The sequence below is a fragment of the Actinoplanes sp. NBRC 101535 genome (assembly GCF_030269225.1).
GTDB classification, from domain to species: domain Bacteria; phylum Actinomycetota; class Actinomycetes; order Mycobacteriales; family Micromonosporaceae; genus Actinoplanes; species Actinoplanes rectilineatus.
This window is the reverse complement of sequence record NZ_BSSY01000033.1, coordinates 1-43,962: the sequence shown is the minus strand read 5'-3', so window position 1 is coordinate 43,962 and position 43,962 is coordinate 1. Positions and strand designations below refer to the sequence as shown.

Below are 43,962 nucleotides of genomic sequence, written 5' to 3'. Positions count from 1 at the left end.
GATGGCTGTTACGGTGGTCATAGCGGAGGGGAAACGCCCGGTTACATTCCGAACCCGGTAGCTAAGCCCTCCAGCGCCGATGGTACTGCACTCGGGAGGGTGTGGGAGAGTAGGACGCCGCCGGACTTAACGTCGAGAAAGGCCCACCCTTCGGGGTGGGCCTTTCTTCGTTTCCGGACTCTTTTTCCGTTCTGGACCCGTTTTCACAGGGCGATTCCGATCATCGGCCGTCTGCCCCGGTCGTCTCCCCGGCCGGCGGGCCGGGCCTCATCGGGCGGTCGGCTGGTCCCAGCCCTCCTGCGGGGTGGCGCAGGTGCCGCGGAAAACGTACTGCGAAGGAAGTTTGCGCTGTTCGCTGGTCCAGTCGATGGGTGGCCGCCGCTGTTTCTCGGGCAGATAGCCCAGGCGGTAGACGGCCATCAGTTCGAGGTCGTCCGGCACCTTCAGCAGGCCGGCGATCTCGTCCCAGCGGCCCGGCACCTCCATCGGGAAGGAGATGAACTGGATGCCCATGCCGAGTTCGACGGTGGTGAGCCAGACGTTCTCCATCGCCGCGCCCATGCTGAACACGGAGTAGAACGACGACAGTTCGCCCGGACGGTATTCGTTGCGGTCGAGCATCACGCCGAGCAGCAGCGGCGAGCCCGCCACCAGTTTGCGGTTCTCCTCGCCGAGGCTGTGCGGCACCCGCATCGCGTTCATGAGTTTCTGGCCGCGGGCGGTGAACACCTGGCTGGTGAACGGGCGCAGCGGCGCCGGCAGACGGTCGAACAGCATGCCGTCGCGGCGGTTCTCCATCTCCTCCCTGCTGAAGCGGAAGTACGGTTTGTACCGCTCGAAGAAGGTGCCGTTGGACATCGCCTCGGTCATGCTCTCGCCGCTGATCCGCGCGATGGCCTCGATCGTCGGGCGTTCCTCGACGATCACGAACCGCCACGGCTGACTGTTCAGCTGGGACGGCGCACGTCCCGCGACCTCCATCAGGACCCGCTGATGCTCTTCGGAGACCGGGTCGGGCAGGAACGCCCCGTTGGTGGTCCGTCGGCGGCGCACCACGTCGAGAAACTCCATCAGCGATTCCTCCAGGCCAGAACAAGGGCGATGGTGTACGCGGGAGCCGCGGCCCCGGCGACGGCGGCATGCCGGCGGGTGCCCCCACCGGCGTAGGGCAGGGCGAGGAGCGGGCCGGCCGCGGGCAGCAGCGCGAGAGCCGCGGCCCGGCGTTCGACGGCGCCCGCGGCGAGCGCCAGTGTCGTCAGGGCGGACGTCACCGCGTACAACGTGGCGTGGATCTTTTTATGTCCCCGGTTGTCGATGATGCCGGTGGCGACAGCGGTGCCGAAGGCGGCGTTGCTCAGGTAGCTCACGGCCGCGGCGGTGACCAGGGTCCGGGTCATCGGGGTGTTCCGTCGTGGGTGAGCAGGAGACGTTGCGGGAACATCGACGTGACCCGCCATCCCGTCGGGACGACCGTCTGCAGCTCCGGGCGCCGGTAGCTGCGGCGGATCGAGAGCAGACCGTCCTGGTGGACGAAGGATCCGCGGGCGAGCGGGAGCGTGGCCACGGCGAAGAGGTGGTATCCCGCCGGGTGCCGGGCCAGGTCGTTGTGCAGGACCAGCCCGCGGGCCAGCGTCCGGCTGTCGGCCAGCAGCGCCTCCATCGCCGTCGCGTCCAGGTGGTGCAGGAGATGGTTGGAGATCACCATGTCGAACCGGTCGCCGCGGGCCACCAGTTCGGCACTCGACGCCTGTTCGAAGTGGACGCCGCGGGCCGGTAGCCCGGCGACGTGCCGCAGCGCGCGGTCGTCCGGGTCGATGGCGGTCGTGTGGAGTACCAGCCGGTCCCGGGCCGCCCAGGTGGTGAGGGCGCGGGGGATGTCCCCGCCGCCGAAGCCGATGTCCAGCAGGGTGGTGGGGCGTTCGGTGTCCAGGCGGGGCCGGATCCACTGCCGGTAGACGCGCCGCCAGCCCGAGACGAGCCGGTTGACGGTGCGGAACTGCCGGTAGGTGCGGTCCAGCCGTCCGGGGTCGCAGTCGGGCGCGTCCATGAATTCCCGGGCCTCGGTGTCGCGCCGGGCCAGGCCGGGCGGCCACCACCGGCCGGGCGCCGATGACGGTGGTGTGGTGCCGGTGATGCCCATGTCGTCGGTCCTCCGGTCCGCGATACGACGGTCGGCCACCGGTGGCGGCGTTGCGAACCGCCACGCGCGGGGATCGATTCCTCACGCGGCATACCCGTATCGGCCGGTGCGCTAACGGCGCTGACGAGAGTCGGTGCGCCGACGATGCCAGGCGTGCCGCGCCGAGGCCTCCGCGACCAGTGTGCAGCAGCAGAGGCCTGGTGGCCCGGCTCGACGACGTGGCGTGATTTCGCCGTGCCGGGCCGCGGGGATCCGGGCGCCGGATCCACGGTTCAGATCAGCGGAAGTCCGATGGTGACGACGGTCGGGCCGCCCGGTGGGCTGTCCACCGACAAGGTCCCGTCGAAGGCGGCCAGTCGTCGGCGTACCCCGGTGATCCCGGTCCCGCGGTGCGGGTCGGCGCCGCCGCGCCCATCGTCGGCGACGACGACGGTGATCGCCGAGGTGGTGGATGTCAGGGTCACCGTGGCGTGCGAGGCCCCGGCGTGTTTGACCACGTTGGTGAGCAGTTCGCCGACGGAGAAGTAGAGCGCCGACTCCAGTGGTGACGCCAGCCGCCCGGTGAGCGTCGACGTGACCGTGGTCGGGATCCGGCATTCCAGGGTGAGCGCCCGTACCGCGTCCACCAGGCCACGGTCGGCGAGTACCGGCGGGTGGATGCCGTGGACCAGATCCCGGAGTTCCTGCATGGCCCGACGGGAGTCCTCCTGCGCCTGTTCCAGCAGGGTGAAGGCGGCATCGGGGTCCTGCCGCAGGGTTTTCTCGGCCAGTTTCAGGGTCATGCCCATCGCCATCAGCCGGGCCTGCGCGCCGTCGTGCAGGTCGCGTTCGATGCGCCGGATCTCGGACTGCTGGGCGTCGAGGGTCTCGGACCGGGTGGCGGCCAGGTGTTCGACGCGTTCGGTGAGGCGGGCGACCGTGGACGCGCCGAGAAGCCGGGCGGCGTACCGGTCGGCGGCCCGGCCCAGCAGTGGCGCGGCCCGCAGCCCAGCAGCGATCATCACCGCGCCCAGGACCGCGGCCATACCGGCGGTGGCCGGGCTGACCAGCGGGACGAACAGATACCACGAACCGTTCCATGCCTGCGCGGCCCAGCGCCAGCTCAGCGGGGACGCGAGCCCCCACAGCCCGCCGGCCAGCGACAGCGCCGGGATCAGGCCGAGGGTGAGCCCGGCCGGCCAGCCGCCGCCGGCCCAGGCCAGGTCCCGCCGGGTTGCCGGGTCGTGGAACACCCGTCGGCAGGCGGCGGTTCCGGCGGCCCATCCGGTCTCCGTCACCGCTGGGCGGGGATTCCGTGGCAGGCCGAGTCGGCGGCGGGCGGCGTCGGCCCGGTTCTGTACGACGGCGAGCAGTGGCGCGACCAGCGGGATGCCCACCCCGAGTAGCACCGTGCACGCCACGCCGACGCCTGCCGTGGCGAGGACCACCGCGATGACGGCCTCCCCGGCCCGGTGCAGGCCCGCGGTGACGGCTCGCAGTCCATGGACGCCACGATCGGCCTGGCGAGTACTGATGTCAGCCTCCTGAGCTGCTGGTTCACGGTCGGGTCGGATCATTGGACTACAGCCGGCGATGGATCCGGATCGGGTGGACGGTCAAGCCGGACCGGGGGCTAGCACCCGGTCCGGATGGGGTCAGGCACGGCAGACACACCCCGGCCGTCCGGGAAGCATGGGAACCGCACAACGGCCGCATCGAAGGGACCATCGCCATGTCGCAGCACTCCGGCATCGCCCGTACCTGTCTCGGGGTGCTCGCCGTCCCGGCTGTCGCCCTGGCCTTCGCGCTGCCACCGCTGCCCGCTGCGGCCCCGGCCGTCGCTGTCGGACCGGCCCGGGCCGCGGCGGTCGGTGCGGCGATCGAAACACGACTGGAGGCGGGCCGGGTGCCGGCCGCCGCGTACGCCGTGGTCATCGACGCAACGGTCATCGTCGGCGCCCACGGCGACGGGGTGACCGCATCGACGCCGTTCCTGCTCGGCTCGGTCAGCAAATCGTTCACGGCGTTGTCGGTGCTGCAGCTCGCCGAGCGCGGGCAGGTTCGCCTCGACGACCCGGTCACCCGCTACCTGCCGTGGTTCCGTACGGCGGATCCGGTGAGCGTGCCGACGGTTCGTCAGCTGCTCGACCAGACCAGCGGCCTTCCCACCGCGGCGGGTGTCGCCGGGCTGCGGGACACCGACCGGACGCTGGAGCAGCGGGTCCGCGCAATCGCCGGGGTCACGCCGACCGCGGCGCCGGGCGAGACCTTCCAGTACTGCAATCTCAACTACGCCACGCTGGGCCTGCTGGTGCAGGAGGTGTCCGGGATGTCGTACGCGGACTATCTGCGGGTCAACGTGCTGGAACCACTCGACATGACCGGCACGTACACCTCGGTCGGCCAGGCCCGGGCGGCCGGTCTGGAACGGGCCACCGTGCCGTGGTTCGGCGTTCAGGTCCGCCGGGAGGCCACCGCTTTCGCGGGTGCACTGCCGGACGGCTACCTGGTCTCCACCGCCGAGGACATGGGCCACTACCTGCAGATGCAGATCGACGGCGGCACCTACCGCGGCCGGTCGATCCTCTCCGCGGACCTGGTGGCCCTGATGCGGCAGACCGCGACCGCCACCCCGCAGGACGCGGCCGCCCCGGGCACCGACGGGTACGCGCTGGGCCTGGCCACCGGCACGGTCGGCGGCACCGCCCTGGTCGCCCATCAGGGTGACGTCACCGGTTTCCACAGTGACCTCGCCCTGCTGCCCGACCGCGACCAGGGTCTGGTCGTGCTGACCGCCCAGAACGCCTTCCTGCTGGAGAACGACGCCGCCTACCGGGCCGGACTCGGCGTCCTCGCCGGTGCGGAGACGCCGGAGTTCGGGTTCTGGGATGGCTACCTGGGCCGCTACCTGATCGCCGACGGGGCCGCCGCGGTGGTGGCGCTGCTGATGGCGCTGCGCGGCGTACGCCTGGCCCGGGGTGCCGCCCGCGGCTGCCGCAACCGGTCGGTGACCAGGGCGGTGGCCGGCCTGGCCGCGGCGATCGCGGGCTCGGCCGGCCTGTACGCCGGCATCGCCGTCGGTGGCGGCGCCCTGGTCCAGGGCTACCCCCTGGATCCCGGGCTGGTGCTGTCCAGCGCCCCGGAACTGGCGTTGATCGCCGGTGCGGTGGTCGCCTACCCGGTGCTCTCCAGCGTGCTGACCTCCATCGGTGCGTTGCGGCGGGGCCGGCGTACCTCCCCGCCCCGCTGCCCCGCTCACACCGCGGTCCGCGGGGCGGCCGGCAGCGTCCCGGCGTACTCCGCCGCCACGTCGGCCCTCATCAGGTCGTCGTGACCGGCGGCGACGGCCTGCACCTCGAGGCGATCCGGGCTCGTACGCTGGCAGCGTGAACACGGGGGCTTCTCTGCGCGTGCTGCTGGCCGACGACCTGTTCCTGCTCCGCGACGGGCTGGCTCGGTTGCTGGCGGCGTACGGATGTGAGGTCGTCGGCGCGGTCGGTCACCCGGACGAACTGCTCGCGTATCTGGACGAGGCCGAGCCGGACGTGGCGGTCGTCGACGTCCGCATGCCGCCGACCTTCACCGATGAGGGCCTGCGCGCCGCGGTCGAGGCGCGCCGCCGTCGGCCCGGCCTGCCGGTGGTGATCCTGTCCCAGTACGTCGAGCCGCTGTACGCCGTCGAACTGCTCGCCGACCGGGCTGGTGGCGTCGGTTACCTGTTGAAGGACCGGGTGATGGACGCCGATCAGTTCGTCATGGCGCTGCGCCAGGTCAGTGCCGGGGGCACCGTGATGGATCCCGAGGTGGTCGCCCGGATCATGAACGCCGCTCCGGCCAGCTCGCCGCTCGACGCGCTCTCGCCCCGGGAACGCGAGGTGCTGGGGCTGGTCGCTGAGGGCCGGTCCAACTCCGCCGTGGCAACCGCCCTGCACCTCGCTGAGAAGACCGTCGACAAGAACGTGAGCAGCATTTTCACCAAATTGGGCCTGCCTCCGTCCAGCGACGACCATCGTCGGGTGCTGGCGGTGCTCGCTTTTCTCAACAACGGTGGATGAGCGGCTGGACACGGAGACTCCTCCCGCGGACGATCTTTCGGGCAGCGTGGATGGCGGCCTGTCCCGTTCGGGACAGCTGCGAGAAGACATGCGGGATCACACCGGCGAGGGTCCTACCCCGTGCAGGTGAGTGTGTGGAGAGAATCCATGACCGTGATGTACGCGAAAATGGTTTCGCACACGACGTGACCCCCGTTACCTCACCTTTGACGAACACGTCACACACCCAAGGCGCGTCATTGGCCCGGAATGTTTCCACAGTGGTCGTCCGGCGATCCGCGTTCGGGGCGAAGCTTAAGCGCAGCCTTTGGTGAATGACAAACCGTGACGGTCGTTCCGAGGCCTCCGATGGCTGTTCGGAGTGCACAGAAGGCGCTTCGACCTGCAATGAACTCCCCGTGGCCGGCTCATGTATGACACTTATCGGAGCCTTGGGCGCGAACCGGTTTCGATGCGATGCGTGATTGTTGGTCATTTCATCGCCCGGCGTGGCCGTGTGGACGATTACATGCCGATCGGCTGTTCCGTCCGAAATCGGAATTCAGGAATCGGTGTGCGACGTCTCCCGGCCGGCCCATCTGCCGGACTTCTCGGTCAGGTGGGGCCGGCGCCGCGGTCCCGTTCGCTCTGCTGCCGGACCCGGTCGGTGGTGGTCATCACCGCGTCGACCTGGTCGGCGAGTCCGGGGTGGTGGCCCAGATGCCGGTGGGTGCCGGCGAGCAGACCGGGCAGCCGGGTGGCGTCGTGGTCGCCGAGGGCGTCGCGGAGCCGGCCGACGTCGTCGGTGGCGGCCGGGTCGAGGTCGTCGAGCGCGGCGACCTGGCCGGCGAGTTGCCGCAGGCCCGCGGTGTTGGCGTTGGCCCACCGGGTGACGGCACGGGTTCCGGCGCGCCGGTCGCGTTCGGCCTGGACTCGGCCGTCGCGGGTGCTGCCCTGCTGGTCGGCGGTGGCGGGGATCAGGCGCAGGTATCGGCGTTCGGCGGCTTGCCGGCTGGCCACGCCGAGGGCGGGGGCCAGTTCCTGCCAGGACACGTCCGCTGCCCGTGCGGCGGCGATCAGGACGGGTTCGATCGCGGCGAGTTCGGTGCGTGCCCAGCGCAGCAGCACCAGTGCGTCGAGGGTGTCGGTGGGGTCGCTCTCCTCGTCGGCGTCGGCGTCGGCGGTGGCGGCGGTGGCGGTGGCGGCGACGGTCGCGGCGACGGCCGGCAGCCGGGGCTCGGAGTCGTCTCCCGCCAGTCGCCGCCATGCCGCTCTGACCTCGTCCGGGATCGGTTGCACGGTGTCACCACCCTCTCGTCATCTTTTCGTTGACGTCTGGCTTGTCATCAGAACGACGACGTGTTAGAAAAAACCTATCGCGCATTGACCCCGTAAGTCGAGACGCAGGAGGTGGGAAGATGTTGATGCGCAGCGAACCCTTCACCGAGGTCAACCGGCTCGCCCAGCAGCTGTTCGGAGTCCCGTCGGCGGGCACCTGGTCCCGGCCGGCCACGATGCCCGTCGACGCGTTCCGCAACGGCGACGAGTTCGTGATCGCGTTCGACCTGCCCGGGGTCGACGCCGACGCGATCGACATCGACGTGGAACGCAACGTGCTGACAGTCCGCGCCGAGCGCCGCCCCATCGACCTGGGTGAACAGGCCACGGCGCAGCTCAGCGAGCGCCCGCTCGGGATCTTCTCCCGGCAGATGTTCCTCGGCGACGCGCTGGACACCGACCGCATCGACGCCGCCTACGACAACGGCGTGCTGCTCCTGCGGATCCCGATCGCGGAGAAGGCCAAGCCCCGCAAGATCGCTGTGGCCGCCCGTGAGCACACCAGCCAGAAGGTGATCACGAGCTGACCCCGGGGCCTCACCGAGGCATCGCGGGAGGTGATGGGGCCCGGCCCGCCCCACCGCCGCCATCACCTCCCGCGTCACCCGGCCCCTCGGGTCCTGCCGGTGCGCCGCCTTCCCCGACGGCGGGGACCGTTGCGGGTGACGGGGCAGCGGCGGGCGCCGCATCACCCCAGCCGGCCAGGTCGCCGCCGGGCTGGCAGACGATCAGGAAACCGGGCGGGCCCATCACCGCCCACGACTCGTACTCCTCGTCGGCGCCGGCGACGAGCACCGACCCGCCGCCGAACGTGATCCGCAGTTCGCCGCCCGGAGCGACGACGGCCTCACTCACCAGCAGGCCGAGCACCGCGGTCAGCTCGTCGCCCCGCCCCACCGGGAGCGTCTCGTCGCCCCGGTGCAGATAGGCGGTCGTCTCGATCACCACCTGCCGGTCCCCGCTGAATCCGAGGATGACGGACTGGCCGAGCCGCGCGTGCTCCAGCCTCTGCCCCACGAGCAGCCCGAGAATTCGGGTCATGTCCACCCCGATCGGCGTTCCGGCCATCGACGCGGGGACCGTATCCCGACTTTCCCTAACAGGGCCTTAAATGTTGCCCGGCGCAGGTCACAGATTGTCGATGCGGGCCGGCAGTTCCGCCGCGGCCAGGGTCTCCAGGACCGCCTCCTGGTCACGGCGGCGCGTGAGGAAAGCCTTCTCCGCCGGGTTGCCCGCGAGACCGATGGCCCGGTCGTAGGCGGCCCGCGCCTCGTCGACCCGCCCGGCTCGGCGCAGCAGGTCGGCGCGTGCGGCGTGGAAGGCGTGGTAGCCGTCGAGGGCCCCGGCGAGCGGAGCGATCGCGGTGAGCCCGGCCGCGGGCCCGTCGACCTCGGCGACGGCGACGGCCCGGTTGAGCCGCACGATCGGGGACGGGTCGACGAGCGCCAGGCTGCCGTAGAGGGCGGCGACCACGGCCCAGTCGGTGTCCTGTGCGCGGGGCGCCACCGCGTGAACCGCGTTGATCGCGGCCAGCAGTTGGAAACGTCCCGGCGGGCCGGCCGCGACCGCTCTGCTCCGCTCCCGGATCAGGGCGATGCCCTCGGCGATGAGGGCACGATCCCAGACGGTGCGGTCCTGTTCCCCGAGGGTCACCAATTCTCCGGTACGCGACACGCGCGCCGCCCGCCGTGCGTCGGTGAGCAGCATCAGGGCCAGCAGGCCGGTGACCTCGCCGTCGTCGGGCAGCAGCGTGTGCAGCAGACGACCGAGCCGGATCGCCTCGCCGGTGAGGTCCGCGCGTACCGGATCATCGCCCGCACCCGCGAGATAGCCCTCGTTGAAGATCAGATAGACCACGACGAGTACGCCGGGAAGCCGTTCGCGGATGTCGGTGACCGACGGCACCCGGTAGGGGACGCCGGCCGCCCTGATCTTGTCTTTCGCCCGGGTGATCCGGCGCGCCATCGTGGTCTCCTGGACCAGGAAGGCCCGCGCGATCGCGCCGACCGTGAGCCCACCGAGCAGACGCAACGTCAACGCCACCCGCGCCTCGACCGCAAGCGCGGGATGACAACACGTGAAGATCAGCCGGAGCCGGTCGTCCTCGACCGCACCGGCGGGTTCCGGCGGACCGTCGTCGTGGACCATCAGCGACTCCCGCTGCTTGGCGTCACGCTGCGACTCGCGGCGCAGCCGGTCGATCGCCTTACGGGTGGCGGTGGTGGTCAGCCAGCCGGCAGGGTTGGGCGGGACACCGTCGCGCGGCCATCGTTCCGCGGCCGCCGCGAACGCCTCGGCGGCGGCCTCCTCGGCGACGTCCAGATCACCGAAACGGCGCACGAGGCCGGCGATCACCGGCGCCCACACCTCACGGTGGGCGCCGGTGATCGCCTCCTCGACATCAGGTCCGGTCACCGCTGTGCCGGAGTCAGCGCGCTACCGGTTCTCCCCGGCGCCCGGGAACCGGTGCACCTCCTGCGGCCAGTCGAGCGCCGTCGCGAGCCTGCCGGCCCAGTACCGGGCCGCGTCATCGTCGGCGACGTCGACGACGGCGAACCCGCCGAGGTGCTCCTTGGTCTCGGCGTACGGTCCGTCGCTGAACACCGGCTCACCGTCACGGGCCTCGACGCTGCAGACCAGCGTGGACTCGTCCAGCCCGCCGTTGCTGGAGACCAGCACACCCAGGGCCCGCATCTCGTCGACCACGGCACGGGCGGCGACCCCCTTCGCGCTCATCTCCGCCGCCGTGTGCGGGGGCACCCACTCATCGTTGAAGGCGATCAGGTACTCCGTCAAGGTCGTCTCCTCACTGCTCTCCCCGCCGGCACAAGATCCGGCCGGCCGTTCCGTAGTCTCTACGAACGGATCCACCGCGATACGACACCAGCGACGAAACAGTCTTCCGGCATCGACGCCGGGCACCGCCCGCCGCCCGGGCCGTCTACGATCGGCGGCGTGCCGAGAGCGGGCTGGTCACCGGCCGAGGATCAGAACAGGCGGTTGCTGCGTGCCCGCGACGCGATGGACCGTGACTTCGCCGAGCGCCTCGACCTTCCCACGCTCGCCAGGCTGGCGCACATGTCCGAGGGGCATTTCAGCCGCAGCTTCCGGACCACCTTCGGGGAGACCCCGCACCGCTATCTGCAACGCCGGCGCATCGAACGGGCCATGTCGCTGCTTCGTGACCCGGCCAGCTCGGTGACCGAGGTCGGGCTGCGGGTCGGCTTCGACAGCCTGGGCGCGTTCAGCCGCGCGTTCCGGGCCGTGGTCGGGGTGTCGCCGTCGCAGTACCGCGATCGCCGGCTGGCCGCCCGAGCACCGGTCTGCTTCGTCAAGTCCTGGCTGCGACCGGTCAGTTTTGGCGAAGCGTCCCGCCCCGGCGCGCCCGTACCGTGAAGTCATGTTCAACGCGATCACGATTACCTCTGTCCATGTCCTCGACCAGGACGAGGCTCTGGATTTCTATGTCGGCAAGCTGGGGTTCGTCGTCGGTGACGACGTCGACCTGGGCCACATGCGGTGGCTGACCATCGTCCTGCCGTCCGACCCGAACCGTCACCTGCTGCTGGAGGTTCCCGGGCCGCCGTCGATGAGCGAGGAGAGCGGCGCTCAGCTTCGTGACCTGCTCACCAAGGGCGCCCTCGGCGCGGCGGCGATCCTCACCACCGACGATTGCCAGAAGGTCTACGACACGCTCAAGGCCCAGGGGGTGGAGTTCACCCAGGGCGTCGAGAAGCAGCCGTACGGTATCGACTGCGCCTTCCGTGACCCGTTCGGCAACCACATCCGGGTCACCCAGCCGACCGGCGAGCCGGTGACCATCACCGCCGAGGACAAGGCCCGCTGGAGCGGCCGACCCGTGTCCTGAACCCGGCTGCCGGCCGCTCTGCGTCCGAAGCGACCGATACCAGCGCGATTGGACGGCACAGCGGAGCACGGCGACGATGGGATCAGCGGACGCCGTACGCCGTGCGCGTCTGGCCGACTACGACGACGCGCTCTTCGTGAGTCCGAACGACCTGCTTCTCCGGTGTTGTCCAGGAACACAGCAGCGGGTGGAAGCCGAAGGTCTTCTTCCAGGTGCGGGTCGCTGATTCCTTCTCGCAAGTGGCAGATCACGATGGTCGCGTCGATGTCCAGGACCAGGCCCTCGACCTTGCAGCCGGCGACGCTGACCTGCGGTAGGTCACCGCGGGTGTCGGCGTGCTGAGCCCAGGCCACCGCCCGGGCCGCAGCGCGCGCGGTCCGTAACGCGGCCGGCATCGACTCGTCCAGCTGCGACAGCAGTCGCCAGGCCGTGGGATCGGAGGTTACCGGCCCGAACGAGCCGGCCTGGTCACGCAGAACCGCGAGATCGGCGATGGCCTCGCCGCCGTCGGCGAGCATCACCGCCAGATCAACCGCGATCCGGCCAGGGTCATGGCCGCCGCAACGCTGCCGCAGTCCGGCGAACGATTCACTGAACGCGCTGGTCAAACCGGTCGCATCGGCAAGGTCGGCGAGCAGCCGGGCACCGGCGTGACCGACGACGCCGCGTCCGTCCCCGGTCACCGTGATCTTCGGACGTATTGCGGTAGCCTTCACCCAGCAAGTGCCTTCCGTGACCGGGATATGGGACCTTCGACAAGCCTCATTTTCCCTGACCGGAAGGCACTTCTCTATTTCCGGCTCACCCCTTGGACACCTCTTAACGAAGGGCCGAGGGTAGTGCGTGCATGGTAGACTTTGATCGATCATCGTGACAGCGAAGCCTCGACGATTTCATAATCTGTCATGCCCGCCTCGATCTGGCAGCCAATTCCTTGCGGTTATTTATCGGCGATCATTGCAGGACTCGGGCATGCGGCGGAGGCTCGGGGTTGTCGCCCCAGGGTGAGTTCGAAAACTGTTCCTTCCTCGCGTCCTTTGAGGGTCTCGGAATCGGCATCTGGCCATTGGATCTCAAGATAGAGCGGGCCATCGATCCATGTCTTGCCGGCGCAGAAGAAGTCATCGAAGTCGACCTGCCTGTCGGGGTAAGGCAAGGAGTCGGCGCGCGTGATCAGCCAGCCGTCGGCCTTGGCGCTACTGCGATAGAACTCCGCGACCTCTCCGCCCTTCATCCGGGTCTCGTATACTCGTTCGGCAAACGCTAGTCCGCTGATGTCGCAGCTCTCGAAGCTGTCCGTCAGCCTCGTTCCTGAGGGCTGTTTTGAGATGATCGGCAGGGTTGCGATCTCCCGAACCTCGTCGGGCTGCAGGCATGGGCTCTTCGAGCCGGCGTCACGATCTCCGCCTTCAGCGCTGCTCGATGTGCAGGCACTGAGGCCTCCTGCAGCGATACATGCGGCAGTGATCGCTACGAGTAGACGACGCATGGGGCCTCCAGGGCAAATTTTGCAGTATTAGAAAAAGGGAGCGGCTGGCGTGGCTTGATTACCCACGCCAGCCTTCAACCGCGACAGGTAATTATCTCAGAAATCGCTGGAAAGGCTATTCGGCCGGTGATGACGTGTCGAGCCCGCCGTGATTGAGTACATATCTGCACCATTTGCAAATATACTTCCATGCCCTCTTGTCGTTATAGTCTCCGCGATATTCGTTCCATGCCTGTTTTCCGATGTTCCGGCCGGAAATGTTATTGAACATGTCGGCATCGTGGTCAGCCCCCTTGCCGCCGTTCTCATGTGCCTTGGCCCAGGCTTTCGCCGACTTTTCACCCATCCAAAATGTGAGTAGTCCCTGCCAGATGCAGTGTCGGAAGGCGTTCCGCCGACCGTCGGTATCCTTCTTCCCTTTGAATTCCTTGGCTACCTTTTTGAAAACCTTCTTGCCGATGGTGATGTAATTCGCGCATTCAGCCGGATGCTTCTTGCAGCGTTTCCACTCGGCCTTGTTCATCTTTCTGTCGTTGTAAGTGACCTCGCCGGACTTCCCGCTCGTATCCTGGCAGTTGACCGGATCGCCGGAGCAGTAGTCGTAGTCGTTGGCGCTGCCGCCGAGAATCGGGTCACGTTGCAGGAACCGGCCGGTGGCAGGGTTGTAGAGACGAACACCGGTGAGCACGATCGATGCGAGGGTATCGCTGGAGCGTTGCGCGCCGCCGAGCCAGCCGTATGGTTGGGTCGCCATGCCGTCGCGGGCGGCGCCGTACTCGGTGGTCTCGAAGTAGTTCGTGGTCGTTGCGCCGGTCGTGTCGTCGGTGGAGGGAATGTGGTTCGGTACGGTCGCGACAATGTCGCCACGCAGATTGATGATCTGCAGGGCGGTGTCGCCGGTGGAGTTCTGGATGGCCGCGAGTGATCCGTCCAATCCGGCGACGTTACGTTGCCATCCGGAGGTCTTGCCTGCGTCGGTCGAGGTCGTTGTCCATGACGGCGAGTCCGAGCCGCCGGCGTAGTGGTTGAGGGTCCGTTTGGTCTCGCTGCCGCCGATGGTGTCAACGATGCTGCGGTAGCGGCCTGCCGGGTCGAGGGCGAACGTCTTGACGGCCGTCCCCTGGCTCAGGCGGGCCGCGATGTCGGTGTCGTAGTAGGCGATGCCGAGCGGCTCGGTTCCCGAGGCCAGGGAGGCTGCGGGAACGGTGAGGGTTCGGCCCAACTGGTCGTAGGTGTAGCCGGAATTGGTGACGCGGTTAGCTGTGTCAAAGGTGCTGGTGGCGGTGTTGGCAGTGGTGGTTCGCTGGCAGTTGCCGTCGCTGTCGGCGCTGTAGGTCGCCAAAGTGGTGCGGTCCGATTGCTGTGTGAACCCGTATGCCCGGGTGGTGCAAGCACCTGCGACGGTGTCGTTGACGACCGTCAGCCGGTCGTTGTTGTCGTAGGTGTATTCCTGGGCCGACCAGGGCGATTGGGAGAACACCGTAGACCCGTTCGCGTCGGCGGCGGTCGAGAAGGCGAGGGCGGCCGGGGCGCCGCCGGGCAGCGGTGGCAGTTCATAGGTCAGGCTCCTGGCCTGTCCAAGGTTGTCATAGGTGTAGGTCGCGGTCATGCCGTTCGGATAGGTCTGCTTGGCCAGATTCCCGGCAGAGTCGTAGTCACCGGTAAAGGTGGACAGGCTACCCAGCCCTGCATTGATCGCGGTAACCATGCCTCGGTGTTCGGTGGCCGAGCCGTAGGTGTACGTGGTGACTGACTTGCCGTCGCCGAAGGCCGTCACGTTGCCATCGATGTCGTAGCCGAAAGCGGCACGGACACCGTCCGCGTCGGTGTAGGACACCTGTCGGCCGATGGCGTCGTACGCGCTGGTAATCACCGCCGTTCCCTGGGTAGTGGTGAGGAGGTCGCCGGTGGCAGGGTCGTAGCCGAGGCTGGTCGCCTGCACGGCCGTGGAGGTGGCAAGGCCAGTGACGCTCATGCTGACACCCACGCTGCGGCCGACCACGTCGTAGGCCGTTGTGGTTGTTCGCACTACGGCGCCGGACGTCTCCGTGATGGTCACCGGCTGGTCGTACAGGTCGTAGGTGTAGACGCTGGACAGGACCGCGGGACCCGAAGGCGGGCTTCCGCCAGGATCGGTCCGGCAGGCCAAGCCAGCCCAGTACGGCTTTGCGCCGCAAGCGGGATAGGCAGTGTTGGCCTGTGCCGTGTAGTACGTGGTGAGGATGGTGTTAGCACTGTTCGCGGCACCGCCGGGCTTGCGTTCCTCCACCACGCGTCCGGAGCTGTCATAGCGGGTTTTCGTCGTCGGGTCGCTCGTCGAGGCGCTGGTACTCATCCAGACGGCCTCCGTGGTGGGGACCATGTGAGTCCAACCGGAGGTGTCCCCGGTTTTGTCAGCGCCATCGATCGGGTCGAATCCGGTGACCGTCGTCTTGGTCTCCGCTGCCGGCACAGTGCTGCCGTCAAGCGCAATCGGAGTGACGACCATCTTGGTAACCAGATGATAGGCGTCCGCGGTTGGCGCCCCAGCATCGTAGGTGTAACTCGTCTGGACTCGTACGGAGGCGGTCTCACCGTTTGACAGCTGAACGGGATGTGCCGGGCCGACCGCACTCATCAGGTCGACGCCGTCGCTGCTGTAGGTGGTGACAGTGGCGAGCAGGTTTGCCCGAGCCGCGGAGGAGCCTTGTGAGGCTACGTACGGATCCGTGTCGGAGGTCGGGTTCAACGCCTGGGTGCGGCTCCCGGAGTCCAATGTCCAGACCACATTGCCGATGTCGTCGTACCGAGTGGTGCTGATCTGCCAGGCTCCGGTTCCGTAGGCGGCGGTGTTGACCACGCGCCCGTTGACGTCGGTGTAGGTGACATGCGCGAACGGCCAGTCCCCTGCGGCCGGGGCGTACGCCTGCCTTGCGGAGTCCGCCGCAGGCACGTGCGAGGCGGGGAAGGTGGCGGCTCCCGAAAAGGCGAGGTCGGAGACCTGGCCCCAGGCCGCCGCGGTGGAACCAGAGACGTCCAGAGTGGCGGAGAGCCCGGAGACGGGAAGGTCGTAGGCGACCGCGTGGACGGCAACGCCGTTGGCGGGATCCTCCCGTGATGCGTCGGCCAGCCGGCCGACAGTGTCGTAGCGGAGGGCCCACGGGTTTTGCCCCGGGGGAGCGACAGTGGCGATCCGACCGGCCGTGTCATAGGTGTAGCGGGTCTTCAACGGAGTGGTAAGGCGAGGATCCCACTGCGCGCGCAGGTGGCCTGTCGCGTCATACAGGTACGTGGCGACCTGCTTGGTGACCATTGCCGAGGAGGCGGGGTCGTATCCGGTCCACGAGATTCCGGACACCAGACCGGCGTAGTTTCCCCAGCCTGATTCGTCGACGCTGGTGGCGGTTGTCGCTGTGGCGTAGGTCAGCTGCAGGGTCTTACAGCCGGGCGTGGCGAACGACGAGGTGTTGCACGTGACGCCGTCGGGCGTAGGGGCCAGAATAGTGGTCACCCGCCCGTTGCTGTCGCGGGCGAAGGTGGTCTCACCCTCATCGCCGGCCTGGTCTACCCACTTGACCAGCCAGGTGCTGCCGGTCTTGATCCAGGTGGTGATGGCACCGTCGATGTCGGTCAGCTGCCAGCCGGTGTACGTTGCCGTGTCGGTGGAGTCGACGGGGTTCTTGATGGCGGTGGACTTGACCAGCACACTGCCGTCATCGGCGTCACCGACACCGAGGTAGCTGCCCGTCGTCTGCTTGGTGTAGACCATCTCGGTGCCGTCGGAGCCTTGAAGGGTGACCGATCCGACCGCCGAGTTGTCGATGAGGCGGGCATCGCCGAGACCGGCGTCCGAGCCTGGAAGCGATGCTCGCCAGCCAGCCCCGAAGACGCCTTCCGGTCCGGCCGAGGCCTTTGCAGGCGACAATGTGGTCGCGGTACGTCCGACGGTGAGACCGGACAGGGAGACGTCGCCAGCGGCGAACTGGAAGTCACCGGTGGTCAACGACACCGTCCCTGGCCCGAGATCCTCGGTGGCAGCGTTCTGCCCGAAGGTCGTGACAGCCAGAGTGAAGATCTGCTCGGCGGAGTAGGCGACCGTACCGGAGGCGGTGGTGAACTTGGCCCGGATTCGCAGGGCGCCATCCGGTTCCCCGGCTGCCGCTGCGGTTGCCGCGACATTCCAGTTGTAGCCGGTGAAGGTGGTCAGGCTGCCGATGGTCACACCGGTGAGGGGCCAAGCCGCGATGGGGGTCGATGAGCCGTTTGGGGTTACGTCAGCGATGGGAAGGTCGGTCCACGTGGTGCTGGTGGTGCCGGCCGCCCACTGGAAGGCGACTCCGGTCCAGGCCGTCCCTGCCGAAGCTGACAGTGCCACGCCTTTGGCGGTGGTGGCACCCGCTGCGGGGCTGAGTACACCGCCGGCGCCTACTCCGAACGTGTATGTGGTGGTGGTGCTGGACAGGTGCAGTGCGGTGTCACGGCTACGGGCGTACAGCGTGTGCCAGCCCGGCGTACTCGGGGCGGTGGCCGTGACAGCCGCACCTGTGTTGCTGCTGTCGTTGGCCAAGTTCGGGGTGGCCGGGTCGTCCAAGCCCCAGTAGTAGCCGGCGCCGTCCGTGGCGGTCGTATCGATCGTGCAGGAGGTTGTGGCCGCGGCCTGCGTGGTCCACGTACCGGCGGGATACGCGCCGCAGGTGACCGTCGGTGCGGCGGGTGTATCGGTATTCAGCTGCAGCTTCGTCGTCGAGGCGGACGTCAGACTCGTCGGGCTCCACGCGGAGTAGTCGAAACTGCCGGCACCGTTGGTGACCCGGGCGCGCATTTGGTACATCACATGGGCGCCGTTACTCAGCACTCCGGAGGGGATGGTGACCTTCGCTGTCGAGCCGGGGCTGACCGCAGCTGAGGTGTAGGTGCCGATCTCTCCGGTGCCCTCACCGGTGAAGTTCACGTCACGAGACAGTTTTACCTGCAGCGACACCTTACCGCCGTCAGCGTTAGTGACTTTTGCGGAGAAGGCTGGCGTCAGCGACGTGGAGAAGATTTTCGCTGCCTTTGTGTACGTATCGGTTGCCGTGCCCGACACCTTGGGGGTGAATGTCGCTCCGCTGGGCGTGCCCGGGTAGGTGTTATAGACCACCGACAGGGTCGGGTAGCGGGCGCTAGTGGTGCAGGATGTCGCGGCGGTGACGTCCACGTTCATCGCACAGAAGTACTTGGCGTAGGTCGTGTCCGTCTCGCTGCCCGCCTTCAGCAGCATGCCGTAGTCGCTGATGGTGCCGGACACCCATGCTTGCACCATGGGGGTGACCGTCAGCGCTCCCGAGCCATTGGCACAACCCAGATCCTCGTTGCCGTTGGCGAATGAAGCCGAGGCTGCGTAGGAGGTGGTGTACGTCGGCTGGTTGGCCCAGGTGGCGCTCGTCATCGTGTACGAGGCCGTGATCGGGTACGCATACATCGACCGTGCCGCGCACGTGCCCGAGTAGTTGTTCCACAGCTTCAGCGCCGCCGAGGTGACGTGGGCGCCCTTGGGGACGCTGTCCAGAGTATTGAACCGCACCAGTGACCGGCGGATGTTGCCGGAGGACGACACGCCGATCCGCAGTTCACTGTCGGAGACGTGCGAGTCGGCGTCGGCCTCGGTGACGTAGGTGTCGCCGTAGCGCGAGACCGAGGACACCGCCGGGTCGATCCACACCGGGTATACGGTGGCTGGATCGGACAGGAAGTCCATCCCGGCGCTCAGGTCCACGTACTGGGTGCCGTCGTCGTCGGCGGCGAGCGTCACCGGCACACTCTGCACCTGAATACGTTCCTCGTTGACCATCAGCGAGGAGTACATCTTCGGCGTAGGCATGGTGAACAGCGCTGTCGAGGTCTGTTCCCCGGCGCTGTCGGTCTTGACGAAGTCGTAGCCGCCGGTGCCGTTGGCAACCAGCGTCAGACCAGTGGCGTCGAAGCCTAGGCGCAGCTTTGGCGCGCTTGCCGGTGCGGACAATAGCTTGAGCGACTGCTCGAAGCCGTCCGAGGTTGCCGTCAGCACCAACTGTTCGTTATCGGTCAGTTGGTAGATCGCGTTCGGGCCGTCGATTGTTGGCGCCGGCAGCGAGTGGGCCCACGTCATGTCCACACCGCGTGAGCCGTCATCCATGCTCACCACTGGGCCGGTGCCGCCGGGCGAGAACACCACATCGGCCGGAGAGGCTTTCGGCGCGTATCCGCCGTCGACTCGTTTCAGGTCATAGTTGACATTGGCCCACGAGCCGTCGGTCTGCCTGATCCGTACCGCAACCGTCGACATCTCGGTCAGCGTCGTTCCGTCGGGTCGGGCGTACGTCAGCGATGTCTCTGTCGTCGCGCTTGTGATCAGGATGTCGTGGTTCGTCACTACTGCGGCCAAGCGGGCCGACACCTCGTCGGAGCGTTCGTACGTCTCCGTCGTCGTGGTTGCCAGGCTTGTCGGATCGGGTTCCGCAGCAGCGACCGGTTGTGGCGCCACTACCGCTACCACAGCGACCATAGACAACGCGGCACATGATGCGGCCAACCGGGCTATGCGTCCGGGAGTCCGATACGGCGGCACGGTGAATTCCGGGTCCGGCGACAATCCGGACCCGGTCGAACGTTTATACAAAGTTGCCTCGCGTAAGAGAGAGCGAAGAATTCGTTCGGCATCGCCGAATGTCTTTCAGGTGAAGTGATCGTGACGCCTTGGTCAGCAAAATATCAAGATCATTTAGTCATCGACTTGTCCACCTTGACCGCCCCGGCAGGACTTCGAGCAGCCCAGGGCACCTAAGCGCGCGATGTGCGTTACGTCACCGTCTGGCTCCGCTCTGCGTTGGGTTTGTAAGGCGGATGTCTGAGCTGCATGAGGAGAGTTCCTTGAGCCTTTTTCATCCTGCGTAGCGGTTGGCGCTTCGACGTGGTGCAGAACGAGGATGCCTGCACGATCACGGTCGCTCGGCGGGGGCAACATCGCAGCTTGGTCAGTAGCTTCCAGGTCTTCAAGGTGGCGATGGCTCGTTCGCCGCGGGCGCGGATCCGGGCGTGCTGGCGGTTGTAGCGTTTTTGCCAGCGCTGGAGTTTTGGCCGGGATCGGTGGCGTTTGGACGGAACCCGGATGGTGCCGCCGGCGCCTTGGTAACCCTTGTCCGCGCAGGTCATGACGTCTGCGCTGGTCAGCGCGTCGATGATGCCGAGTTGGCGGGCTGCGCTCAGATCGTGAGTCCGGCCCGGCAACGCAGCCGAGGCCCAGATCAGCCGACCGGCCGCGTCGGCTTATGACCTGCATATTCACGCCGTGCCGCTTGTGCTTTCCGGAGTAGTAGGGCCGCTGGTCGGCGACCCGGTCGATCGCGATCAGTGCCGTCGAGGATGGCGAAGGCCAGCGCGCGGATGCGGTTCATGGCGGTGATCAGGTTATCCGCGGCGGTGGCGAGCAGGTCGACGGCTTCGCGGACGTAGCGCCAGGCGGTGGCCACGCCGATGCCGAAGCCGGCGGCGAGACGGGTGTAGGTGTCGCCGTTGCGCAGGTGGGCAAGGGCTAGTAACGCCTGGTCGCCGGCGTTCAATCGCCGCCAGCGGGAGCGGCGCTGTCGGCGGTGGATGCGGATGCGTTCGGCCAAGTCGTTGAGGGTCCGACTGGACAGCGGGATCTTGGCGGGGTAAGACAGCGCAGCGAGACTCCCGGTTGGGGCATCTGATCTTGGTCGATTGCTGTCTTACCGGGAGCCTCGTTCTATGTCGACACCGGCCGCCCAAACCTGCCGTGGCCAGCACCGTCAGGTTGGAAAAGGCTCACTGAATGACGCGAGGAATCTACCGGCTTCAGGGTGAGAAGCCTTACTCACATGACTGCCCTCTCGCAGGAGGCACACCCTGGCATTCAAGCTCGTTCTGCAACGTCAGTGACGTTGCTTTGTGCCATCGTCTCGTGAAGTTTGCTTTGGAATAGCTCGAGTTACCATTGGTCAATGGTGCCTGTCGAGCGCCCAATCCAGACAGCCTGCCTGTGGTGTGGGGAGGTTGTGCGTCAAAGGCCGACAGGGAGGTTACGACGCTACTGCAGCTGCTCGTGCCGACAGCGAGCGTACGAGGCGCGTAGCGCCAGCCGTCGGTTAGGTGAGGACATCGAAGCCGGGGCGATACGCGTTCAACCTGCTGAGAGAGTCGTCGAACGGATAGTACGAGACCGGCACCCGCGTACGGTAGCTGGTTGGGAGGCGGCACTCGCTGAGCTGGGAATGCAACTCGCAGACGGGCGGCTGCCCGATTGGCACGCCGACCGTATCCAGACAGCGCTTCTCGGCGTCGTCGAACAGGCGCGGCAGTCTCAGTCGCGACTGTTGCAAGCTTCAGCTGTGCCCGTGGATGGGAGCGAAAGGACTGCTGCTCTGTCGCTTCTCCGCGTTGCAGGCGATGAATTGGTTACTCTGGAACGGCTTGCCGACACGTTTGGTCTCGGCGTCGACGACCTACGACAGCTGATGCTGCGGTTGGAAAATGCTGGCTTGCTCCTTGCCCGGCGAGCAGGCTCGGCGGTGTCCGTCGATGAACTCCGCATTCACTCTCGATTTGTGCTGACTGGCTGATTGCCGGCCTCATGGTCAGGCAATGCTGTCGATACGCCTGGCACTGCGAATATGAGGATCGTGCTTCGTTCGATGTTGTTCGGCGCGGACGGCCGACGGCCGACGGGCGGAGGGAGGGCTGCAACGGCTGCACCGCTACTCCGTGATGTCCTTGGTGGCGGAGTGCGCGAGACCTGCAGCGGCCAGCAGGAAGTTGATGACGTCTTGGGCCGTGTAGGTGCCGGTAGCCCCGAGGTGCGGCAGGAACGACAGGTCCTGGCCGAGGGTGATCAGTGGTTCCTCGCGGTAGGTGCCGCGCAGCTGTCCGAGGCCGATCGTCGCCATCAGGCCGTTGCACAGGCAGCGGCTGTCCACCGTGTCTTCGAGGGTGCCGCCCTTGCGGACGTACTCGTCGGCCGGTTCAGCGGGGCAGCGGAACCCGACCCGCCCGTCCGCCTGGGTGTACGGGGTGCGCAGGTAGCCGAGGTCGCACTGGCGTGGCCGGCCCGCATGAAGCGCTTCCTCGGCGGTGGTGCCGGGCAGGTTGACCACTTTGAACGGGAAGCCGGTCGGTGACACGCCGGGCTGGTTGCGGACGACGAGGGTGCCCTGAGCGGCATCGTCCAGTAACCGCTGCCGCCATGCAGGGTCCAGTCCGGACTCCTCGCACAGCGCGAACGCCGTCCCGACCTGCACCCCGGCGGCACCCGCGGCCCGGGAGGCAGCGACGTGGGCGGGGGAGCACTGGCCGCCGGCCACCCAGAACGGCAGGCCCAGGGCGGCCATCTTGGGCAGGTCGATGCGATCCCGCGGACCGTACACCGGGTCGCCGTCGGCGTTTAAAACCATGGTGCCGCGGGGACGGGCGCTGTGCCCGCCGGCGATCGGCGACTCCACGACGAAGCCGTCCGGCCGGGTCGCCGAGTCGCGGGCCAGGTAGAGGGCGAGCGTCGCCGACGACACGATGGCCAGGAAGCGGGGCCGCGGCACCGGCGGCAGAGCGACACCGAGCAGGTCCGCCGGGTCGAACCGCACCGCATGGGGTTCGGTGGCGCCGTGGACGGTGACCGGGAGGGCGACCGGGCGGTGTTCGGCCAGGTCGTCGAGGAGTCGGGGGATGTCGGTGGGTAGGCCGGCGCCCATCAGGACGTAGTCGGCGCCTGCCAGCATCGCGCCGTACACGGCGGGCGGGGTGGCCAACTGGATCTTCTCCAGGTAGTTGACGCCGACCGGGCCGTCGTGTCCTTCTTTGGCGAGGACGACTTCGGCGAAGTTGCCGAGGACGGTGAGTTCCAGGCCGGGGCGGCGGGGGCGCAGCCCCATCAACGCGATCGGCCGGTACGGTTTGCCGGCCGGGATGCCGCCGGGCACGTAGAAGCGGTCGAGGACCCGCTGTGCCATCGCCGGGTCCGGGAAGTGGGCGAGGGCGTGCCGCATCCGTCCGTCCGGGTCGCCGTCCTGGAGGCGGCGGGCCAGGACCGCGTCGAGGGCTACGCCGGAGACGACGCCGAGCTGGCCGGTCCGGGCGACCGCCTGGGCGAGACGCCATCCGGAGACGCCGACGCCCATGCCGCCCTGGATGATGACGGGGTTGGCCATGTTTCGTCTCCCGGGAAGGTGATCAGTGGGTCCTTCGGGCAAGCCTGGGTCACCCAGGGCCGGGCCGGACAGTGCCGAAGGACCCGGTCAGACCGAGGCTCTCGTCCAGGGCGTGCCGATCGGTCCACCGAGGATGTAGGTGGGTGGCGCGGGGCGGACCGCCGCCAGGATGAGGAGGATCCACATCAGGCGGGCGTCGAAGTAGTCGCCGGAGAACAGGCTGGTCGCGCCGACGAAGATGCCGCAGTAGGCGGCGGCCTGCGCCTCGACGCTGCGGGAAGCGGCCGGTGTGTGCCGGTACGCGCGCCACAACGAGTACCAGGCCAGGCCGAGCAGGACCAGCCCGGCGAATCCGCCTTCGGCGGCGACCGACAGCGGCAGGTTGTGTACGTACCGTTCGCCTTCGCCGAGGTCGGAGATGGCGTGGAAGCCGTTGAGGCCGGTGCCGAGCAGGGGGCGTTGCCAGAACAGTCTGATCGCGTACTCGAACAGGACGTCGCGGTCGGAGGTGTAGCCCTGGCCGAGGGTGGAGTCGATGAACCGGGTCTGGACGAAGTCGGCGATCGTCGGCCCGGCCGTCACGGCGACGATCGTGCCGAGGATGGCGAGCACGCCGAGCGGGCGGGCCAGGACCGTGAACGACGGCCGGATCGCCACGGCCGCGATGGCCGCGGTGATGGCCAGCGAGACGATGCCGCCGCGGGATCCGGAGGCGAGCGCGCCGAACAGGAACGCCGGGATCGGGATCAGCCAGTGGATGCGGCGGCCGCTGCGGACGTGCAGGTACAGCGCGGTGATCACGCCGAGGATCATGACGCGGACGAAGACGTTGGGGCCGCCGCCGAGGGCCGCCCACCGGCCGTTGGAGGCGTGGCCGCGGCCGGATGCGGCGGCCAGGAAGTACACCCATGCGGCGGCCTGGAAGCAGCACAGGGTCACCCGGGTGACGTGGTCGCGGGCCCATTTCGCCAGGTTGTAGTAGGCGAAGACCAGGAAACCGACGGCGCACAGGTCGCCGATCATCGGGCCGGTGACGGCGTTCGCCGGGGCCCACGACGCGGACAGGATCTGGTAGCCGAGCAGGGCCAGGACGAACAGCAGGCAGTACCCGCCGGCCGCGGCATGTGACCCGATCCGGTGTGCTTCGAGCAGCAGCGCCAGGATGACGACCAGGTAGAGCAGCACCCGCACGTCGTTGAGGACCGGCACGTTCAGGCCGAGGCGGGTCAGCGTGAAGCGTCCGGCCAGCGCGGTGAGGAACAGCAGGATCACCACGAGGCCGGGGCGGGCCGGGGCGTCAGTCATCGGCGGGCCGCAGCGCGCGGACGACCAGACGTTCGGCACGCCACCCGAGGACCGTCGCCGCGCCGCACATGGCGGCGACCGCCGCGTACGGCGCGGGCAGCACCGCCATCGCGGCATACGTCAGCACGACCTGCAGCACCAGGCAGACGCACAGCAGCCGGCTGATCACCGGCGTGTCGGTGAGCGCATCCAGGGTGGGCCGGGCCGCGTAGAACATCGCCAAGGGGATCGCGGCGAGCACCCCGACCCGCAGCACCCCGATCGCCGCGGTGAACTCCGGCCCGAGGAAGCCGTGGACCAGGGCGGGCGCGAACAGGCCGAACACCGCGGCGGCGCCGGTGGCCAGGGCGGCGGCGACCACCGGCAGCAGGGTGAGCATCCGGTGGGTACTCGCGTCGTCGCCGGGGGAGTGGAACAGGCCGCTGAGCCGCGGCAGCAGCACCGGGGTCAGGGTGCCGAACAGTGAGCAGATCAACGTCACCGCCGAGGTGGCGAACCCGACATAACCGGCCTCCGGGGCGCCTGGACGGGCCGTCGCCACCGCGAACGTCGGTAGCGTGAAGAGCGCAGGCAGGGCCAGGTCACCCGGGAGCCTTCTCACCCCGTACCCCATCAGAAGCCGCAGGGTGGGCTCGGGGCCGGGGATGCGCGGCGCCGGGGACCGGCGACGGACCGTGAGAATCCCGATGACCGCAACCGATCCCATCCCCAGCCCCTGCAGGATGAGAAAATCATCGATGCGCGCCGCGAACGGGAAGGCGAGCAGCGGGACCGCGCCCAGGCCGATGCCGGCGACGATGTTGGAGCGGGTCACCTGGTGGGTGCCGCGCAGCGCGGCCGTCGTGAGGGTGCAGAGGCAGTTGCCGGCCAGCAGGATCAGGATGGCGACGACCTCCGGGCGGCCGCCGTCGAGGCCGAGGAGATCGGCGAGTGAGGCGGCCACCGCTGTTCCGGCAAGACCGATGGCCAGTGCCGTCCCGGCCTGGGTGAGGAAGGCCTGCCGGGCGAGGGTCTCGGTCCTTTGATGGGTACGCGGTAAGTACCGGTGCAGTCCCTGTCCGAGACCGAGCATCACCACCGGCTGGCAGCTGCTGACCACACCGCGGGCGATCTGGTAGTAGGCGAAGCCGTCGACGCCGCCCCGGCCGGCGACCAGGTGGAACAGGAACAGTCCGCCGGCCAGCGTGCCCCACTGCACGGCGAGGGTGGCGGCGTAGTCGCGACGGACGCTCGCCGGGATGCGGCGCAGCAGCCCTCGGAGGCGTTCACTGCCGGACATTCGCCAGGTCGAGCGGGACCACCCGCTGCAGCAGTTCCTTGGTGCGCCGGTATCCGAGCAGGGTGAGCGCGGTCAGCCCGATGATCTCCAGGTCGGTGCGCAGGCCGCGTTTCTCCACGTACGCGAGTCCCAGGGCGATCTTGCCGGGCCGGATCAGTTCGTCGTAGGCGCGGTCGACGTCGTCGTGCCCGGCGAGGATCGCGCCCTCGTCGTGGAAGACGATCGACGCCCAGTCGGTGACGCCGGGCCGCACGTCGAGCAGCCGCATCTCGTCGGAGGTGTAGCGCCGCACGTCGCAGGAGACCTGCGGGCGCGGGCCGACCAGGCTCATGTCGCCGATCAGCACGTTGACCATCTGCGGCAGTTCGTCGATCTTGAAGCGGCGCAGCAGTTTGCCGGTGCGGGTCAGCCGCGGATCGTCGTCGGCGGTGGACGGGCCGCCGAGCCGGGACGCGTCCATCACCATGCTGCGGAACTTGAGCATCGCGAACGGTCTGCCGTAGCGGCCGACCCGGGCGCCCCGGTAGAGCACCGGCCCGCCGTCCTCGCGTTTGATCGCCCAGGCGGCGGCGGCCGCGGCGGGCGCCCCGGCGACCAGGACGACCGCGGCGACCGCGATGTCCAGGGCACGTTTGATCTTCTCGTCCCGTGCGGTCATGACTCCCCCTCGGTGCGGAGTGTGGCCACGCCGGCGCGGCGTGGTGGCGGGATCGGGCACACGTAGATGCGGGACTGCGCGCCGCGGTGCACGGCGGTCCGGCCGCGCGGTTCGGCGCCGGACTTCTCGTAGAAGCCGTGGGCGCGGCGCTGGCGTTCGCCGGTGACGACCTTGACGGCGGGTTCGCCGTGGTCGCCGAACCAGCGGATCAGGTGGTCGAAGAGGCGGTCGGCGACGCCGCGGCCGCGTAGCGACGGGACCACCACGAAGTTCATGATCTCGGCGCGGGGCAGGGCCGGGTCGGCGGCGCCCGGGTAGGTGAGTGTCTCGAGCATCCGGTACAGGCGTCTCGGGTGCAGCAGCCGGGGCGCCAACTGCGGGACCGCGATCGGCCAGCGGCGGACGGCGAACTCGCGCAGCAGCGCCGAGGTGTCCAGGGCGCCGCAGATGTAACCGAGGGGCTCGCCGGCGGGCAGCGACTCGGCCACGAACAGCACGCCGAGCTCGCTGGAGCCGACGTGCCGGTAGAGCGTACGCAGCACGGGTTCGCCGAGCGAGGAGAGGAAACCCTCCGGCACCTCGGCGGCGTGCAGGCGGGCGACCGCGGCGATCTCCGCCGCGCTGAACGGCCGGCCGACCACCCGGAACTGATCAGACGGCGACACGGGTCTTCTCCAGGTGGGCGAGCAGGTGCACCGTGCGGCTGATCTCGGCGGGGCTGGTGGCGGCGCGGACCGGCAGGGTGACCACGTGCGCGGCGGCCCACTCGGCGTGCGGGCAGGAACCCGCGCGGTATCCGGTGGCGGCCAGGGCGGGGCCGTCCAGCGGGTGGACCGCGGTGGCGAACCAGTCGCCCAGTTCGACACCGGCGGCGGCGCCCTCGCGCAGCACCCGGTCCTTGTCGGCGACCACCACCGGGATGCGCAGCGGCAGGCTTGCGGTGGCGTGCCGCAGCCCGGCCCGGGTCAGCGCCAGGTGGTAGGCGGCGGCCACCCGTCGCCGGCGGTCCAGGGACGCGCGCCCGCCGACGACGCGGGACGGCAGGCGCCGGCGGACCGCCCGGCTCATCCGCCAGCCGTACTCCGGGCTCAGGAACGGGTCGGGCACGTACGAGCCGACCACCACGCCCCGCCCGGCGAGCCTGCGGTGCAGGCCGCGCAGCCGCCACAGCGTGCCGGTGCGGGCGGCCATCCGGTAGGCGAGGTACTCCGCGCCGGTCATCAGTTCCCGTTTCCACGGCGGGGCGGTGGTCCAGTCGTACTGGGTGCCCATCCGTGCGGCGAGCACCTGGTCGTGCACCACCGCGGTCCCGCCGACCCCGGCGACCACGGGCTTGCCCCACTCGTACGAGTAGAACGCCGCCACACTGCCGGTGGTGTCCAGCGTGCCCGGCACCACGTGCGCGCAGTCCTCGACGACCGGCACGCCCGCGCCGATCAGGTGGACCGGCGCCGGGATGCCGAAGGTGTGCTGCACGACGACGGCCTTGGTGCGTTTGGTGACCGCGGACCGGATCAGTTGCGGGTCGGGCCCGAACGTGTACGGGTCGATGTCGGTGAAGACCGGCTTGGCGCCCAGCCGCAGCAGCGGTTCCACCACGGCCGCGCAGGTGTACGCCTGCACGACCACCTCGTCGCCGGGTGTCACGCCGAGACCGTGCAGGATGGCGTGCAGCGCGACCCGCCCGCGGTAGTAGTGCAGCAGGTCGCTCATCGGTTGCCCGGCCGTGGGTCGAGGATGGCGCGCAGCGAGCCCAGGCCGTACACGACATGGGTGGTCAGAAAGATCACCGGGAGGGCCAGGACCAGGCCGGGGTCCTCGCGTTGCCGGGCGAGGCGGGCGGCGAACACGACCGCGGCTCCGGTGTACGTGACCGCCAGCGCCCCGGTCATCCGGCGGGCGACCCGGCTGCCGGGGGACAGGGCCGCGCCGGCCAGCAGGGCCGTCACGAAACCGACCGGCACCACGTTGCGCCACGATCCGATCCAGCGGCCCACCGACCGGCTGGCCCTGAACGGCCAGTAGCCCGCCTCGAACGTCCAGGACACGAACTCGCGCAGGTCGCTGCGGGCGTAGTAGGTGCAGGTGATGTCGGGCAGCAGCAGGATCTTGCCGCCGGAGCGGCGCAGCCGCTGGTTGAACTCGCGGTCCTGGGCCCGGGTGAGTTTCTCGTCGAACATCCCGATCCGCGCGAAGACCGCCTTGCGGTAGCAGCCGCCGAACACGGTGTCGACCCACTGGGGTTCCGGTACGCCGATCCGGTACTTGGTGTTGCCGGCCCCGAACGCGCTGGCCATGCTGACCGCGATGGCCCGCCCGACCAGGGTGTCGTCGCGGGGCCGGGACAGCCGGACCCCGCCGACGTTGTCCGCCTCCGGGTTCTCCATCAGCCCCTCGACACAGCGGCGCAGGTAGTCCGACGGGTATTCGGCGTGCACGTCGAGCCGGATGATCACATCACCGCGGGCCTGCTCGATGCCCCGGTTGAGGCCCACCGGCTTGCTGTGCCCGGGGTTGTCGACCAGCCGCAGCCGCACGTCACGCACCGCGTGATGGCGGGCGATGTCGCGGGTGCCGTCGTCGCTCATCCCGTCGACGAGCAGCACCTCCATCCGCTCCGCCGGGTAGTCGTTGCCGAGCACCGAGGTGAGGAAGGTGTCGACGAACCGGGCCTCGTTCCAGCACGGGATGACCACGCTGAGGAACGGCATCTGCATCGTCGTCACGGCCGTCACCGGGCCCCGAAGAAGCGCTGGATGCTCGCCGCCACGTGCTCGATCTGCCACTCCTCGAGCTCGGGGTGCATCGGCAGGGAGAGCACCCGCCGGCACAGTTCCTCGGTACGCGGCAGCTGCCAGTGCTCCAGGCCGAGGCCTTTCTGGTGGTGCAGCGGGATCGGCCAGGAGATCAGTGTCTCCACCCCGTCGGCGCGCAGATGTTCGACGAGCTTGTCGCGTTCCAGGGTGGTGACCGGGTAGTTCTGGAACACGTCGTAGCGGCGTTCGTCGGCGTCGGGTCCGGTCGGGATCCGCAGGCCGGGCACCGGCGCGAGCAGCGCGTCGTAGCGGCGGGCCAGTTCCCGGCGGCGTTCGATCCACCGGGGCAGCTGGGCCAGCCGCCAGTCGAGGATCGCCGCCTGCAGGTTGTCCAGCCGGCAGTTGTATCCCCAGCCGTCGAGTTCGGCCTTGGCGACCCGGCCGTGGTCGCGCAGCTTGAGCAGCCGGTCGGCCAGGCTCGGGTCGTCGGTGAGGACCGCGCCCGCGTCGCCGAGCGCGCCGAGCAGCTTCGCCGGGTAGAACGAGTAGGTGCTGGCCAGCCCGAACGTGCCGGACCGGCGGCCGCCGAAGGTGGCGCCGAGCGCCTGGGCGGCGTCCTCGACGACCACCGCGCCGACCGAGTCGGCGATCCGCAGCACCTCGTCCATGTCCACGGTCCGGCCGTTGAGGTGCACCGGGATGATCACCCGAGTGCGTTCGGTGACCTTCTCGGCGAGCTGCGCGGTGTCCATCAGGTGATCCGGGCCGATGTCGACGAGCACCGGGGTCGCACCGCGCAGTACGAACGGGGAGATCGTCGCGACGAAGGTGTGCGCGACCGTCACCACCTCGTCGCCGGGGCCGATGTCCAGGGCGTGCGCGAGCAGCCGCAGACCGTCGGTGCAGTTGCTGACCCCGACGGCCCGGGCCGAGCCGTTGAAGGCGGCCAGATGCTCCTCGAAGTCGTGCAGCTGGTGGCGCAGCATGAGGTCACCGCGGGCGATGGTGTCCTCGATGATCGGGAGCAGTTCGTCGCGCTGGCGGCGCCACTGCTCGGGGTAGTCAACGAACCTGACTCGCCAGTCCACGCATGGCCTCCCATCGCTCACGGATTCGACGGCTGATCGACGCGGTGTCCAGGCCGTGGTGGGCCCGGAGGAATTCCTGGTCACCGACGACGGACGTGGGGGTGGGCGGCAGGGCGATCCGCAGCAGCGGGACCCCGGCGGCGGATTCGGCGAGGACCTCGGCGACGGCGCTGCCCAGGCCGCCGATGATGGAGTGCTCCTCGACGGTGACGATCAGCCGGTAGCGGCCGGCGGCGTCGTGGATGGCGGCGGTGTCGAAGGGCGACAGCCAGGGGAACGACCGCACATCCGCCGATAAATCGGACAATGTGTCGGCGGCGGCGCAGACGTTACCGAGAATTCCACCTGTGCTACAAATCAGGATATTTCCGCCGGATCCGAGCAGCGCCGAACCACCGCGGGTCAACTCCAGCGACGTGCTGTGGACCGTACCCTCGCCGGTCTTGCCCAGACGCAGATAGGCCGGGCCGCCCGCCGCGAGCAGGTCGGACAGGACCGCGCCGACCTCGACCGGATCGCCCGGCGCGGCCACCGCCATCCCCGGCATCGCCCGCATGATCGCCAGGTCCTCGGTGGCGTGGTGCGACATGCCGAGCGCGCCGTACGCGAGCCCACCGCCGACCGCGACCACCGTCACGTCGGCACCGTGGTAGCAGACGTCGTTGCGGATCTGCTCCAGGCAGCGCAGCGTCGGGAAGTTCGCGATCGAGTAGGTGAAGACCCGCGCCCCGCCCAGCGCGATCCCGGCCGCCAGACCGGTCATGTTCTGCTCGGCCACCCCGGCGTTGACGAACTGTCCGGGCCGGGCCTCGGCGAACGCGTCCACCGCGCCGTACCCCAGATCGGCGGTGATCAGGACGATGTCCTCGTCGAGCAGGGCGGCGGCGAGCAGGCCGGAGAAGAAACGGTTCCTCATCGCGCGCCCACCTCGGCCAGTGCCCGCTCCAGCTCGTCGGTCGACGGCGGCCGGTAGTGCCAGAGCACCTGGTTCTCCATGAACGAGACACCCTTGCCCTTGGTGGTCCGGGCCAGCACCACCCGTGGACGGCCGTGGGTGGCGTCGCGGGGAACCCGCAGCACCCGGTCCAGGACGGTGTGGTCGTGCCCGTCGACCTCGACGGCATCCCAGCCGAAGGCCCGCCACTTGTCCGCGAACGGCTGCAGCCGCAGCGTCTCCTCGGTGGTGCCCAGCGACTGCATGCCGTTCCAGTCGACCACCGCGATCAGGTTGACCAGGCCGTGATGACCGGCGAAGTGTGCGGCCTCCCAGACGCTGCCCTCGTCGCACTCACCGTCGCCGAGCAGCACGTAGGTGTGCCACGGCCGGTGCCGCTGCCGGGCCCGCCAGGCCAGGCCGGCGCCGACCGACAGGCCGTGACCCAGCGAACCGGTGGACACCTCCACACCGGGGATGCCGACGTGACTGACGTGCCCGGACAGGTGCGAGCCGTTCTGGTAGTGCTGCCGCAGCAGGTCGGTGGCGAAGAAACCGCGTTCGGCGAGCACCGCGTACAGGGCGGCGCCGGCGTGCCCCTTACTCATGATCATGCGATCCCGGTCCGGCCAGTCCGGGCGGTCCGGGTCGACCCGCAGCACGCTGGTGTAGAGCACCGCCAGCAGGTCGGTGCAGGACAGCGCCGACCCGACGTGGGAACTGCGCCCGTTGCTGGTCATCCGCAACACGTGCGCGCGGACCGCCCGCGCCACCGTCTCCGCCGCGTTCATGACAACACCGCCCATCCGATGTACGGGTCGAAGTCGAAGCGCCGCAGCTCGAGGCGGTTCAACCCGACCTCGTCGAGCACCGCGGCCGTCTCCCCGGGCCAGAGCGGGTTGTCCAGCTCGTCGAAGGCGATGACCGCCCCCCGGGGCATCCTCGGCAGGAGGTGGCGCAGCGCGACCTTCGTCGGCTCGTACAGGTCCAGGTCGAGGAAGAGCAGACTGATCACCAGGTGCGGGTTCTCCGCCACGAACGCCGGGATCGTCGCGGTCACGTCCCCGCGGATCAGCCGGGCCTTCGGCAGGTGCCCGAGGAACCGGTCGGTGTCGTAGATCTCCAGCAGCCGGCACAACTCGTCGTAACTGTTCGCCGACAGGTCACCGGCCCGTGCCCCGGTCGCCTCCGGCCGGTCCTTCCCGGACACCTGCGGGAAGCCGCCGAACGAGTCGAACCCGTAGATCCGCCGGGTCAGGTTGGTCGGCTCCAGAGCCGCGCTGAGCTGCGCGAACGTCATGAAACTCGCGCCCCGGAACACGCCGCACTCGACGATCGAACCCTTCACCGGAAGACAGAGCTTGAACAGCTCGTACAGGGCGGCGAACCGGGTCACCTGGGCGCGGCGGGCGTACCGGGCCATCGACGCCAGCCGGGTCGGCAGGTCGTCCGGGCTGGCCGCGAAGACGTCGGCGAGCGCGGCGGGCACCCCGCGTTCGGCCTCGGTCTGCAGCGTTCCGGGCGCCTCGGTCGGACGGGTCACGCGGCCACCTCCTGCGGCATCCACCAGCGTTTCTTCAGATCCGGGTGCCGCGGCGGCGGGGGTGCCGCGGTGTACTCGTCGAAGAACGGCGACGCGTCGGCGCGCGGCACCATGTTGAGCACACAGCCGAGCAGCGAGGCGTTCACCGCGTTCAGCGCCCGGACCGCGGCGGTGACCTGCGCGGCGGTGGTCCGGCGGGACCGGACCACGAGCAGGGTCGCGTCGGCGCGGGCGGCGACGACCTCACCGTCGGTCACCGGCAGCAGCGGCGGGCAGTCGAAGATCACCACGTCGTAGCGGCGGCGGGCCTCCTCGACCACCTCGGTCATCCGCGGCGAACTGAGCAACTCGCTGGGATTGCGCGGTGGCGGGCCCCCGGCCAGCAGGAACAGCCCGGCACCCCACGGCTGGACCGCCTGCTCCAGGCTGATCGTGCCGGCCAGCACACTGCTCAGACCGTCGGCGGCGGCATCCCGGCCGAGGAACGCGGCCAGGCGCGGGCGCCGCAACTCGGTGTCGACCACCAGCACCCGCTGGCCGGCCTCGGTGAACAGCAGCGCCAGGCTGCAGGCGGTCGCCGACCGGCCCTCGCCGGGGACCGCGCTGGTCACGGCCAGGGTCTTCAGGGACCGTTCGGCGGCGGCGCTCTGCAGCAGGGTCCGCACCTGGCGCAGCGCCTCGGTCCGGGGCGAGACGTTGTCCGAGACGAACGGTCCGCCCCGCGGTGCGCGGGCGTCCACCGGAACGCGGGCCAGCACCGGCACGCACGCCAGCGACTGCAGCGACTCGGCGGTGCGGACCGAATGGTCGGCGACCTCGCGGACCACCGACGAACCGGCGCCGACGATCAGCCCGGCCATCACCGCCAGCGCGTAGTTGTTGAGCTGCCGCGGACTGACCGGATCCGGATCCAGCTCCGGGCCGTCGACGACCTCGACGCGGACCGCCGGCCGATCGCCCTCGTTCGGGCGTTCCAGCTTGGCGACGGTGGCGGTGAACCGGTCCCGCAGCAGGCCGACGATGAGCATCGCGTGCTCCCGGGACGGATCCTCCACGCTGACCTCCAGCAGGACCGTGTCGGCGACCGGCTCCGCGGTGATCCGGTCCCGCAGGTCCTCGGTGCTCAGGCCCACCTCGGGACGGGCCGCGAGCGGGGCGGCGATCTCGTCGCTGACCAGCAGGGCGGCGTACGTGCTCAGCCGGTTGGCGGAGAACATGCTGCCCGGGTACAGGTCGGAGGCGGCGTCGGTCGGGGTGCTGAAGAAGAACGTGACGCGGGCGGCGTACACCGGCGTGGTCCGGATGTTCACCACGAACGCCGCGCCGAGTGCGAGCAGCACCGAACTCACCACCAGCCGCCAGTGTCGCTGGGCGACACGGAGGTAGTCGCGCAGGCCCACCCCGTCACCCTAGGTTCACTCGTCGTGACGACGGGCCGGTATCAGGAAAGACCGCTTTCGGCTGATTCTCCACCATTGATCAGGAAAAATCGCGGCATGATCAGGTTTGGGGTGGACGCGGCGGCCTGGGCCGTCGGGATCCTCGCCGCCGTCCTGACCCGGTACGGCCCCGCCCTGCAAACCCGCGAACTGACCGGCGCCCTGATCGCGGTGATCCTCGCCGTCGCGCTGCAGGCCGCGATCGGGCAGGCGCGACAGCTCTACCGCGGCCGGCACCGCTATGCCAGCTTCGAGGAGGTACGCGCGACCGCCGGCACCGTGGCCACCACCGGCGTCACCCTGCTCGTGGTGGACCTGATGCTCGCCCGGCGGCCCGTCCCGGCCGCCGTCCCGCTGGTCGGCGCCGCCGTCGCCCTGGTCATCATGCTCGGCGCCCGTGGTGTCACCCGGGTCCGCCGGCAACGCTCGTCGCGGCCGCGGACCGCCGACCCGGTGCTGCTGTTCGGGGCGGGCGACGCCGCCACCCTGCTGGTGCGCTCGATGCTGCACGACCGGACCGGACGCTACCTGCCGGTCGGGCTGATCGACGACGACCCCGGCAAACGGCGCCTGCGCGTCCACGGGGTGCCGGTCCTCGGCGGCCGCGATGACATCGCCGGTGCTTTGACGCGTACCGGAGCAGGGATCTTGATCTTCGCGGTGGCCAACGCCGAAGCGGAACTGGTCCGCGACATCCGCGACCGCACGGTGACCGCCGGGGCGGTCTTCAAGGTCGTGCCGTCCGTCCCGGAACTGATGGACCACGCGCTCGCCGTCGACGACGTCCGCGACGTGCAGGTCACCGACCTCCTGGGCCGGCACCAGATCGACACCGACCTGGACGCCATCGCCGGGTACCTGACCGGCATGCGGGTGCTGGTCACCGGCGCCGGCGGCTCGATCGGCTCGGAACTGTGCCGGCAGATCCACCACTTCCGGCCGGCGGAACTGATGATGCTGGACCGCGACGAGACCGCGCTGCTGGCCGTACAGCTGAGTCTCGATCCGGCCGCCAAGCTGGACGATCCGGCGGTGATCCTCGCCGACCTGCGCGACGCGCGGCGGATCCGGGAGATCTTCCGGACGCGGCGCCCGCAGGTGGTCTTCCACGCCGCGGCCCTGAAACATCTCGCCCTGCTGCAGCGGCACCCGGGCGAGGCGGCCAAGACCAATGTCGCGGGTACGCTCGCGGTCCTCGACGCGGCCGTCGACGTGGAACGGTTCGTGAACATCTCCACCGACAAGGCCGCCGACCCGAGCAGTGTCCTCGGCTACTCGAAGCGGATCACCGAACGGTTGACGGCGTGGACCGCGCGTTCACGGTCCGGCACGTTCCTGAGCGTGCGGTTCGGCAACGTGCTGGGCAGCCGGGGGTCGGTGTTCACCACCTTCAGTGCGCAGATCGCGGCCGGCGGGCCGATCACCGTGACCCACCCTGATGTGACCCGGTATTTCATGACAACTCAGGAAGCGGTGCATCTGGTGATCCAGGCGGCCGCCCTCGGCCGCGACGGTGAGGCCCTGGTCCTGGAGATGGGCGCGCCGGTGCGGATCGCCGAGGTCGCCCAGCAGATGGCGTCGCTTGCCCCGCACCCGGTGGAGATCCGCTACACGGGCCTGCGCGAGGGCGAGAAGCTGGCCGAAACCCTGTTCGGGGAGGGCGAACACGACGACCGCCCGCTGCACCCGCTGATCTCCCACGTCGCGGTGCCGCCGCTGGACCCGGCGGCGCTGGACTCCCTGGACCCGCAGGCCCCACCTGACGACGTCGCGGCGGTTCTGGAAGCACTCTGCACCCATCCCGCCGAGTCGTCCTCCATCCGCGGATCAGAAGGCTAGGAGACTTCTACTCCCACCCCGGCAAGAGCTACCCCTGGAGAAAATACTTGCCGCAGCGGAAAGGAGACGGTAGCTTTCTCCTCAGGCAAGTACTTTCACTTACGGGGACGAGGAGGACGGATCGTGTCTGCGACACCTACGCCCGAAGAAGCCCGCCAGACGCTGGAGGGATACGACCAGCAGCGTAAGGACAGTGCGACCGCAAGCGGCTACTCCACCGGATACTGGATCGGTGCCGGCGTCGTCGTCGCCGCCTTCGGTGTCTTCACCGACTTCTATCCCACCTGGGCCGGCGCCGGGAGCACCTGGTTCAGCCTGGTCCTGCTGGCCGTCGTGGTCCTGGCGAGCACCCGTTGGGGCAGCGCCCTCGTCGGCCGCCGCGTGCAGGTCCGGCGGCCGCCGACCGGGCGGCGCTGGCTGCTCGCGCTCCTCGGGGCGGCGCTGGGACTGGTCGCCATGCTCGCCCTGGCCGGCCTGGACCTGCCGCACAGCTCCGCCGTCGTCGGCATCGTCTTCGGCCTGCTGCTGGCCGTCGGTGGCCCGTGGTGGCAGCGCCGCACTCTGGCCCGCGAGGCAACCCGGCTGTGACCGACGAGGATCCGGCCGCCGCCCGCGGCCCGCGGTTGGAGCCTCTACTGCTCGACCCCACCCGGCTGTCCATCATGGCGACCCTGGCCGCAGCCGAGTGGGCGGAGTTCGGCTTCGTCCGCGACACGGCCGGCCTCAGCGACTCGACCCTGTCGAAACGGATCGCCCAGCTCGGCGACGCCGGATTCGTCGAGGTCCGCAAGGGCTACGTCGGCAAGCGCCCGCGCACCTGGCTCAACCTCTCCAAGGCCGGGCGCGCGGCGCTGCGCTCCCACATCGCGATGCTGCAAAAAATCGCCGAACAGACCGCCTGACGCGAACCGGCATCCCACCCCGCCCGGTCCTGATGTCGATACCACTCGTACGGCGGCGGGTCGCACTGCATGCAGCCGAACAGCCAGTCACCGACCGTCTCACCCAACGACGCGGCGTCCTCGTTCGCCATCTACACCGACGATTTCGCCTGCTGAGTCGCATTGTCGACGGGAGTCGCCGGTTGCCCGGCGACTCCCGTCCGCTCATTGTGGTCCCGACCGTACCGCTGATCGGGATCGAACCCGCTGATCTCCCACGTCGCGGTGCCGCCGCTGGACCCGGCGGCGCTGGGCTCCTTGGACCCGCAGGACCCACCCGACGACCTGGCGGCCGCCCCGGAATCCCTCTGCACCCACCCTGCCGAGTCGTCTTCCGTCCACGGCTCAGCGGTCCCGGTGCCGGCGCAACCAGGGCCAGATGGCGGCTCAGTGTCTGTCTCTCAACCTGTTTCCGCAGGTAGCGCGAAATCGAACCGGCTCAGCTGTGTCTCTGCCGTTCGTATCGCCGTCACGGTGACGCTGACTCGAACGCTGCTCCGCGGAGGGAGGGAGACCTCAGCTTGATCCGGTGTGTGGCTCTGCCGGGCCCGACCGCGTTGTCGTATTCACGTCGACGTCCACAAGCGCAAGGGATACCGTCACGCGGTGATGCACGCCAGGCGGTTCAACTACGTCGGTCCGGCCGAGATCCGCGATGAGGCTGTGACTCTAGAGGCTTTCGCTGTCCGTTCTGCAACCCTGCTGGGTGACTGGCTCGCTGGACGCGGAAGCGCTGACCTCGAAGAGCCGCTTACGTTCGTAGTGACGCTTAATGGTGATCTCAAGCTCGCTCCGCGCCGCAGTGAACACGTTGCGCTCGCAGCCGGCCAAGACCTCCTTGCCGCAGGCGAGATGAGGTTCGGCCGGGATGCTTCCGGCTGGCGCGTACTCGAGGTAACCAACCAATCGACCGGTTATTGCCCGGATCCCGACTGCTGGCCCGCTGTACGGGAATCGCTCGATCGGCTCGGCATGGCGCACCCCGGTGACTTCACCGACAAGGTCGTCTTCCGCCGGTGTCCATCTTGCGGGGAGCGGAACATCGTGCGTGACGACGACTTCACCTGCGCTTTGTGTGACAGCGAGCTACCCGCCCGGTGGAACTTCCCACCGGCCTGACTCCGGTGCTGCTTTGCTTTGTCCGGATCTGCGTGTCTACGGATGCCGAGCTGATCAAGCAACGATGAGCTTGGGTATTGCGGCTCGTCGACCATTCGCGCGAGCGATGCGGCGGGTCATCAAGGTGATGTTTGCCCATGTGATGTGGGCTTCGGAGTGTTCGGGAAGGCGTTCGTAGTCGCGGGCGTTGCGGCGTGCGCGCATCAGCCAGGATAGGGACCGTTCCACGATCCAGCGCCGTGGTAGCACCCGGGTCAGCTCGATGCGCACGCAGGCCCGCTCGTAGGCGATCCAGTCGGCGGGGTCGGTCGACAGCTGGTAGCCGTCGCGGCGGGTCCAGGTCAGCGGGGTCAGGTTCTGCGCGGCCAGGACCTCGCGCAGGAATCGGAGCCCGGACTGGACCTGGTAGGCGCTGAGCTCGGTCGCGGTGACCAGCTGCCGGGTGGTCAGCCCGGCTGGGCGGGCCTCCATCAGCGCGACCCGGACCAGGTCACCGGAGACGTTCGCGGGCACCCGTCCCATGGCCGGGCTACTCACCGGCCAGGAGGCGGGCCAGGCCCTCCTCCTGGGTGACCTGGCCGGTGGCGACCGCACCCTCGATCCAGTCCGCGGCCGCCCGTACCCGGGCCAGGTTGCGCTGCACCGTCGCCTTCTCGTCCTCGGTGTAGTTCTGCCCCCGCAGCCCCGGAACGATCCGGCCGGCCGAGGCGACGAACTGCGCGCACGCCCCGACCAGGTCGAGGAACTCGCTGGTGTGCTCGATGTGCTGCAGCGCGGGGGTGCGCTGCCGGACCAGCTCGCCACCCTGGCGGGCCTGATCAGCCTGAGCACGGTTGACCGAGTGCCGGGCCGTGGTGTCGGTCATCGCCCGCGCGGCGACTTCCGATCTGCGAGCCGAGTACAGCTACGACAAGGCCGTCGGCGGTATCGGCCTGCCGACCACCGTGACCCGGTACACCGACGGGCAGCCCTACACCCAGACGATCACCGGCTACACCAGCGACTACCAGCCGACGACGACCACCATGACGCTCCCCAAGCCGATCACCGATCGCTGGGGCCTGAAGAGCACCTACACCTACGCCTACAGCTACACCGACACCGGCCTACCGGATTCGGTCACCCTGCCCGGCATCGGTGCCTTCCCGAGCGAGAAGGTGATCGCCCGCTACAACAGCGAGGGACTGCCCCTCACCGTCTCCGGCCAGAACTGGTACGGCGCCGAGACCGTCTACTCGGTCTACGGACAGCTGCGCCGCTCCACCCTGGGAGCCCAGCCCTACCGCGTGTGGGCACTGAACAACTTCGACGACGCCAGCGGCGCCCTGCTCGACCAGCAGGTCTACCGGGAGAACACCGGCGACAAGAAACTCGTCGGCGGGGTGCTCGCCTCGAACCGCTCCTACGCGTACGACAACGCCGGCAACGTCACCACGATCCGCGAGAAGTCGGTCGGCATCGAGGAACGGCAGTGCTTCACGTACGACCCGATCGGCCAGCTGACCAAGGCCTGGACGGCGAAGGACCAGGAATCCTGCTCGGCCGGCCCGGTCGGCGCCGACGGCACTGTCAACGTCGCCGCCGGTAAGGACAACGCCGGATACTGGCAGGAGTACGAGTACGACCTGCTCGGCAACCGCACCAAACTCGTCGACAAGGACCTCACCGGCGCCACCGCCAAGGACGCCACCAGCACGTACACGTACGGAAAGGCCGACGGCAGCCAGCCCGGCACCCTCACCAAGGTCACCAAGAACTACACGACCCCGACGGGCGCGCAGGTCACCGCCGAAGCGGAGCGCCTCTACACGCTCACCGGCAGCACCGCGCAGGTGGCGTCACTGCAGAACGGCGACACCCAGAGCCTGGCCTGGACCTACGACGGCCAGATCGAACGCATCGCCGGAGCCGGCAGCAACGGCAAGACCTCCTACGTGGGCCTGAACAACGCCTGCCTCGACGTCGCCGACGGTGCCGCCGTGGCCGGCACGAAGATCCAGCTGTGGGGCTGCAACAACGGCCCCGCCCAGAAATGGACCTTCACCCCGGCCGCCGAGGGCTGGGACCGCAACCTCGGCGCGCTCACCCAGCACAACGGCACCTGGTGCGCCCAGCCGGCCGGCTCCACTCTCCAGCTCCAGAAGTGCGACGGCTCGCCGGCCCAGCAGTTCCGCCGCGACACCACCGGCGCGCTTGTCCACCCGGCCTCGAACCTGTGCCTCACGGCTACCGCCGACGCGGCGGCCATCACCCTCACCGCGTGCACCGGCGCGGCCGGTCAGCTGTGGACGCCGCAGGACGAAACCACCTACATCTACGGCGCCGACGGCTCCCGCCTGCTCAGCATCCAGGGCAAACAGGCCACACTCAACCTCGGCGAGGCCCAGCTGACCGTCCAGGAGGGCGGCCGGCCGGTCAACACCCAGCGCTCGTACGCGGTGCCGGGCGGCTCGATCCTGCGGGTCGCCACCGGCGGCGGCTCGGCCCGTCTGGTCGCCATCACCGGCGACCACCAGGGCAGCCCGTACGCCGAGGTCAACCTCAGCGACGGCATGGCCGTACGCATTCGTAAGCAGGACCCGTTCGGCAACGAGCGGGGCACCGCCCACCTGCAGCAGAACATGGCCACCAACACCGGTTTCCTCGGCGCCATGCGCGACGATTCCTCCGGCTACACGCCGCTGGGTGCCCGCATGTACGACCCAGTGGTCGGCCGGTTCCTGTCCGCGGACCCGGTGGTCGACCTGGCGGACCCGGTGCAGCAGAACGGGTACGCCTACGCCCACAACAACCCGGTCACCCACTCCGACCCGTCCGGCCTGTCCATCACCCTGACGGCCTCGGAGATCGGCGCGGCTCTCATTGGTGCCGGTTTGACGGCGGCGCAGGTGGCCGAGGCCCAGAACAATGCCAACCGGTCGCTGACCTCGGTCATCCTCTCCGCGGCCTGGGGCATGCTCTCCGAGATCATCGGCCTCAACGACGCCATCGGCTGCTTCGGCGGCGACCTGTGGGCCTGCGGCAGCCTGCTGATGAGCGCCATCCCGGTGGCCAAAATCCTGAAAACCCGACAGATCATCGCGGCGATCAAGGCGACGATGGCGGCCATCGATGCCTGGAAGACCGCGAAGAAGGTAGCCGAGCAGGTCCTGGCGGTCGCGCGGGCGGCGCAGGCAGCGGCGCTGCAAGCCAAGAAGTTGGCGATCGAGCGAGCGAAGAAGGCCGCCCAGCTGGCCAAGAAGAAGGCCGACGAGGCCATCAAGACGACCAGCACCAAGGCCGTCAACGTGGCGAAGAAGGTCGGCAACGCCGTTCAACGCCAGGCCAAGAGCAAAGCCAACCCGGCTGCTTCCGGCGGGAAGAAGGGCGGACCGTCCGGCGGCAAGGACCGGAGTAGCGGCGGTTCAAGCGCTGCGAAGGACAGTTGTGAGAGCAACAGCTTTGTCCCCGGTACCAGAGTGCTTATGGCCGATGGCACCACCAAGCCGATCGAAGAGGTGAAGACCGGAGATCGGGTCCTTGCCACGGATCCAGAGTCCGGCGAGACCACCGTCGAGACGGTGACCGCCGAGATCAAGGGCGAAGGTCTCAAGCGCCTGGTCAAGGTCACAATCGACATCGACGGAGAACAGGGTTCTGAAACCGCCCAGGTCATCGCGACAGGCGGTCACCCGTTCTGGGTCCCGGAGCTCAGTGAGTGGGTCGACGCCACCGATCTACAGGCTGGCCAGTGGCTGCAGACCGGTAACGGCACCTACGTCCAGATCACCGCAGTCAAGCGCTGGACAGCCACCCAAGCCATCGTCCACAACCTAACCGTCACTAACATCCACACGTACTATGTGCATGCTGGCAATGCCGCCGTTCTTGTGCATAACTGTGCCAGCGGTGAGTTCATCGAGACCTATGAAGGTGGGGGTGGCGTTTTGGCTACGCTGAAGAACGGCACTCTCACGATGGCGATCGAGAAGGGTGCGGGAACCCCTCCGGGTGGCCAGATGTTCGAGGCGGTCATGAATCACTTCGGCCCTGAGAACGTCAATGCTTTCGAGGCTAAGTGGGTCACCTCGATGCCTTCCAATCTCAACGCATTCAACAAGAACTTGAGAGCTGGAATGTCTCACGAGGATGCGGCAAGAGGTACCTTTACCGGGCATATGCTTTCAAAATATGGACTGACCGAGGTTTCTGTGGACAGGAGTCGGCTCGCCGGTGATCCTGGTAGCTACACCAATGCGGAGCCGGTCTTCAGGCGACCTGGAAGCTGATTTTATGACGAAGTATTCAGGCGAGCTGAGCGATTTTGTAATCGGAGGCGCGACCCTCCTGGAGGTTCTTGATTTTTTGCTCGCTCGAGAGTCTCCGGGTGCGCTCACGCCGTTTGGATTTTTGCGGATATTCCAGGAGGAGCTCGGCATCCCTTTTGTCGAGACGAGAGAGGTTCTGGAGTACTTCGATCCTCGGATGAGGCCGATTGCCGACCATGCTCTAATCAATGACCGGGGTGCGTTGATACTGCGACGATACTACCCGTAATGCGGACCTGGGTGTCCGCAGTAAATGCATCGGCCGGTATCACTGAATCAGTTTTTTGCGAAGAATTTGATCGAGGGTTGATCCTGGAGTCAAATTTCATCGTGATGATGCAGGTCGTGGCCGGGGCGGGGCGCCGGGATCGACATAGGACGAGGCTCCCGGTAAGACAGCAGTCGACCAAGATCCGATGCCTCAATCGGGAGCCTCGCTGTGCTGTCTTACCCTGCCGCGATTCCGTTGTCCACTTGTAGCCTGAACCGTCTTGCCGGCCTCATCCGTGCCCGCCGTGACCAGCGCAGGTCCCGGTCCCGGCGCCTCGACCCCCAGGGCGATTGCGTTGTCTGACGACGAGGCCGTGAGCTGGGGATTTACGAGGAGAGTGGCCTCTGTGGAGGCGAAGGCGGCGGGTGAGATCACATCGGTGAAGATAGAGTTCTCTACGCTTCACAACCCCGAGGACCTCACTCGCCGATGGCATCATCTCTCATCACTGCATTGACCGTTACGGCACCCCACGCCGCCACCACATCAACTATGGTCACCGAGGGTGACTGCATTATTCTGCTGGACGTGCTGGCGAAGATCCCCGGCCCGCGGGGACCGACGCGGGATCCGTTACCCGCTGTCAGCGGTACTCGGCGTCGCGGTCTGCGCGGTCATGACTGGGGCATCGTCGTTCGCAGCGATCACCGACTGGCTTCATGACCTCGATGAACACGCCCGCACCGGTTCGGGTTCGGTGACGTCGTCCCCGCCGGGACCACGATGTGGCGATCACTGATCCGTCTCGACCCAGCCCTGCTGTCCACCGTTCTCGCCGGATGGCTGCACACCCGTATCCGCCCGCCGGGCCCACCACTGGCGGCGGGTCTACTATGCGGCGACGTGTGCCGGTGTCTGTCCGTGTTGCCATCGAACGGGTCCTTGGTCGTCCGCCGACGCGGTTCCAGGCGACGAAAGTCCAGGTCAACGGCATGTCACCGCAGGTCACTCTGCGTGCTGGCCGTGAAATATTTCACACGTACTATGTGCTCGCTGGCAACGAGCCGGTCCTTGTTCACAATTGCGGTGTCGGCAATGTTGTTGACGAGCTTCCGGAACGCGGTGAAGGTTATCCCACGGTCGGGTAGATCGCGAATATTGATGATTCGGGTGATGTAACCCGAGTTGGCAATCCTTTCAAGGGCGGAAATTCGGCCTCTTCGGAATCGATCAACAATTTTCTTATGGAGTTGCCGGACATTGAAAATCCGTCGAGTGGCTTCTATCCGTAAAGCACGCATGTGGAGACCAAGCTTGCCTGGCGTATGCGGCAGACTGGCATGAAGTCTGTTGATATCGTGATCAATCGCCTTCGTGACTCTTGCAAAGGGCCGTTGGCTTGCATGGAAGCGGTTAGGTCGTGTGTTGTTGATCTTTGGTTAGGTCGCGGAGCCAGATTTTGATGGTGGCGACGTCGACGGTGGCCAGGTACATGAACGCCCGCTTGTCGTAACGGGTCGCGACGGCCCGGAACTGTTTGA

General features: G+C 68.5%; 35 protein-coding genes, 1 rRNA gene and 5 pseudogenes. 15 read left to right on the top strand and 26 right to left on the bottom strand.

Annotation, left to right across the window (positions count from 1 at the left end; all coding sequences use genetic code 11):
- Positions 1-9: 9 nt before the first annotated feature.
- A 5S ribosomal RNA gene (gene rrf / locus QSK32_RS44405) occupies positions 10-126 on the top strand.
- Positions 127-267: 141 nt separating this feature from the next.
- Here rrf and QSK32_RS44400 read toward each other — a convergent pair.
- The 4 genes from QSK32_RS44400 to QSK32_RS44385 all read right to left on the bottom strand — a co-directional run bounded on the left by QSK32_RS44400 (position 268) and on the right by QSK32_RS44385 (position 3,696).
- On the bottom strand, positions 268-1,071 hold the full coding sequence (locus QSK32_RS44400; protein ID WP_045747700.1) for a nitroreductase family protein: 804 nt from the start codon (positions 1,069-1,071) through the stop codon (positions 268-270).
- Complete coding sequence (locus QSK32_RS44395; RefSeq protein WP_045747701.1) at positions 1,071-1,397, bottom strand: hypothetical protein; 327 nt, start codon at positions 1,395-1,397, stop codon at positions 1,071-1,073. The genes QSK32_RS44400 and QSK32_RS44395 overlap by 1 nt, the downstream gene beginning before the upstream one ends.
- Positions 1,394-2,179, bottom strand: coding sequence for a class I SAM-dependent methyltransferase (locus tag QSK32_RS44390; protein WP_285475435.1), 786 nt, complete (start codon positions 2,177-2,179; stop codon positions 1,394-1,396). The genes QSK32_RS44395 and QSK32_RS44390 overlap by 4 nt, the downstream gene beginning before the upstream one ends.
- A gap of 233 nt (positions 2,180-2,412) precedes the next feature.
- The gene (locus QSK32_RS44385) at positions 2,413-3,696 is read right to left on the bottom strand and encodes a sensor histidine kinase (protein WP_285475434.1); all 1,284 of its coding nucleotides are present in this window, start codon (positions 3,694-3,696) and stop codon (positions 2,413-2,415) included.
- 155 nt (positions 3,697-3,851) lie between these two features.
- Between QSK32_RS44385 and QSK32_RS44380 the strand changes: the two genes are divergently transcribed.
- Positions 3,852-5,453, top strand: coding sequence for a serine hydrolase domain-containing protein (locus QSK32_RS44380; RefSeq protein WP_285475433.1), 1,602 nt, complete (start codon positions 3,852-3,854; stop codon positions 5,451-5,453).
- Positions 5,454-5,523: 70 nt separating this feature from the next.
- Positions 5,524-6,174: a response regulator transcription factor gene (locus tag QSK32_RS44375; protein WP_285475436.1), complete on the top strand. Its 651-nt coding sequence runs from the start codon at positions 5,524-5,526 to the stop codon at positions 6,172-6,174.
- A 594-nt stretch (positions 6,175-6,768) separates the two neighbouring features.
- On the opposite strand, the gene QSK32_RS44370 is transcribed toward QSK32_RS44375, so the two are convergent.
- Complete coding sequence (locus tag QSK32_RS44370) at positions 6,769-7,452, bottom strand: hypothetical protein (RefSeq protein ID WP_285475432.1); 684 nt, start codon at positions 7,450-7,452, stop codon at positions 6,769-6,771.
- A 119-nt stretch (positions 7,453-7,571) separates the two neighbouring features.
- Here QSK32_RS44370 and QSK32_RS44365 point away from each other — a divergent pair, with 119 nt between their 5' ends.
- Positions 7,572-8,018, top strand: coding sequence for an Hsp20/alpha crystallin family protein (locus QSK32_RS44365; protein WP_045747702.1), 447 nt, complete (start codon positions 7,572-7,574; stop codon positions 8,016-8,018).
- A 10-nt stretch (positions 8,019-8,028) separates the two neighbouring features.
- Here QSK32_RS44365 and QSK32_RS44360 read toward each other — a convergent pair whose 3' ends face one another.
- The 3 genes from QSK32_RS44360 to QSK32_RS44350 form a co-directional block, all read right to left on the bottom strand.
- On the bottom strand, positions 8,029-8,532 hold the full coding sequence (locus tag QSK32_RS44360; RefSeq protein ID WP_157411557.1) for a DUF6188 family protein: 504 nt from the start codon (positions 8,530-8,532) through the stop codon (positions 8,029-8,031).
- 87 nt (positions 8,533-8,619) lie between these two features.
- Entirely contained in the window at positions 8,620-9,906 is a 1,287-nt protein-coding gene (locus tag QSK32_RS44355; protein ID WP_285475431.1) for an RNA polymerase sigma factor, read from the bottom strand.
- 21 nt (positions 9,907-9,927) lie between these two features.
- Positions 9,928-10,287 (bottom strand): YciI family protein, encoded by a 360-nt coding sequence (locus tag QSK32_RS44350; RefSeq protein ID WP_285475430.1) that lies wholly within the window; start codon positions 10,285-10,287, stop codon positions 9,928-9,930.
- Positions 10,288-10,446: 159 nt separating this feature from the next.
- On the opposite strand from QSK32_RS44350, the gene QSK32_RS44345 reads away from it, so the two are divergent.
- The gene (locus tag QSK32_RS44345) at positions 10,447-10,887 is read left to right on the top strand and encodes a helix-turn-helix domain-containing protein (protein WP_245674324.1); all 441 of its coding nucleotides are present in this window, start codon (positions 10,447-10,449) and stop codon (positions 10,885-10,887) included.
- Positions 10,888-10,891: 4 nt separating this feature from the next.
- Positions 10,892-11,359 carry a VOC family protein gene (locus tag QSK32_RS44340; protein WP_285475429.1) on the top strand — a complete coding sequence of 156 codons (468 nt, stop codon included), beginning with the start codon at positions 10,892-10,894 and terminating at the stop codon, positions 11,357-11,359.
- 104 nt (positions 11,360-11,463) lie between these two features.
- On the opposite strand, the pseudogene QSK32_RS44335 reads toward QSK32_RS44340, so the two are convergent.
- The 4 genes and pseudogenes from QSK32_RS44335 to QSK32_RS44320 all read right to left on the bottom strand — a co-directional run.
- A pseudogene (locus tag QSK32_RS44335) lies at positions 11,464-12,075 on the bottom strand (transposase); the annotation flags it as partial.
- Between the two features lie 224 nt (positions 12,076-12,299).
- A complete protein-coding gene (locus tag QSK32_RS44330; protein WP_285475428.1) occupies positions 12,300-12,848 on the bottom strand; it encodes a hypothetical protein in 549 nt (182 codons plus the stop codon).
- 115 nt (positions 12,849-12,963) lie between these two features.
- Positions 12,964-19,350, bottom strand: a complete 6,387-nt coding sequence (locus QSK32_RS44325; protein WP_285475427.1) for a DNRLRE domain-containing protein — start codon at positions 19,348-19,350, stop codon at positions 12,964-12,966.
- A gap of 376 nt (positions 19,351-19,726) precedes the next feature.
- Positions 19,727-20,506, bottom strand: a pseudogene (locus QSK32_RS44320) (IS5 family transposase).
- A gap of 570 nt (positions 20,507-21,076) precedes the next feature.
- Here QSK32_RS44320 and QSK32_RS44315 point away from each other — a divergent pair.
- Positions 21,077-21,424 carry a hypothetical protein gene (locus tag QSK32_RS44315; protein WP_285475426.1) on the top strand — a complete coding sequence of 116 codons (348 nt, stop codon included), beginning with the start codon at positions 21,077-21,079 and terminating at the stop codon, positions 21,422-21,424.
- A 135-nt stretch (positions 21,425-21,559) separates the two neighbouring features.
- Here QSK32_RS44315 and QSK32_RS44310 read toward each other — a convergent pair whose 3' ends face one another.
- The 12 genes from QSK32_RS44310 to QSK32_RS44255 form a co-directional block, all read right to left on the bottom strand.
- Positions 21,560-23,002: a nitronate monooxygenase gene (locus tag QSK32_RS44310; RefSeq protein ID WP_285475425.1), complete on the bottom strand. Its 1,443-nt coding sequence runs from the start codon at positions 23,000-23,002 to the stop codon at positions 21,560-21,562.
- A gap of 87 nt (positions 23,003-23,089) precedes the next feature.
- Positions 23,090-24,307, bottom strand: coding sequence for an O-antigen ligase family protein (locus tag QSK32_RS44305; RefSeq protein WP_285475424.1), 1,218 nt, complete (start codon positions 24,305-24,307; stop codon positions 23,090-23,092).
- Entirely contained in the window at positions 24,300-25,586 is a 1,287-nt protein-coding gene (locus QSK32_RS44300) for a lipopolysaccharide biosynthesis protein (protein ID WP_285475423.1), read from the bottom strand. The genes QSK32_RS44305 and QSK32_RS44300 overlap by 8 nt, the downstream gene beginning before the upstream one ends.
- The gene (locus QSK32_RS44295) at positions 25,573-26,244 is read right to left on the bottom strand and encodes a sugar transferase (protein ID WP_045747712.1); all 672 of its coding nucleotides are present in this window, start codon (positions 26,242-26,244) and stop codon (positions 25,573-25,575) included. Before QSK32_RS44295 ends, QSK32_RS44300 begins: the two co-directional genes overlap by 14 nt.
- Positions 26,241-26,909, bottom strand: coding sequence for a GNAT family N-acetyltransferase (locus tag QSK32_RS44290; RefSeq protein ID WP_045747713.1), 669 nt, complete (start codon positions 26,907-26,909; stop codon positions 26,241-26,243). Before QSK32_RS44290 ends, QSK32_RS44295 begins: the two co-directional genes overlap by 4 nt.
- Positions 26,896-27,957: a DegT/DnrJ/EryC1/StrS family aminotransferase gene (locus tag QSK32_RS44285; RefSeq protein ID WP_285475422.1), complete on the bottom strand. Its 1,062-nt coding sequence runs from the start codon at positions 27,955-27,957 to the stop codon at positions 26,896-26,898. Before QSK32_RS44285 ends, QSK32_RS44290 begins: the two co-directional genes overlap by 14 nt.
- Positions 27,954-28,961, bottom strand: coding sequence for a glycosyltransferase family 2 protein (locus QSK32_RS44280; protein ID WP_045747724.1), 1,008 nt, complete (start codon positions 28,959-28,961; stop codon positions 27,954-27,956). Before QSK32_RS44280 ends, QSK32_RS44285 begins: the two co-directional genes overlap by 4 nt.
- A 14-nt stretch (positions 28,962-28,975) precedes the next feature.
- A complete protein-coding gene (locus QSK32_RS44275; protein ID WP_045747714.1) occupies positions 28,976-30,088 on the bottom strand; it encodes a DegT/DnrJ/EryC1/StrS family aminotransferase in 1,113 nt (370 codons plus the stop codon).
- On the bottom strand, positions 30,063-31,004 hold the full coding sequence (locus tag QSK32_RS44270) for a transketolase family protein (protein WP_285475421.1): 942 nt from the start codon (positions 31,002-31,004) through the stop codon (positions 30,063-30,065). The genes QSK32_RS44275 and QSK32_RS44270 overlap by 26 nt, the downstream gene beginning before the upstream one ends.
- The gene (locus QSK32_RS44265) at positions 31,001-31,813 is read right to left on the bottom strand and encodes a transketolase (protein WP_045747716.1); all 813 of its coding nucleotides are present in this window, start codon (positions 31,811-31,813) and stop codon (positions 31,001-31,003) included. Before QSK32_RS44265 ends, QSK32_RS44270 begins: the two co-directional genes overlap by 4 nt.
- A complete protein-coding gene (locus tag QSK32_RS44260) occupies positions 31,810-32,565 on the bottom strand; it encodes a TylF/MycF/NovP-related O-methyltransferase (RefSeq protein WP_063775607.1) in 756 nt (251 codons plus the stop codon). The genes QSK32_RS44265 and QSK32_RS44260 overlap by 4 nt, the downstream gene beginning before the upstream one ends.
- On the bottom strand, positions 32,562-33,965 hold the full coding sequence (locus tag QSK32_RS44255; RefSeq protein WP_045747717.1) for a tyrosine-protein kinase domain-containing protein: 1,404 nt from the start codon (positions 33,963-33,965) through the stop codon (positions 32,562-32,564). Before QSK32_RS44255 ends, QSK32_RS44260 begins: the two co-directional genes overlap by 4 nt.
- A gap of 96 nt (positions 33,966-34,061) precedes the next feature.
- Here QSK32_RS44255 and QSK32_RS44250 point away from each other — a divergent pair, with 96 nt between their 5' ends.
- The 4 genes from QSK32_RS44250 (at position 34,062) to QSK32_RS44235 (ending at position 37,903) form a co-directional block, all read left to right on the top strand.
- The gene (locus QSK32_RS44250; RefSeq protein WP_285475420.1) at positions 34,062-35,843 is read left to right on the top strand and encodes a polysaccharide biosynthesis protein; all 1,782 of its coding nucleotides are present in this window, start codon (positions 34,062-34,064) and stop codon (positions 35,841-35,843) included.
- Positions 35,844-35,966: 123 nt separating this feature from the next.
- Entirely contained in the window at positions 35,967-36,431 is a 465-nt protein-coding gene (locus QSK32_RS44245; protein WP_285475419.1) for a hypothetical protein, read from the top strand.
- Complete coding sequence (locus QSK32_RS44240) at positions 36,428-36,745, top strand: transcriptional regulator (protein WP_245674325.1); 318 nt, start codon at positions 36,428-36,430, stop codon at positions 36,743-36,745. The genes QSK32_RS44245 and QSK32_RS44240 overlap by 4 nt, the downstream gene beginning before the upstream one ends.
- 648 nt (positions 36,746-37,393) lie before the next feature.
- The gene (locus QSK32_RS44235; RefSeq protein WP_083449672.1) at positions 37,394-37,903 is read left to right on the top strand and encodes a hypothetical protein; all 510 of its coding nucleotides are present in this window, start codon (positions 37,394-37,396) and stop codon (positions 37,901-37,903) included.
- A gap of 104 nt (positions 37,904-38,007) precedes the next feature.
- Here QSK32_RS44235 and QSK32_RS44230 read toward each other — a convergent pair.
- Positions 38,008-38,152, bottom strand: a pseudogene (locus tag QSK32_RS44230) (IS5-like element IS4811 family transposase); the annotation flags it as partial.
- 280 nt (positions 38,153-38,432) lie between these two features.
- Complete coding sequence (locus QSK32_RS44225; protein WP_052721279.1) at positions 38,433-38,768, bottom strand: DUF6192 family protein; 336 nt, start codon at positions 38,766-38,768, stop codon at positions 38,433-38,435.
- A gap of 10 nt (positions 38,769-38,778) precedes the next feature.
- Between QSK32_RS44225 and QSK32_RS44220 the strand changes: the two are divergent.
- From QSK32_RS44220 to QSK32_RS45650, 4 genes and pseudogenes are all read left to right on the top strand, one after another.
- Positions 38,779-41,793: pseudogene (locus tag QSK32_RS44220) on the top strand (ricin-type beta-trefoil lectin domain protein); the annotation flags it as partial.
- Between the two features lie 856 nt (positions 41,794-42,649).
- Positions 42,650-42,763: pseudogene (locus QSK32_RS44215) on the top strand (IS5/IS1182 family transposase); the annotation flags it as partial.
- A 334-nt stretch (positions 42,764-43,097) separates the two neighbouring features.
- Positions 43,098-43,220, top strand: coding sequence for a hypothetical protein (locus tag QSK32_RS44210; RefSeq protein WP_245674373.1), 123 nt, complete (start codon positions 43,098-43,100; stop codon positions 43,218-43,220).
- Between the two features lie 502 nt (positions 43,221-43,722).
- Entirely contained in the window at positions 43,723-43,884 is a 162-nt protein-coding gene (locus tag QSK32_RS45650; RefSeq protein WP_157411619.1) for a hypothetical protein, read from the top strand.
- Positions 43,885-43,962: the final 78 nt, after the last annotated feature.

What these genes read in the sequence shown, in the direction of transcription:
- QSK32_RS44265 (WP_045747716.1), bottom strand. Translation starts at nt 31,813, where the DNA reads ATGAACGCGGCGGAGACGGTGGCGCGGGCGGTCCGCGCGCACGTGTTG.
- QSK32_RS44330 (WP_285475428.1), bottom strand. Translation starts at nt 12,848, where the DNA reads ATGCGTCGTCTACTCGTAGCGATCACTGCCGCATGTATCGCTGCAGGA.
- QSK32_RS44385 (WP_285475434.1), bottom strand. Translation starts at nt 3,696, where the DNA reads ATGATCCGACCCGACCGTGAACCAGCAGCTCAGGAGGCTGACATCAGT.
- QSK32_RS44310 (WP_285475425.1), bottom strand. Translation starts at nt 23,002, where the DNA reads ATGGCCAACCCCGTCATCATCCAGGGCGGCATGGGCGTCGGCGTCTCC.
- QSK32_RS44305 (WP_285475424.1), bottom strand. Translation starts at nt 24,307, where the DNA reads ATGACTGACGCCCCGGCCCGCCCCGGCCTCGTGGTGATCCTGCTGTTC.
- QSK32_RS44250 (WP_285475420.1), top strand. Translation starts at nt 34,062, where the DNA reads ATGATCAGGTTTGGGGTGGACGCGGCGGCCTGGGCCGTCGGGATCCTC.
- QSK32_RS44300 (WP_285475423.1), bottom strand. Translation starts at nt 25,586, where the DNA reads ATGTCCGGCAGTGAACGCCTCCGAGGGCTGCTGCGCCGCATCCCGGCG.
- QSK32_RS44365 (WP_045747702.1), top strand. Translation starts at nt 7,572, where the DNA reads ATGTTGATGCGCAGCGAACCCTTCACCGAGGTCAACCGGCTCGCCCAG.
- QSK32_RS44360 (WP_157411557.1), bottom strand. Translation starts at nt 8,532, where the DNA reads ATGACCCGAATTCTCGGGCTGCTCGTGGGGCAGAGGCTGGAGCACGCG.
- QSK32_RS44210 (WP_245674373.1), top strand. Translation starts at nt 43,098, where the DNA reads ATGACTGGGGCATCGTCGTTCGCAGCGATCACCGACTGGCTTCATGAC.
- QSK32_RS44380 (WP_285475433.1), top strand. Translation starts at nt 3,852, where the DNA reads ATGTCGCAGCACTCCGGCATCGCCCGTACCTGTCTCGGGGTGCTCGCC.
- QSK32_RS44270 (WP_285475421.1), bottom strand. Translation starts at nt 31,004, where the DNA reads ATGAGGAACCGTTTCTTCTCCGGCCTGCTCGCCGCCGCCCTGCTCGAC.
- QSK32_RS44280 (WP_045747724.1), bottom strand. Translation starts at nt 28,961, where the DNA reads ATGCAGATGCCGTTCCTCAGCGTGGTCATCCCGTGCTGGAACGAGGCC.
- QSK32_RS44235 (WP_083449672.1), top strand. Translation starts at nt 37,394, where the DNA reads ATGCACGCCAGGCGGTTCAACTACGTCGGTCCGGCCGAGATCCGCGAT.
- QSK32_RS44285 (WP_285475422.1), bottom strand. Translation starts at nt 27,957, where the DNA reads ATGAGCGACCTGCTGCACTACTACCGCGGGCGGGTCGCGCTGCACGCC.
- QSK32_RS44225 (WP_052721279.1), bottom strand. Translation starts at nt 38,768, where the DNA reads ATGACCGACACCACGGCCCGGCACTCGGTCAACCGTGCTCAGGCTGAT.
- QSK32_RS44315 (WP_285475426.1), top strand. Translation starts at nt 21,077, where the DNA reads ATGCAACTCGCAGACGGGCGGCTGCCCGATTGGCACGCCGACCGTATC.
- QSK32_RS44325 (WP_285475427.1), bottom strand. Translation starts at nt 19,350, where the DNA reads ATGGTCGCTGTGGTAGCGGTAGTGGCGCCACAACCGGTCGCTGCTGCG.
- QSK32_RS44295 (WP_045747712.1), bottom strand. Translation starts at nt 26,244, where the DNA reads ATGACCGCACGGGACGAGAAGATCAAACGTGCCCTGGACATCGCGGTC.
- QSK32_RS44340 (WP_285475429.1), top strand. Translation starts at nt 10,892, where the DNA reads ATGTTCAACGCGATCACGATTACCTCTGTCCATGTCCTCGACCAGGAC.
- QSK32_RS44395 (WP_045747701.1), bottom strand. Translation starts at nt 1,397, where the DNA reads ATGACCCGGACCCTGGTCACCGCCGCGGCCGTGAGCTACCTGAGCAAC.
- QSK32_RS44400 (WP_045747700.1), bottom strand. Translation starts at nt 1,071, where the DNA reads ATGGAGTTTCTCGACGTGGTGCGCCGCCGACGGACCACCAACGGGGCG.